The sequence below is a fragment of the Nonomuraea roseola genome (assembly GCF_039535395.1).
Lineage (GTDB): Bacteria > Actinomycetota > Actinomycetes > Streptosporangiales > Streptosporangiaceae > Nonomuraea > Nonomuraea roseola.
In genome coordinates this window covers 168191-223403 of record NZ_BAAAXC010000008.1, presented here as the reverse complement: position 1 = coordinate 223403, position 55213 = coordinate 168191, and the positions used below count along the sequence as shown (strand labels likewise).

Annotated in this window: 42 protein-coding genes and 1 pseudogene; 26 read left to right on the top strand and 17 right to left on the bottom strand. The window is 69.0% G+C overall.

Going from position 1 to position 55213, the window contains the following annotated elements; translation table 11 throughout:
- Window positions 1-1469: hydantoinase B/oxoprolinase family protein (locus tag ABFX55_RS09370; protein ID WP_346119602.1), on the top strand; the 1469-nt coding region annotated here is incomplete at its 5' end.
- A gap of 49 nt (window positions 1470-1518) precedes the next feature.
- On the opposite strand, the gene ABFX55_RS09365 is transcribed toward ABFX55_RS09370, so the two are convergent.
- Window positions 1519-2361, bottom strand: a complete 843-nt coding sequence (locus ABFX55_RS09365) for an NAD(P)-dependent oxidoreductase (protein ID WP_346119600.1) — start codon at window positions 2359-2361, stop codon at window positions 1519-1521.
- Window positions 2362-2415: 54 nt separating this feature from the next.
- Between ABFX55_RS09365 and ABFX55_RS09360 the strand changes: the two genes are divergently transcribed.
- The 12 genes and pseudogenes from ABFX55_RS09360 (at window position 2416) to ABFX55_RS09300 (ending at window position 16335) form a co-directional block, all read left to right on the top strand.
- Entirely contained in the window at window positions 2416-5361 is a 2946-nt protein-coding gene (locus ABFX55_RS09360) for an ATP-binding protein (RefSeq protein WP_346119598.1), read from the top strand.
- A 217-nt stretch (window positions 5362-5578) separates the two neighbouring features.
- Window positions 5579-5818, top strand: coding sequence for a hypothetical protein (locus ABFX55_RS09355; RefSeq protein ID WP_346119596.1), 240 nt, complete (start codon window positions 5579-5581; stop codon window positions 5816-5818).
- Between the two features lie 421 nt (window positions 5819-6239).
- Window positions 6240-6755 (top strand): hypothetical protein, encoded by a 516-nt coding sequence (locus tag ABFX55_RS09350; protein WP_346119594.1) that lies wholly within the window; start codon window positions 6240-6242, stop codon window positions 6753-6755.
- A 648-nt stretch (window positions 6756-7403) separates the two neighbouring features.
- Window positions 7404-7502 (top strand): annotated as a pseudogene (locus ABFX55_RS09345) (ectoine/hydroxyectoine ABC transporter ATP-binding protein EhuA); the annotation flags it as partial.
- Window positions 7503-7576: 74 nt separating this feature from the next.
- Window positions 7577-8779: a serine hydrolase domain-containing protein gene (locus ABFX55_RS09340; protein WP_346119592.1), complete on the top strand. Its 1203-nt coding sequence runs from the start codon at window positions 7577-7579 to the stop codon at window positions 8777-8779.
- A gap of 280 nt (window positions 8780-9059) precedes the next feature.
- The gene (locus tag ABFX55_RS09335; protein ID WP_346119591.1) at window positions 9060-10610 is read left to right on the top strand and encodes an ABC transporter substrate-binding protein; all 1551 of its coding nucleotides are present in this window, start codon (window positions 9060-9062) and stop codon (window positions 10608-10610) included.
- A gap of 1 nt (window position 10611) precedes the next feature.
- Window positions 10612-11553, top strand: a complete 942-nt coding sequence (locus ABFX55_RS09330) for an ABC transporter permease (protein ID WP_346119589.1) — start codon at window positions 10612-10614, stop codon at window positions 11551-11553.
- Entirely contained in the window at window positions 11550-12371 is an 822-nt protein-coding gene (locus ABFX55_RS09325; protein WP_346119587.1) for an ABC transporter permease, read from the top strand. Before ABFX55_RS09330 ends, ABFX55_RS09325 begins: the two co-directional genes overlap by 4 nt.
- Window positions 12358-14034 (top strand): dipeptide ABC transporter ATP-binding protein, encoded by a 1677-nt coding sequence (locus tag ABFX55_RS09320; protein WP_346119585.1) that lies wholly within the window; start codon window positions 12358-12360, stop codon window positions 14032-14034. Before ABFX55_RS09325 ends, ABFX55_RS09320 begins: the two co-directional genes overlap by 14 nt.
- Before the next feature lie 376 nt (window positions 14035-14410).
- On the top strand, window positions 14411-14824 hold the full coding sequence (locus ABFX55_RS09315; protein ID WP_346119583.1) for an amidohydrolase family protein: 414 nt from the start codon (window positions 14411-14413) through the stop codon (window positions 14822-14824).
- Between the two features lie 508 nt (window positions 14825-15332).
- A complete protein-coding gene (locus tag ABFX55_RS09305) occupies window positions 15333-15575 on the top strand; it encodes a hypothetical protein (protein ID WP_346119581.1) in 243 nt (80 codons plus the stop codon).
- Between the two features lie 37 nt (window positions 15576-15612).
- Window positions 15613-16335 (top strand): GNAT family N-acetyltransferase, encoded by a 723-nt coding sequence (locus tag ABFX55_RS09300; protein WP_346119579.1) that lies wholly within the window; start codon window positions 15613-15615, stop codon window positions 16333-16335.
- 425 nt (window positions 16336-16760) lie between these two features.
- On the opposite strand, the gene ABFX55_RS09295 is transcribed toward ABFX55_RS09300, so the two are convergent.
- A complete protein-coding gene (locus tag ABFX55_RS09295) occupies window positions 16761-17426 on the bottom strand; it encodes a winged helix-turn-helix transcriptional regulator (RefSeq protein ID WP_346119577.1) in 666 nt (221 codons plus the stop codon).
- A 383-nt stretch (window positions 17427-17809) separates the two neighbouring features.
- Between ABFX55_RS09295 and ABFX55_RS09290 the strand changes: the two genes are divergently transcribed.
- Together ABFX55_RS09290 and ABFX55_RS09285 are read left to right on the top strand one after the other, a co-directional pair.
- Window positions 17810-18166 (top strand): hypothetical protein, encoded by a 357-nt coding sequence (locus tag ABFX55_RS09290; RefSeq protein ID WP_346119575.1) that lies wholly within the window; start codon window positions 17810-17812, stop codon window positions 18164-18166.
- A 276-nt stretch (window positions 18167-18442) separates the two neighbouring features.
- Complete coding sequence (locus tag ABFX55_RS09285) at window positions 18443-18796, top strand: VOC family protein (RefSeq protein WP_346119573.1); 354 nt, start codon at window positions 18443-18445, stop codon at window positions 18794-18796.
- 1481 nt (window positions 18797-20277) lie between these two features.
- Here ABFX55_RS09285 and ABFX55_RS09280 read toward each other — a convergent pair.
- Window positions 20278-21153: a PhzF family phenazine biosynthesis protein gene (locus tag ABFX55_RS09280; protein ID WP_346119571.1), complete on the bottom strand. Its 876-nt coding sequence runs from the start codon at window positions 21151-21153 to the stop codon at window positions 20278-20280.
- Between the two features lie 782 nt (window positions 21154-21935).
- Between ABFX55_RS09280 and ABFX55_RS09275 the strand changes: the two genes are divergently transcribed.
- Window positions 21936-23021, top strand: a complete 1086-nt coding sequence (locus tag ABFX55_RS09275) for an MFS transporter (RefSeq protein WP_346119570.1) — start codon at window positions 21936-21938, stop codon at window positions 23019-23021.
- Window positions 23022-23258: 237 nt separating this feature from the next.
- Here ABFX55_RS09275 and ABFX55_RS09270 read toward each other — a convergent pair whose 3' ends face one another.
- On the bottom strand, window positions 23259-23816 hold the full coding sequence (locus tag ABFX55_RS09270) for a DinB family protein (RefSeq protein WP_346119569.1): 558 nt from the start codon (window positions 23814-23816) through the stop codon (window positions 23259-23261).
- A gap of 73 nt (window positions 23817-23889) precedes the next feature.
- A complete protein-coding gene (locus ABFX55_RS49735; protein ID WP_379479167.1) occupies window positions 23890-24210 on the bottom strand; it encodes a GNAT family N-acetyltransferase in 321 nt (106 codons plus the stop codon).
- Here ABFX55_RS49735 and ABFX55_RS09265 point away from each other — a divergent pair.
- Complete coding sequence (locus ABFX55_RS09265; protein ID WP_346119568.1) at window positions 24200-24397, top strand: hypothetical protein; 198 nt, start codon at window positions 24200-24202, stop codon at window positions 24395-24397. The two genes, ABFX55_RS49735 and ABFX55_RS09265, sit on opposite strands and share 11 nt — an antisense overlap.
- Window positions 24398-24602: 205 nt before the next feature.
- Here ABFX55_RS09265 and ABFX55_RS09260 read toward each other — a convergent pair whose 3' ends face one another.
- Window positions 24603-25367: a class I SAM-dependent methyltransferase gene (locus ABFX55_RS09260; protein WP_346119566.1), complete on the bottom strand. Its 765-nt coding sequence runs from the start codon at window positions 25365-25367 to the stop codon at window positions 24603-24605.
- 275 nt (window positions 25368-25642) lie between these two features.
- Between ABFX55_RS09260 and ABFX55_RS09255 the strand changes: the two genes are divergently transcribed.
- The gene (locus tag ABFX55_RS09255; RefSeq protein ID WP_346119564.1) at window positions 25643-26029 is read left to right on the top strand and encodes a MerR family transcriptional regulator; all 387 of its coding nucleotides are present in this window, start codon (window positions 25643-25645) and stop codon (window positions 26027-26029) included.
- 610 nt (window positions 26030-26639) lie between these two features.
- Here ABFX55_RS09255 and ABFX55_RS09250 read toward each other — a convergent pair.
- The 5 genes from ABFX55_RS09250 to ABFX55_RS09230 all read right to left on the bottom strand — a co-directional run bounded on the left by ABFX55_RS09250 (window position 26640) and on the right by ABFX55_RS09230 (window position 31441).
- On the bottom strand, window positions 26640-26993 hold the full coding sequence (locus tag ABFX55_RS09250) for an STAS domain-containing protein (protein ID WP_346119563.1): 354 nt from the start codon (window positions 26991-26993) through the stop codon (window positions 26640-26642).
- 253 nt (window positions 26994-27246) lie between these two features.
- On the bottom strand, window positions 27247-27654 hold the full coding sequence (locus tag ABFX55_RS09245) for an HIT family protein (RefSeq protein ID WP_346119562.1): 408 nt from the start codon (window positions 27652-27654) through the stop codon (window positions 27247-27249).
- A 254-nt stretch (window positions 27655-27908) separates the two neighbouring features.
- A complete protein-coding gene (locus tag ABFX55_RS09240) occupies window positions 27909-28370 on the bottom strand; it encodes a hypothetical protein (protein WP_346119560.1) in 462 nt (153 codons plus the stop codon).
- A gap of 132 nt (window positions 28371-28502) precedes the next feature.
- Window positions 28503-30065 (bottom strand): serine hydrolase domain-containing protein, encoded by a 1563-nt coding sequence (locus ABFX55_RS09235; RefSeq protein ID WP_346119558.1) that lies wholly within the window; start codon window positions 30063-30065, stop codon window positions 28503-28505.
- A 434-nt stretch (window positions 30066-30499) separates the two neighbouring features.
- On the bottom strand, window positions 30500-31441 hold the full coding sequence (locus ABFX55_RS09230) for an NAD(P)-dependent oxidoreductase (protein ID WP_346119557.1): 942 nt from the start codon (window positions 31439-31441) through the stop codon (window positions 30500-30502).
- 75 nt (window positions 31442-31516) lie between these two features.
- Here ABFX55_RS09230 and ABFX55_RS09225 point away from each other — a divergent pair, with 75 nt between their 5' ends.
- The 3 genes from ABFX55_RS09225 (at window position 31517) to ABFX55_RS09215 (ending at window position 36881) form a co-directional block, all read left to right on the top strand.
- Window positions 31517-34684: an AfsR/SARP family transcriptional regulator gene (locus ABFX55_RS09225; RefSeq protein ID WP_346119555.1), complete on the top strand. Its 3168-nt coding sequence runs from the start codon at window positions 31517-31519 to the stop codon at window positions 34682-34684.
- Between the two features lie 333 nt (window positions 34685-35017).
- A complete protein-coding gene (locus ABFX55_RS09220; protein WP_346119554.1) occupies window positions 35018-36067 on the top strand; it encodes an alpha/beta fold hydrolase in 1050 nt (349 codons plus the stop codon).
- 22 nt (window positions 36068-36089) lie between these two features.
- Entirely contained in the window at window positions 36090-36881 is a 792-nt protein-coding gene (locus ABFX55_RS09215) for a MerR family transcriptional regulator (protein WP_346119552.1), read from the top strand.
- 256 nt (window positions 36882-37137) lie between these two features.
- Here the strand turns inward: ABFX55_RS09215 and ABFX55_RS09210 are convergent, their stop codons facing one another.
- Together ABFX55_RS09210 and ABFX55_RS09205 are read right to left on the bottom strand one after the other, a co-directional pair.
- Window positions 37138-38091, bottom strand: coding sequence for a GDP-mannose 4,6-dehydratase (locus ABFX55_RS09210; RefSeq protein WP_346119550.1), 954 nt, complete (start codon window positions 38089-38091; stop codon window positions 37138-37140).
- Complete coding sequence (locus tag ABFX55_RS09205; RefSeq protein ID WP_346119548.1) at window positions 38088-39164, bottom strand: UDP-N-acetylglucosamine--N-acetylmuramyl-(pentapeptide) pyrophosphoryl-undecaprenol N-acetylglucosamine transferase; 1077 nt, start codon at window positions 39162-39164, stop codon at window positions 38088-38090. The genes ABFX55_RS09210 and ABFX55_RS09205 overlap by 4 nt, the downstream gene beginning before the upstream one ends.
- Window positions 39165-39219: 55 nt before the next feature.
- On the opposite strand from ABFX55_RS09205, the gene ABFX55_RS09200 reads away from it, so the two are divergent.
- Window positions 39220-39882 (top strand): response regulator transcription factor, encoded by a 663-nt coding sequence (locus ABFX55_RS09200; RefSeq protein ID WP_346119546.1) that lies wholly within the window; start codon window positions 39220-39222, stop codon window positions 39880-39882.
- A complete protein-coding gene (locus ABFX55_RS09195) occupies window positions 39875-41188 on the top strand; it encodes a sensor histidine kinase (RefSeq protein WP_346119545.1) in 1314 nt (437 codons plus the stop codon). The genes ABFX55_RS09200 and ABFX55_RS09195 overlap by 8 nt, the downstream gene beginning before the upstream one ends.
- 11 nt (window positions 41189-41199) lie before the next feature.
- On the opposite strand, the gene ABFX55_RS09190 is transcribed toward ABFX55_RS09195, so the two are convergent.
- Window positions 41200-42147, bottom strand: a complete 948-nt coding sequence (locus tag ABFX55_RS09190) for a hypothetical protein (protein WP_346119543.1) — start codon at window positions 42145-42147, stop codon at window positions 41200-41202.
- 546 nt (window positions 42148-42693) lie between these two features.
- Window positions 42694-46845 (bottom strand): phospholipase A2, encoded by a 4152-nt coding sequence (locus ABFX55_RS09185; protein ID WP_346119541.1) that lies wholly within the window; start codon window positions 46843-46845, stop codon window positions 42694-42696.
- Window positions 46846-47042: 197 nt separating this feature from the next.
- Between ABFX55_RS09185 and ABFX55_RS09180 the strand changes: the two genes are divergently transcribed.
- Together ABFX55_RS09180 and ABFX55_RS09175 are read left to right on the top strand one after the other, a co-directional pair.
- Entirely contained in the window at window positions 47043-47306 is a 264-nt protein-coding gene (locus tag ABFX55_RS09180) for a MerR family transcriptional regulator (protein ID WP_346119539.1), read from the top strand.
- Window positions 47303-47656 (top strand): transposase, encoded by a 354-nt coding sequence (locus ABFX55_RS09175; RefSeq protein ID WP_346119537.1) that lies wholly within the window; start codon window positions 47303-47305, stop codon window positions 47654-47656. Before ABFX55_RS09180 ends, ABFX55_RS09175 begins: the two co-directional genes overlap by 4 nt.
- 71 nt (window positions 47657-47727) lie before the next feature.
- Here ABFX55_RS09175 and ABFX55_RS09170 read toward each other — a convergent pair whose 3' ends face one another.
- On the bottom strand, window positions 47728-51228 hold the full coding sequence (locus ABFX55_RS09170; protein ID WP_346119535.1) for a hypothetical protein: 3501 nt from the start codon (window positions 51226-51228) through the stop codon (window positions 47728-47730).
- Between the two features lie 102 nt (window positions 51229-51330).
- On the bottom strand, window positions 51331-53058 hold the full coding sequence (locus ABFX55_RS09165) for a hypothetical protein (RefSeq protein WP_346119533.1): 1728 nt from the start codon (window positions 53056-53058) through the stop codon (window positions 51331-51333).
- A gap of 1038 nt (window positions 53059-54096) precedes the next feature.
- Between ABFX55_RS09165 and ABFX55_RS09160 the strand changes: the two genes are divergently transcribed.
- On the top strand, window positions 54097-55194 hold the full coding sequence (locus ABFX55_RS09160; RefSeq protein WP_346119531.1) for a HesA/MoeB/ThiF family protein: 1098 nt from the start codon (window positions 54097-54099) through the stop codon (window positions 55192-55194).
- Window positions 55195-55213: the final 19 nt, after the last annotated feature.

The window sequence follows — 55213 nt, the reverse complement described above, 5'->3', positions numbered from 1 at the left end:
AGTCGAGCGGCCTGCCGATCTTCCTGGGCAACCTGGAGGTGTGCACCCGCGAGACCGAGCGCATGTTCGGCCGCGACGTCTGGCAGGAGGGAGACGTCTGGGTGCTCAACGACTCCTACATCGGCGGCACCCACCTCAACGACGTCACCGTCTACGGCCCCATCTTCGTCGAAGGGGAGCTGGCCGGGTTCGCCGCCTCCCGCGCCCACTGGCTCGACATGGGCTCCAAGGACCCCGGCGGCTCCATGGACTCCACCTCCATCTTCCAGGAGGGCCTGCGCATGGGCCCGATGAAGATCTACGAGGCCGGACGGCCCTGCCGCGACCTGCACGAGGTCATCGCCCGCAATGTCCGCTTCCCCCACGCCACGCTCGGCGACATGCGCGCCCAGGTCGCCTGCGCCATGACGGGACAGCGCCGCCTCGCCGAGATCGTCACGCGATGGGGCCTCGACACCGTCACCGCCGCCCGCGACGAGATCTTCGCCCAGACCGAGCGCCTCGAACGCCAGGCCATCGCCGCCATCCCCGACGGCACCTACACCGCGGGCGGCCACCTCGACAACGACGGCATCGACCTCGGCACCCCGCTGCCGGTCAACGTCACCGTGACCGTCGAAGGCGACACCGTCCACGTCGACCTCACCGACTGCGCCGACCAGACCACAGGGCCGGTCAACTGCGGCGCCGCCCAGGCCGTCGCCGCCGTCCGGGTCGCCTACAAGCTCCTCGTCAGCGGCGACGTCCCCCTCAACGGCGGCTCCTTCCGCCCCCTCTACGTCACCACCAGGCCGGGCTCCATGCTCGCCGCGCAGTCGCCGGCCGCCTGCCAGTACTACTACTCCCACCTCGGCCTGCTCATCGACCTGGTCGTCAAGGCCTTCGCCCCCGTCCTGCCGGGCAAGGCCGCCGCCGCCTCCTACGGCGACTCCCTCATCGTCCAGTTCACCGGCACCGACCCGCGCACCGGCAAGCTGTACGTCTCCCAGGAGGCCACCGTCGGCGGGTGGGGCGCGTGGGAGGGCGGCGACGGCGAGAGCGCCCTCATCAACAACGTCAACGGCTCCCTGCGCGACATGCCGATCGAGGTCCTCGAAACCCTCTTCCCCGTCCGCGTCACCCGCTACGAGGTGCGCCCCGACACCGGCGGGCAGGGACAGTGGCGCGGCGGCAACGGCGTCGTCCGCGAGTACGAGTTCAGCGGCGACACCTCCCTGTCCCTGTGGTTCGAGCGCTCCGTCACTCCCGCGTGGGGCCTGGCGGGCGGCGCGGCTGGCGCACCGCCCCGCGTCGTCCTCAATCCCGGCACCGACTCCGAACGTCACATGCTCAAGATCAACGCCCTGCCCGTCAAGGCGGGCGACGTCCTGCGCTGCGAGTCAGGAGGAGGCGGCGGCTACGGCCCCGCCGCCCGGCGCGCCCCCGAGGCCGTCGCCGACGACCTCGCCCAGGGCATGACCACCCGGTAGGACCGGCGAACTCCCCGCCGCGCCCGGACCGGCGCGGCGGGGCGCCGGCCTACTCCTTGATCATGTCCACCAGGCGCGTCAGGCCGTCGGCCCCGTGACCCGCCTCGACCGCCCTGTCGATCATGTCCCTGATCGGCGCCAGCACGTCACTCCGCAGGCCCAACTCCTTGCTGGCCTCGAAGAAGTTCGGCATCGCCAGCTGGTTCATCGCCAGTGCCGACACCTCCGTCGTGTACTCGCCGGAAACGATCTGCTCGGCCGCGTGCGGCGTACCCTCCATCATCGCCGCCAGCCACGCCGTCAGCATCGGCGCGAACTCCCGCACGTCGCCACCTGACGCCCGCACCATCGCGAACGCGTGGTAGATCCCGCCGAACATGCCGTACATGCCGCTCAGCAACGCCAGGTCGTACAGCGCGGCCGCGCCCGCGTCCTCGCTCATGAACCGCGCCTCTGCCAGCACCTCCAGCGTGGCGCTGTGCTCCTCGAAGGCCTCCCGCGAGCCGCTGTAGAGCACCAGCGCCCCCGGCCCCGCGATCATCTGCGGCACCGCCATGATGCCGCCGTCGACGTAGCGCCCGCCCAGCTCGGCCACCCGGGCGGCGACCTCCCGCGCCTGCGCAGGCGTGCCGTTGGTCAGGTTCACCAGCACCCTGCCCTCCAGCGAACCGGCCTGCTCCAGCACCCCGAGCACCGCGTCGTTGTTCACCACGCACACCACAACCAGCGAAGAGGCGCCGACCGCCGCCGCCACGCTCTCCGCGCGCCGCGCCCCCTCCACCTCCTTTCCAGCCGAACGGTTCCACACCGTCGTCCGAAGTCCCGCGTTCACGAAGGCGCCCGCGAGCGCCCTGCCCATCAGGCCAAGCCCGATCACCGTCACTGAAGTCATGCCCCCCACCCTGCGGCGACGCCCTCTCGATCCGCTCTCGATACGGTGTCGCCCATGCGCTTCGCGATACTCGGACCACTGGAGGTCCACACCGAGGACGGCACGCCCGTCCGCGTCCGCGAACGCAAGGTCCGCACCCTGCTGGCCGACCTGCTCGCCCACGAGGGCCAGGTCGTCCCTGCCGACCGCCTCATCGACGACCTCTGGGGCGACACGCCGCCCACCGACGCCCACGCCGCGCTCCAGACCAAGATCTGGCACCTGCGCCGCGCCCTCGAGGCCGCCGAGCCCGGCGCCCGCGACCTCGTCGTCTCGCAGGCGCCCGGCTACGCGCTGCGCGCCGTCCACCTCGACGCCGCCCGCTTCCGCGCGCTCCTCGGCGAAGGCCGCCTGGACGAGGCGCTGGCCCTGTGGCGCGGTCCCGCCCTCGCCGGCCACGCCGACGAGCCCTTCGCCGCGGCCGCCATCACGCACCTCGAAGAGCTGCGCCTCACCGCGCTCGAAGACCAGGCCGAACAGCGTCTCGCCCAGGGCCACCCCGTCGAACTGGCCGCCCTCGTCGCCGAACACCCGCTCCGCGAGCGGCTGCGCGCCCTCCACATGCGCGCCCTCTACCGGGCCGGTCGCCAGAGCGAGGCCCTCGACGTCTTCACCCAGGCCCGTACCCTCCTCGCCGACGAGCTCGGACTCGACCCAGGACCCGAGCTCACCGCCCTGCACGAGGCCATCCTCAGGCAGGACCCCGCCCTCCTGCCCCCGCGATCCGACCTGCCGGCCGCGCTCACCGACCTCGTCGGCCGCGACGACGCCGTCCGCGAGGTCCGCGCGGCCCTCGAAAGGTCACGACTCGTCACCCTCACCGGGCCTGGAGGCGTCGGCAAGACCAGGCTGGCGATCGAGGCGGCCCGCGCCCACCCCAACGCCCACCTCGTCGAACTCGCCGACACCGACGACCCCGCCCAGGCCGTCGCCCAGGCCCTGCGCCTGCCCGACACGACCGACCTCACCACCGCGCTCCACGCCCGCCACCCCACCCTCCTCGTTCTCGACAACTGCGAGCACCTCATCGAGGCGACCGCCGAACTCGGCGCCACGCTGCTGCGCCGCGTCCCCACTCTCCGCGTCCTCGCCACCAGCAGGGAGCCCCTCGCCATCCCCGGCGAGCACCCCTGGCCCGTCCCACCGCTCGACCCCGCCGCCGCGGTCGAGCTCCTCCTCGCCCGCGCCCCCAGCCTCACCCCCGGCGACGCCGCAGCCCTCGTCCCCCACCTCGACGGCATCCCGCTGGCCATCGAGCTGGCCGCCACCCGAGCCAGGGCCCTCGGCGCCGACGCCCTCGCCGAACGCCTCCAGCACCACCTCCTCACCGCCGAGCAGCGCGGCACCCCGCCCCGCCAGCGCACCCTGCGCGCCGTCATCGACTGGAGCTGGGACCTCCTCACCGAGCCCGAACGCGTCGTCCTGCGACGCCTCGCCGTTCACGCCGACGGATGCGCGCTCGACGCCGCCGAGCGCACCTGCGCCGAGCCCCGCATCGACGTCGCCGACGTCCTCGCCCGCCTGGTCGACCGTTCACTCCTCAGCCCCGGCCCGCGCCACCGCCTCCTGCAGTCGGTCAAGGCCTACGGCCTCGAACGCCTCCACGAAGCCGGCGAGCTCGGCGCCATCCGCCAGCGCCACACCGCGTACTACACCGCGCTCGCCGAACAGGCCGAACCGCACCTGCGCGGCCCTGGGCAGCGCCAGTGGCTGGCCACCCTCGACGCCGAGACCGCCAACCTCCGCGCCGCCCTCGACCACGCCCCCGCCGACCACGCCCACCGCCTCGTCGACGCCCTCGCCTGGTACTGGTTCCTGCGCGGCCGCCTCACCGAAGCCCGCCGCCACCTCGCCAGGGCCCTCCGGCAGGGCCCGAACGCACGCACCGCCGCATGGCAGGCCGCCTTCACCCTCCTGTCGGGCGATCCGGCCGACCCCGGCGCCGCCCTGGCCCTCTTCCACGACGACCCTGCGGGGCTGGCCCGGGCGCAGTGGCTGCTCTCCTTCGCCCAGCGCGGCATCGGCGACGACACCGCCCACCTCACCGACGCCGCGCTCGCCGCCTACCGCGACCTCGGCGACCCTTGGGGCACCGCGGCCGCCCTGAGCACCCGCGCCGCCAAGGCGCTCCAGTCCGGCGACCTCGTCAGCCTCCACCACGACGCCCAGGCGGCCCTCGACGCCTTCCGCGCCGTCGGCGACCGCTGGGGGCAGAGCCGGGCCGCCGACCTCCTCGCCACCCATGCCGAGATCACCGGCGACTACGCCCGCGCCACCGCCCTGCGCACCGAGGGGCTCGGCCTCGCCGAGGAGCTCGGACTCACCAGCGAGATCTCCTGGCGCCTTTCCAGCCTCGGCCGTATTGCCCTGCTCACCGGCGACCACGACCGCTCCCGCGAGCTTCACACCCGCGCCGGACGGCTCGCCGCCGAACAGGCCAACAAGCCGGCAGAGGAGTTCGCCCAGACCGGCCTCGCCCTCACCGCCAGACGCCAGGGCCACCTCGACGAGGCCGAAACCCACCTGCGCGCCTGGCTCGACTGGATGCGCAGGCTCGACGCCAGGCCAGGCAGCGCCCTCGTCCTGGCCGAGCTCGGCTTCGTCGCCGAGCAGCGCGGTGACCACGTGGGCGCCCTCGACCTCCACCTGCAGGGACTGGCCGCCGCCCGAGCCAGCGGCGACCCCCGCGCCGTCGCCCTCGCCCTCGAAGGGCTGGCAGGGGCGCACTCCCTGGCAGGACGCCACGACCTGGCCGCACGCCTGCTCGCCACCGCGGCCGCCACCCGTCGCGCCGTCGGCGCTCCCCTGCCCGCGGCCGAACGCGGCGACGTCGACCGGGTCGAGGCCCGTGTACGGCAGGCGCGCGGCACCACCGACGCCGCCCCGCTCCCCCTCGAGGAGGTCTCGGGCGTCGAGGAACATCGAAGCCGGATCGGCGGATCGCCGGACGCACGTCCTTGAGCAGCCGTCGGGCCAGCGGTAGGGAGGGGTCTGCGGTCTAGGTCGATCCCTTGGCGACCCCTGTATGACGTAGATCACATCCCACCACGCGAACCCGCGCCGGCCGTACGGGCGAAAGCCGACGAACCAATGCGTAGGGACGCCTTCCTGCGCCTTCCGGCGCCGCGGCCGCTACGACGCCAGTCATCCCGACCGCGGCGTCCGGATCGAACAGGGGGTGCGTGACGCCGCAGGCCGCAGCGGCCTGGGCATCTGGCGGGAGGGAGACGTCGATCTGGCCATCCGCCACTACGACATCCTCGACCCGGTCACCTACCGCTACCTGGGTCGCCAGAAAATCTGGCTGCGTGATGAGCTGCGTCCCGGCGAGAGCGAACCGGTCGCCCGCAAGGGGGCGGTCTGGAACACGGCCCTGCTGTCGTCGGTGATCGTCGACCGTCCCGGCCAGCGGGAATGAGCGCTCACCGCACGGGTGGGAAGCCGACGACGTGTGACGTCCGCGTGCCCTCGTCGCTCTGACCGCTCGCACGCACAGCCGGAAGATGTCGCCTCCTGCGACGAGTGATTGGTACGAGCCCCCCGCCGACCATGCAGCCCGTCGGCGGGCGGCCTAATCCGCGGAGATCGCAGTACACGCCAACTCGTGAGCTGCGCGTTCACACGCTTTTGCGGTTCCGGCTTGCCCCGCCCCATGACACGGGCTTCCCTCACATGTCACAAGATCTGTTACGGGCGGGGGCTGCGCAGTGCCCGAAGGCCAAGCGAACCACATGGTGTTATGCAGCCTTCCGTATGGGACGGCATGTCGCACGCGGCATCCACCACGACACCGGGCAGGTTGGATTCGAAAGCATGTCTCCTACCGACCGGGGGCCGAGATGGCAGGCGAGTCGATCTCATTGGACGATCTGATCGCACAGCAGGAGCAGCAAGGCCTGCCGAGCATTGTCGAAGCTGTCGCCGACCGACCCGACCATGTCAAGATCACGCCGTATGCCGTCGGCGCCGGTCCCCTGCGTTCCCACGCCTTCGTTGTGCCGAAGGACGCCGTTGAGTCCGTCACCACCACCGAGGAGTCCCATACCTGCTGCGGCAAGAAGTCCCCGGTTGTGGAGACCACCTTCGCCGATCCGATCTTGAACGACGTGCTCCAGCAACTGAGCAGAGCGTTCCCACGAGACGTCCCCCGGCGATCGGCTCGGGCAGGCGGACCGGCCCCAGGATCTCGCCGGCACCGGCGAGTGCGGGCAGACGGTATCTACTGCGATATCGCGTACCAGGATTGCATGGGCTACTGCCTGCGCGAGTACGAGTACGGCAGCAAGGAATTCCGGGAGTGCGCATCTGATTGCGACGAAGGCTACTGGGAATGTCTGGGGCCGGATTTTCCCTGAGAAGGCTTCCCTACTGATCAGCGGGCTTCCTGTCCCGCGAACAGCACCCGCTCCCAGTAGTCCTCCTGCAGTGAGCGTTCTTCCTCTCGCTTCGCGGAGTGGAAGGACAAGGATTGTTTTGACGAGCTGACCTGCGAGAAGTGATTGCGCAGGATGCGCCAGGTTTTCAGCTGGGCGTTGGCACGCTCGCCGGGTCGCGGAGTTGGCGTGGGCGGCGTTGGCGGCTTTCTGGCTTCGCGACGTACTTCTCGGCGCAGTCGTCGCCGTCGCCGGTGTCCACGAAGATGTCGCCGTCGGTCGGATCGTGGAAGTGCCGCGCGGATGGCATGGGACGACGCGGTCGCCACCCACATCAACCGGCCGCTCCGCCTGACGCACGGGATCACCCGGACCCGCGTGGCACGCGGGGCGACGAGTACCTGTTCATGTACCGGCTGTCCAAGGCGTCGATCGATGAACCACCGGGACTGGCGCGCAGGCTTTTGGCCGATCCGATAGCGCCGGCCGGACGGGGTTTGGCGCTCGCCCCAATGCCGGGCAGCGGACACGCTCCCACACTGATGGCGTGCTCACCTCAGGTTCAGAAGGCGGTCGTCAAGCCTGCGCGCTCATGACCGCGCTCCTGCTCGCCACCTCCGCATGTGGAGGGCCCGCGCGCCGGCCATGCAGCCCACGCTCATGCTCTTAGACGAGCCCGACTCCGCACTCGACCCGGAGCTCGTCGGCGAGGTGCTCGACGTCATGCGCGCCCCGGCGCCACGAGCGCACGCGCACCTTGGCCAAGGTCCTGTGAATCCCCCTCCCGAAAGGAACAGGCAGCCATGCCAGCCACCAGAACACGAGCGCTGCTGGCCCTCGCCAGCCTCACCGGACTACTCGCCGTCACCGCCACCGCCTCGCCCGCCACCGCCTCGCCCGCCACCGCGGCTGCCCTGCAGCACACCGACCTGACCAGCGCCCTGGACGCCGCCCTGGCCGAGAGCGCCGCCAAGGCCGGCGACCCGGGTGTCCAGGCGGTCATCCTGCGCAACGGCCGGCTCGTCTGGTCGGGGAAGTCCGGCAAGGCCGTCGACGACCCGCCCACCCCCGTCACCGACGACACGCTGTTCGGCTTCGCGAGCTACAGCAAGCTGCTCCTGGCCACCTACGCCCTCAGCCAGGTCGAGGCCGGCGAACTCGCCCTGGACACCCCGATCAGGGCCTACATCGGCAACGATGTGCCCGGCTCCGGCGTGGTCACGCTCCGGATGCTGCTCAACCACACCGCGGGCTACCGCGACGTGTACGCCTCGCCCGAGCTCGCCCCGCTGCTTCCCGGCGGTGACCGGTACCAGCCGGGCATGCCGTACACCTGGCAGATGATCGCCCGCGGCCTGCGCGCTCCCGTCGGTCCCGGCAAGGAGTACAGCTACTCCAACACCGGATTCCTCATCCTGACCCACGTGCTGAGCGTCCTCGCGGGCGGGGACCAGAAGCTCACCGCCGCCGTCAACGCCTTCACCGCCCGCGCCGGCTCCGTCGCGCCCGAGGACGGCAGGGTGCTGACGATGGAGCGCAAGCAGTCCGACTACGCCCGCTTCGCCCATGGTTACGAGGACTTCCCCGACCTGGGGACGATCGACATGTTCACCTACTTCGGCGACAACGGCATCCCGACCGACATGTTCGGTCTGCCGTGGGGCGACGGCCTGTTCGCCGGAACGGCGCTCGGTGGCGCGCAGTTCATCGACGCGCTGTTTGCCAGGAAGCAGCTCCTGAAGCCGGCCACCGTGCAGGCGATGATCAGGCCCACTCCGCAGTCCGTCGCGGAGAAGGAGCCCTACGGCATGGCCACCGAGAGCGTCGATGCCGGCAACCGCGCCTGGCAGGGACACTCGGGCGCCTATGGCGGGTTCAACACGCTGGGCGGGACGGACCTCGACCGCGGGGTGACGCTGATGGTCGTGACCAACCGCCTGGGGACGGACGCGGCCGGCACGATCTTCAAGCGGCTGGCCAGGACGTACGCCTCGGCCACGAGCTGAACCACCTGACCGTGCGGAGTGGCCGCCATGACGGCGCGGTTACTCCGCATGGTTTTCGCGAACGCACAAAAGCCCCCGTACTGACTTCTGCGTCCTGGCCAACGGCAAGACAGGTCTGCGCTGTGATGCTGACCGGCATGGCATTTGCGCAGTATGTCGGGCGCGCCGGTCGAGCCGACGCCGGTGCGGCTGATCACTTGCTCGGAGAACCGGCCCATGACGCTGTTCACGGCGCGAGCCGGCTGCGGTTCACCCCCCAACGATTGCCGAAGGGCCGCACATGAAGATCCCCCTGGCGCTGTGCGCCGCCGTACTCGTCCTCGTCGGATGTGCGCAGGCTCCGGAGCCCGTCATCGCCAAGGACACCTTGGTCTGGGCGAACACCTCCCCGGTCCGCAGCCTCGACATCGCGCACGGCTTCGACACCGCCTCGACGCTGGCCCAGTTCGCGATGCTCGACACGCCCGTCACCCTGGACAAGACCGGCGCGGTCGTCCCCTCGCTGGCCGAGTCGTGGAAGGAGACCAAGCCCGGGGTCTACGACTTCAGGCTCCGCCCCGGTGTGACGTTCTCCGACGGCACACCGCTGACCTCGGACGACGTGGCCTTCTCCCTGCGGCGCCACCTTGACCCCAAGGTCGCCTCCGAGGCTGCCAGCTACTTCGGCACGGTCAAGAGCGTCGAGGCCACCGGCCCCGGTGCGGTGCGCGTGGTGCTGCGCCGGCCGAACGCGACGTTCCTGGCCACCGCGGCGATCGGCTGGCAGGTCGTTCCGCGCAAGCTGGCCGAAGCCCACCCCAAGGACCTGGGGAGCCCGGACGTCGGCACCCTCGGCACCGGCCCCTACAAGGTCGCCCGGTACTCCATCACCGACGGCCTCACCCTGGTCCGCAACGAGCGCTACTGGGGCAGAGCGCGCGCGCTGTCCCGAATCGAGATCAAGGCGATCGAAGACCCCGAGGCGCGGCGCCTGGCCGTCGCCTCGGGCGACGTGGACGCCACCATGGACATCCCGATCACGGACGTGCGCAAGTGGGCCGGCCTGCCCGACGTCACCACCGGCTTCTACCCCTCCAACAACCTGGCCTTCCTTTCCCTCGACGTCACCGCGGGGCCGCTGAAGGACGTGCACGTGCGGCGCGCCATCGCGCACGCCGTCAACAGGGAGGCGCTGGCCCGGGTGGGCACCGCCGGGCACGGCCGGCTGAGCCCGGCACTGTTGACGACACCCCAGCTCAAGACGCTCTACGGCGACCGGGTGGAGGAGGTCGCCGGCAAGCTGAGGACCTACAAGCACGACCTGACCGCGGCGAAGGCGGAACTGGCCCAGTCGGCCTACCCCGACGGGTTCTCGATCACCGTGCCCTACGCCCCGGTCGAGAACCCCCTGATCATCCAGGCGGTCATCGCCGACCTCGCCAAGATCGGCATCAAGCTCACCCTGGAAACCCAGCCAGAAGACGCCTACCGGGCGCGGCTGATGTCCCACGACCGTGTCGGGATCCACTTCTCCGACCTGGGCTACTCCACGCCCGACGCGGGCGAGGTCCTGCCCGACCTGCTCAGCCGCGCCTCGGCTCAGGAGGGCGGCTGGAACTTCTCTCTGTATGCCTCCGCCGAGCTGGACAGGCGGCTCGACGAGGCGATGTCCGCCACCGGCCCGGCCAAGGCCGACCTGGTCACGGAGGTGCTGGCCGAGGTCGCCGAGCAGGTCCCCTACATACCGCTGTACTGCATCGACCAGGCCTACGCGCTGAACAAGAAGTTCACCGCCGACATCAACGCCTGGACGGTCGACATCTACAGCGCCATCCGCCCGGCGGGGGCCTGACATGGCCGTCCTGGCCTTCATCGGCAAACGGTTGGCGGCGGCGGGACTCCTGCTCGGCTTCCTGTCCGTTCTCACCTTCGGGCTGCTCGTCGCGGCGCCGGGCAGCCCCGAGCATGTCCTGCTCGGCAGCCGTCCCTCCACCCCGGAGACCCGGGCCGCCATCCGGGCGGAGCACATGCTCGACGAGCCCGTCGCCGTGCGGTACGTCCACTGGCTCGGCAAGGCCCTGGACGGCGACTTCGGTACCTCGTCCTACTCGCGGGAGCCGGTCAGCTCGGTGATCGGCCAGCGTCTGCCGGTCACCGCCGCGCTGGCCGCCTACGGGGTGGGGTTGACACTCGCGGTGGCGGTCCCGGCCGGCCTGATCGCGGGCCTGCGCCGGGGCAGCGCGATGGACCAGGGCATCAGCACCGCGGCGCTCGTCGCCACGGCGATCCCGCCGTTCGTGCTCGGGTTGCTCCTGCTGTACGGCTTCGCCGTGGCGCTGGGCTGGTTCCCTGTCTACGGGTCCGGAGGCATCGCCCACCTGACGCTGCCCGCGATCGCGCTGGCCTCGGGACAGGCGGCCATCGTCCTCCGGCAGACCCGCGCGGCCGCGCTCGACCTGGCCGGGCAGGACTACCTGACCTTCGCCAGGGCGCGCGGGCTCGCCCGGTCGCGGATCTGGATCAGCTACGCCATGCGCAACGCCTCGCTCCCCGTCCTGACGGTGGGCGGGCTGACCCTGGCCACCTACCTGACCGGAGCCGTGTTCGTGGAGCGGATCTTCAGCCTGCCCGGCCTCGGCTCCCTGCTGATCCAGGCGGTCGGGCAGAAGGACATCCCGCTCGTCCAGGCCCTGGTGCTGCTCGGCGGCGCGATCGTGGTGGCCGTGAACCTCCTGGTCGATCTGGCCTACCTCGCGGTGGACGCCCGGGTGCGGCACGGGGTGATCGCGCCATGAGGGATCGCGTGGTGCTCTGGGCGGCGGCAGCCGTACTGGCACTCCTGGTGCTCGCGGCGGTCGCGGGCCTGTGGCTCGCGCCGCATGACCCGGGCCTGCAGGACATCGCGCTCGGCCCGGTCGGGCCGAGCGCGGCGCACTGGCTGGGCACCGACGACCTGGGCCGGGATGTGTTCTCCCGGCTGCTGGCCGGGGCGGCCACCGCGCTGTGGGGCCCGGCGGTGGTCGCCGTGGGCACCACCGTGCTCGGCACGGTGCTCGGCCTGGTCGCCGGCTACCACAAGGGCTGGACCGACGCCGTGCTCATGCGGGTGACCGATCTGATGATCGCGCTGCCCGGACTGCTGGTGCTCATCGTGCTGGTCGGCATCGTGGGTGGCGGGTACGGCTGGTCGGTCGCCGCGCTGGTCGTGCTGTACGCGCCGTTCGACACGCGCGTGATCCGCAGCCTGGCGCTCGCCCAGCGCGAGCTGGCCTACGTGGAGGCCGCTCGCACGCTCGGGCTGTCCTCGCGGACGATCATGTTCAGGCACATCCTGCCCAACCTCGCCCCGACGGTGCTGGCCAACGTGCTGATCACCTTCGTGGTGGCGCTCGTCTCGCTGGCCGGTCTGTCCTTCCTCGGCATCGGGCTGCCCGCGGGGACGCCCGACTGGGGACTCATGATCGAGGAGAACCGCGCCCTGCTGGATCTCAACCCGTGGGCGTCGCTGGCGCCTGCCGCGCTCATCGCGCTGGCGGCGACCGCGGCGACCCTGCTCGGCGACGGCCTGTTCGAGCGGTTCAACCAGAAGGGAGCCGGGCGTGCTGGCGATTGAGGGGCTCCAGATCAGGTACGGCTCCCGCCTGATCGTCGACGGCGTGGACCTGCAGGTCCGGGCCGGTGAGACGTTCGGCCTGGTGGGTGAGTCGGGCAGCGGCAAGTCGCTCACCGCGCGCGCGGCCGTGGGCCTGCTGCCGCGCGGCATCAGCGCCACGGGCTCGATCACGGTGGGCGGCACACAGCTCGTCGGCGCGCGCGAGAAGGTGCTGCGCGGTCTGCGGGGAAACCGGGTCGGCCTGCTCATGCAGGATCCGTTCGCCATGCTCAACCCACTGCGGACCGCCGGGCAGCACATCGCCGAATCCCTTCCCCGGGCTCGGCGCCCTGAGGCCGCCGCGCGGCTCGCGGAGGTCGGCATCGACGACCCCTCGGTCCTGCAGCGGTACCCGTTCCAGCTCTCCGGCGGGATGCGCCAGCGGATCGCCCTGGCGGCGGCGCTGGCCCGCGACCCGGAACTGCTGATCGCCGACGAGCCGACGACCGCGCTGGACGCCACGGTCCAGGACGAGATCATGCGGCTGCTCGCCCGCATCCAGCGCGAACGCGGCATGTCCGTCCTGCTGATCACCCACGACCTGCGCGTCGCCTTCGCGCTGTGCGACCGGCTCGCGGTGATGTACGCCGGGCGGATCGTCGAGACCGGGCCCGCCCGCGCGGTGTCCGCGGATCCCGGCCACCCCTACACCGCCGGGCTGCTGCGCGCCGTGCCGTCCATCGAACGGACCGTGGAGCGGCTGGCCGGGATCCCCGGCAGCGTGCCGTCCGCCTCGGACGTCCGCGAGTCCTGCGCCTTCGTCTCCCGCTGTGAACAGGCCAGGCAGGAGTGCGCCGAAGCCAGGCCGCCGCTGCGGGAGGTCGACGCGGATCGGCGCAGCGCGTGCCTGTTCCCGGTCGAACTCCAGCCGTACACCACCAGGGACGCGGGCCGTCCGCGCTCCTTCGGACCGACTCTCCTGCGCGTCACCGGCCTGCGCAAGGACTACCGCCAGGTCAGGGCCGTGCGCGAGGTGAGCCTGGAGGTGGCGGAGGGGGAGAGCGTCGGCGTGGTCGGCGAGTCGGGCTCAGGCAAGACCACGGTGGCCAGGTGCGTGCTCGGCCTGGTCACGCCCTCCGGCGGCCGGATTGACCTGGGGACCGGGTTGCGGCACCGCGTCGTGCAGTGCGTCTTCCAGGATCCCTACACCTCGTTGAACCCGGCTCGCTCGATCGGCGCGACGCTGGCCGAGGCGGCCCGCCAGGGCGCTCCCGACGGGCGGATGACCCCACAGGAGCTGCTGGAGCTGGTGGGCCTGCCCCCCGCCTACACCCGGCGGAGACCAGCGGGACTGTCCGGAGGCGAGCGGCAGCGGGTCGCGATCGCCAGGGCGCTGGCCGTACGGCCAGCGCTGCTGGTCTGCGACGAGCCGGTGGCGTCGCTGGACGTGTCGGTGCAGGCGCACATCCTGGAACTGCTGCGACGGGTCAACCGCGAGCTGGGCACGAGCATGCTCTTCATCACCCACGACCTCGCCGTGGTCCGCCAGGTCACCGACCGGCTGATCGTGATGCTGAACGGCCAGGTCGTGGAGTCGGGGCCGACCGATCAGGTGCTGGACTCCCCCGAACACCCCTATACCCGCCGACTCCTGGCGTCGAGCGAAATATCGGTGGAAAGGTAGGAATGTACGACTTAATACTGCAGGGCGGCATGGTGTTCGACGGATTCGGGACGCCAGGCCGGACGGCCGATGTGGCCGTGCGGGACGGGCGGGTCGCCCGGGTGGGTTCCGGTCTGGCCGGTCGGCGGGTGATCGATGTGGAGGGCCAGGCCTTCGCGGCGGGCGCCTTCGGGTTCTCCACCGGGCTGGAATACGTGCCGGGCGCCTTCGCCGGGACCGACGAGCTGATCGCCCTCGGGCACGTGGCCAGGCGGTGGAACGGCACCTACGCCACGCACCTGCGCAGCGAGAGCGAGGGCCTGGCCGACGCGCTGGACGAGGCGATCACCGTGGCCCGGGCGGCCGGGATCAGGCTGCAGGTCTCGCCCTGCAAACCATGCACCCTGACGACGTCGCGCAGATCATGGCCGACCCGCTGGTCACCATCGGCTCGGACTCCGGCCCGCCCGTCGGACCGAACCACCCGCGCACCTTCGGGACCTTTCCGCGCTTCCTCGGAACCTACGTCCAAGAACGCGCGGTCGTACCGTTGGCGGAGGCGATCCGCAAGATGACCTCCGCGACGGCGGCGCATTTCGTACTGGCGGACCGTGCATGGCTGGCAGCGGGGGCGATCGCGGATATCACGGTGTTCGATCCCGAGACGATCGGTCATGCCGGAACCTACGAGGAGCCGGACGTCCGGCCCACCGGGGTCCGGCACGTCCTGCTGGCCGGACATCCGGTGATCGAGGACGGCGAGTTCACGGGGGGAAGGCACGGGCGGATCCTGCGCCACAACCGCCCATGACCGGCCGGGTGATCCTGGATGTCTTCTGGAAGCCCGTCGCGTCCACGACGTCGCGCAGGCCCACGAGGTGCCCGTCTGGGGCGGCGGCCTGCTCGAGACCGGGCTCGGCCGGGCCGCCGACCTCGCCCTCGCCTCCCTGCCCGGACTGCCCTCCGACATCAGCGCCACCGCAGACATAAGGGCGCCCTGCAGACTTGCCCTCCAGACGATTCTGGCGGTAGGCGGGGCACGAGTTTTGACGGGTCATTAATCAGTTTTTTCTGCCGTCTTCAATAGATACGATCGCATCCGCAGCCAGCGAATCCTGAGGTCAGCGCACAGCGCGGTCCCTTGCGGGAGGCGAGCCCCCACCGCCACAGCAGTCCTGAAGCGGTGCGGTCGGCCCGGAGAAAGGACGCACGTGACCGGAGCACATCACCGCCCCGGACTGCGCGCACTGCGCGACCGGGTCACCGCTCCGCCGTCCGTCGCGCTGCCTACGGCTGGCGAGGGACTCACCTGGAGACCTGTGACCGCCGCCGACATCGGCCTGATCCCCGACCTGAAGCATGCCGCCGGAACGATCGATCACCCGCGCTCGCTGGTGATGAGGGACGAACTGGAGGAGAAGTTCAGGAGCGCGGCCTTCGCCCCAGAGCGCGACGCGGTGATCGACGTCGACGCCGAGAGCCCCACCGGCACCCTCGGCCTGTACCAGGGCCTTGATTTCACCATCACCGATCGCGCGGTCAGTCTCGTCAAGCGCTTCTGACCCAGCCGCCCGGCCACGACGAGCAGAAAGCACCGACATGTTCCCTTCCACCATCACCGACTTCTGGCTGACCTCGTCCACGACGAGCCGGCTTCTCTACGGTGACGACACCTTCAGTGTCACCGTCGACGCCGCCCTCGACGAGGACGAAAGGCTCACCATCCTCACGACGACCGACGGGAAGACGCGCGTGCTGCTCACCCCGGCGATCGCCGGAACGGTGGGCATGGAAGACGGACAGCCGGTCGACGAGGCGGGCTTCCGGCAGCGGCTGGAGCAGTCCGGCATCTCACTGCACGGAGCCGACAACCTGTTCTACTTCACCGACGAGGCCAGGGAGGCCCTGCTCGGCGAACCGGACGACCCCTCGATCCGCCCGCTCACCAAGGCCGACGCGCGGGCGTTCGGACAGTTCGAGGAAGCGGCGTCGGAACAGGACCTCGACGACGCGTCCGTCGACCTGGAGCACTGGGCCGTCTACGGCACGTTCCAAGACGGGCTCCTGGTGTGCGTGGCGAGCATGTACCCATGGCACGATGCGCCGCTGGCCGACCTCGGTGTGCTGACCCTTCTGCCATACCGGGGCAAGGGCCATGCCCGGCGCCTGGTGCGCGCGATCTCCCGGCACGCCCTCGCGCGGGAACACCAGCCGCAGTATCGCTGCCAGCTCGACAACCACGCCTCGGTGGCGGCGGCCGGATCGGCCGGTCTGACTCGATTCGGGACCTGGGACGTCGTCTCGCCGGACTCCGCCACATAGGCTCCCACCTAACCATGAACGTCTTCTCCGACGTGGTCACTCCTCCCCTTCGAGCTTGCCCACCTACCGATCATCGGGCACCGGGCACAGCTCGCACCCGTACGCGACGCCATCCCCGCCCTGAGGCTCACTCCCGAGGACGCCGAAGAGCTTCGCGCCACGATTGACCAGGTCGAGCAGGACGGCAACAACGGTGAACTCGACGAGGAGCAGAAGAACAGCGCCGTGCGAAAGGTTCTCGGCTTCCTCGAGCGCTCGACCACAACCTCTCATTGAGATGGTGACGAAGCTACTTCCGACGCAGGCGGCCTAGCCTGCAACGGGTCCGCCAGATAGGCCGGTTCGTTCGGCTGGCGATACCCGAGACTGCAGCGCCCACCTGCACTCCAGCATCGCCCGGCGCGGCTCGTGACGGCACCCCCCTGTCACTCCTGTGAGGTCCGAGGTGGAGGGTCGGCGACTCCGTACAGCAGCCGCTTGAGGGCCAGAAGGTCGCCCACAAGGGCCACGCTCCCTTGGGCGAGCGCAGCGTCGAGCGAGGCTGGATCGGCCAGCAGGCTGCCGAGCGTCTTCGGGTCCGTACGAAGCGAGATGTCGGCCGTGGCAGGTTCACCGCTCTGCACCTGAACCTTGCCGGAGTCTACGCAGACCGTCCAGACCGAGCCGTCGAGATCGAGGCGACAAACGATCGGCGGCGCCGCCGGGTCGGGACGAGCGTGACCTCGCAGGAAGATCAGCACCGAGGTGGCGCTGAGTGAGGTGGGCTCTGGGGGGTGGGGGGCATCGATCCCCCAATCGCTCAGAGCCAGGACGATCGGTTCCAGCTTCCGGCCCCACTCCGTCAGTTCGTAGACCTGCGGGCCTGCCGTTGACGCCAGTTTTCGGCGACTGATCACCCCGTGATGCTCGAGTTCTCGAAGTCGATCGGCGAGCAGGTTCGAGCTGGCGTTAGGCAGAGCGTGCCGCAGCTCGGAGAAGCGTTGAGGCACCAAGAGCAGCTCCCGGACGACCAGCAGTGCCCACCGCTCCCCGACGACGTCCAGAGCCCGAGCCATCCCACATGAGTCCCGATAGCTACGGCTGGTCGGCATGGTCGCTCTCTCCTTGGTCCACCCTGCTCCGAAACTACCACTCATAGTAGTTGCTTTTCACAACTCTTCCCGTCCGGATCCGGACGACGTCGAGGGTCCGAGCCATCCCACATGAGTCCCTATAGCCACGGCTGGTCGGCATGGTCGCTCTCTCCTGGCCCCCTTCTGATCCTGAAAGACCACTCATCGTAGTTGCTTTTAACAACTTACTGTGGTTATCGTTTAGTAGCGGCCTGACGGCCAGCGAGGTTCAGGTAGCGACGATGGCGCCCGGTAGGACAGATCCATGCGACAGCCAGTGGCCCGCTTTGAGATCACCGGACCGATCCGGTGGCGGAGCCGGCGCCAAGGTCGCGCGACAACCCGGCAGACAGGAGCCTGCGATGAGTACTTCTCTTTCGAGCCAGCCCCCGGCCTCAGCTCAGAAGCCCCAGCATGCATCGATCGTGGATCCCGATGCGCACCAAGTCCTGTTCGAGAACGAACACGTTCGGGTGATCCATGCGCGCGCCTCTCACGGTTGGGAAAGTGCGATGCACTCACACCCGCCGATGCTCGTGGTCAACCTCGGCTCCGGGCGACAGAAAGTGACCTGGGCGGACGGGACGACGCAGATCGTGGATCTGAACCCCGGCGCTGTCGTCTGGCAAGAAAGCGCTTTCGATCACGCCTGGGAGTTGCTGGCGGGCGAAGTGAACGTGATCCTCGTCGAGGTCAAGTCGGCAAACGTCGGAAACTAGGCGTCAGGTGGAGTCTGGGCTTATCCCGCGTGGGGGTTGCCGATGCTGGACAGGTGAATTCCAGCACCGATTCCAGGTGAATCCCCCGGCCAGTCCGGAGATTTACTGGTGTGACAGCTCAGCAGGATGCTGTGCTGGATTCTGAGCGTAGTGGGCGGCTTCTGTTTCGGCGGGTGGTACGGGGGTTCCGGGAGTACTCGCCGAAAAAGGCAACGGATACGCCCGTTGCCCCTGCTCGAAAGCGTCCCTCACGAAATCAACGACAAGGAGACTGAAATGATCACGCCGAAGCCCGGCAGTATCCTTCTGGGCACCACCCGGCCCGCAGAACTGCGTGAGTGGTACCGCAGGGCGCTCGCACCGACACATGAGGGTGAAGGTGCGATCGATCTGGGCGGCTTTCTGCTGGTCATCGACCAGCGCGACGACGTCGACACGAAGAACAACGAGCCGGGCCGGATGATCCTCAACTTCCACGTCGACGACTTCGACGCCGTCGAGGCCCAACTGCGGACGGCAGGGGTGGACTGGCTGTTCCCCGTCTCGGATCGCCCCAATGGCCGCTTCGGAACATTCGCAGACCCTGACGGGAACTACCTTCAGATCATTCAGCTCAACGAGAACGCATAAGCCCTGGCCCCACGCGTTCCATGAAAACGCCGCCCGGCCGGCCTCCACGGGCGCTACCCGGCGTGCGATTCCACCAGGTGGCGCCCGTATACAGGGGTTCCGGTAGTACTCGCCGAAAAGCGACGGCTATACCCGATGCCCCTGCTCGTAGCAGCCCCAAGCGTTTCAACCAGGGGATAGATAAGGAGATCAACATCTATTGGGGTTCACCATGTTGTTCTGACGAACCACCGGAGACCCCTGTTGACCGAGGACTCTTCCTCAAGCTCTCGGCAGATCTGTACGAGACCGCGTTCGAGCGAATCCAGAACGAGGCCCAGCCGAACGAGGGTCTGGCCTTCTACGAGGCCGTTCGCGAGCGGAAGACCGCGAGATGGAAGAACACAACGCGCGGATGCTGGTCTACCGGCACCTGAAGGACCTCGCCGTCCACCGGATGGACAAAGTGCAGAGGATGCCGTTCGACCGCATCGGCGCTCGCGTGAAACGCTCCCGCACCTGGGCCCACGAGCACACCATGCCCGCCGACCGCCGCCGCCATCGCCATCGCCTACGTCGCGGTGCGCGCCGCCATCGACAGCTACACCTCCGCTGTGCAGACCGCGCTCATGAGCAACGGCGCCCTGATGCCCATGCCCGGCATGGATCGCTATGCAGCGTCGGCGTGTCCAGCGTCGGAGCTGTCTCAGCCGGGAGCGGAACCGCGCAAGCGGCGGGCCCCGTCGCCACGGCGGTAGGGAGGTTCGTGAGCGGCGCGGTCACCACCGTGCAGGCCGCAACCGGCGTAGCCGGCCATGCCGCAGGCGACTCCGACGAGCGCCCCTACGAAGGAGCCGACGCCGGCGCCCTCAGACCAGCCACGAGCCCACCGACGCAAGACCCGAAGCCCATCCCGAGCGAGCAGCCGCCTCAGCCGACTAGCGAGCCGACTTCCGAGCCGTCCGACAAGCCTGTGCCGCCGCCCACGCCGAGCAGCGAGCCCACCCCTGCTCCGACCCCGACCACGACCTCAACCGGTGAGCCACCCCGACCGCGACCCCCACAAGCGAGCCGAACCCGAGCTTGGAGCCGACCGGCGAGCCTTCACCGGAACCCACCAGCCGCCGACCCAGCCCGGCCTGTCGACGACGGCGCCTCGGGCGGGACGCCTCCCGACAGCGAATCCCAGCCGCTGGGGCTCCTGGACTCGCCGCTCGGTGGAGACGCACCCTCGCCACTGTCCGACTCGTGGGCGGCCGCGCCTGCCATCAGCTCGAGGGAGGAATGGTGACCGGCCGCTCGTAGACCGCTCGCGTCGCCGCCTTGGGGAAGCGCATCCCCAGTCCGTCGCTCAGGGGGCGGCGGCGCGAGCACCTCGGCCTCGTCCTCGCATGCATGTGGTGCTCGGTGACCCGCTTGTGCACGCTCGGTTCGGTGACTTCGTCCAGCCCAGGTCATGCTGGCTTGACCTAGGGTCTGGAGCACCTTTCGAGAGCCACGGGCTACAGCGTCAGCCGGCCATGGACGAGGCGGCGGACGCTTCCGCCCACGCTGGCGAGCACGTGTGACTCATCTGTCTTGCGGGCCCGGACTCGCAGATGGGAGAGGCCGAGCTCGGCACTCCCCTGGACGACGTCGAACCGCGCCGGCTCAGCTCCGAAGCCGTGGGCTTGGGCCAGCCAACCGGCGATGGCCAGCGCCGCCGAGCCGGTGGCAGGGTCTTCCGCGCACAACGGTTCGGGCACGAAGACCCTTGCCCGCACGCGGGGCAGCCGCGGGACGAAGACCGCCACCCCGAAGACCTCCGACAGATCCGGCAGTCGCCCAGGCAGGGCGGCCACGTCGGCGGGCAAGGCTCGCGCCTCCTCCAGATGCACGCTGTCCACGGGCAAGCATGCGAAGGCCAGCCCTGCACTGGCCACCCGGACGGGGCCGGCTGCCGCCCCCTCGGGCAGTCCAACGGCTGCGCAGATCGCCTCCACCCCCACGCCGAGGGGAGCACCGACGTGGCAGGTCCGCTCCGCCAGGTGCGCCGTACCTGCGTCCGGCGAGACGTACGCGTGCACTGTTCCCTCACGCGTCCTGAGCGCGACGTCGCCGGGTGACACCAGGGTATGCCGGACCGCCACAGCCGCAGCTCCCAGCAGCGGATGACCGGCGAAGCCCAGCTCGACGTAGGGCGTGAAGATCCGTACCGCGACCGTGCCGTCGTCGCCGTGGCGATCGAGGATCACGGTCTCCGGCATCGCCAGGCGGGCCGCGAGCCGCTGCAGCACGGCGTCGTCAGCTCCCAGATCGCCGATCACCACGCCCAGCGGGCCACCCGTCAGCGCCGCCCCGGTTCCGAACACCTCGACGATCTCAAAGTCGGCTTGCACACGATCACCATAGGAGCCGGCGATGACCGACTTCAGGGCGGGTGCCGTCCAGGCCCTGGGGCCTGGACGGGGTTGAGATCAGAGGGAGCCTGTGATCTGTGTGCCGCTCTGTTCGACGTGGGCAAGTTCGGCGGGCTCCGACGCCGGTACGCCGAACTCCAGCAAGGGCGCCGTCAGACACCGCGGCCGCGCTGTAGCTCGGCGCGAAGAACCACCGCCAAGGCGGGCCGGCCACATTCGAGCCCGGCACGAACCCGGAGGATGGCCGCTAACACAGCGGCTCCCTCGGCAGCCCTGTACATCTCCGCATAGCTGCCCTGACGTGCGGATACGACGTTAGCGATGCGATGGTCTAGCTTCCTCTCGCCGCTGCAGCGAAAGGAAGCACAGCCACATGAACCAGCCCCCCGACGACGCGGCCACGTTGGCGTTGCCGCCGTACAGCGGCCTGGAACCGATCTGCCCGACGTGCGGTTGGATCGGCGCGACCCTCCAATACCGAGAGGCGCGAGGCGCCGTCGCCCTCCCCTGGAACTCCTCCCACATCGTGGACGGCCCGAGGCCGGAACGGCTGGCCCGTCACTGCACGTCATGCGGCTACCACTGGGACGCAGCGCCTCTGGACACGCCGCCCACCATCGCCTCCGCGCTAGGCAACGCCGAGCGACCGAGGCGATGGTAGAGCTCAGCCGGAGCATCCACGATCACCCCGTCTTGAAGCTTCACGGCGGGATCGCTGCTGTGCGGCATCGCCCAGGAACAGGTGATGCTGATCGTCTCCCGTGCAGTCCAGGGAGTCGGCGGCGCGATCCTGTTCGCCACCTCCCTGGCGCTGCTCGCCGGCGCGTTCGGGCAGACAGCGCGGCGTGGCCTTCGGCGTCTGGGGTTCCGTCGCGGATGTCGCCACCGCGCTCGGCCCGGTGCTCGGCGGCGTGATCACCAGCGGGATCAACTGGCGCGGCATCTTTCTGGTCAACCTGCCGATCGGCATTGCCGCGATCGTCATCACGCTTCGGCTGGTGGAGGAGTCCCGTCCGCCGCACGCCTCCCGGATCGATTGGCTGGGCGTCGTGACGCTCACCGCCGGACTGTTCAGCCTGGTGTACGCCTTGATCAGGGCGAGCGACATGGGATGGGGCGAGCAGGGCGTACTGGTCTGTACCGGCCTCGCGGTGCTGTTCCTCGCGGCGTTCGTGGTAGTCGAGTCGCGAGTGCCGGAGCCGATGTTCGACCTCTCGCTGCTGCGGACCCCGACGTTCGTCGGCGGCTCGATCGCGGCGTTCGCGATGAACGCCTCGTTGTTCGCGATGTTCATCTACCTCGTGCTCTACCTGCAGAACGGTCTCGGTCACAGCGCGATGGGCACCGGTGCCCGGCTGCTGGTCAGCTCCGGCTGCACGCTCGTCGCCGCCATGGCGGCAGGCCGGTTGCTGAACCGGGTGCCGACCCGGTGGCTGATCGGCCCCGGACTGGTCGTGGTGGGCATCGGCCTGTTGCTCATGAGGGGCGTAACCGCCGATTCGGACTGGACTCACCTCATCCCGGGATTCATCGTCACCGGCATCGGCGCTGGAATGGTCAACCCGCCGCTGGCGTCGACCGCGACGGGGGTCGCGCCCGGTGTACCGGGCCGGCATGGCCTCCGGTGTGAACCAGACCTTCCGGCAGGTCGGCATCGCCCTGTACTGCTCGGTCTTCACCGCATCACTGCACGAGGCGCTACGGGAGCGGCTCGCGAACATCCCCGCCCTCCAAGAACAGGCCAACCAGATCGCGGACGCCATCCGCAAGGGCGCCCCGGGCAGGCGGTTGCCGCCGCCCCACCGGAGCTCCGCAGCCAGGTGAACAACGCGGTCCAGTCCGCGTGACGTTGCGGGCCGTGTCGTGCAGGGCCTTCGGGTCGTAGTCCTGGGCCACGACGTGACGAGCTCCCGCCTCCAGCGCCGCCACGGCCACCAGCCCGGCCCGCATCCAGCGTCGATCACCGTCAGATCCCCGCAGTCGTCCATGCCGGCGGCCAGGAACCCGGAAAACCGCGATGGCCGGTGTACGCCGTCGCTGGGCTGGAGGACGCCCCCGATCTCGGCCCACCGTTCGATGTCCGCTCAGAGGCCAACCGCGCCGTCGATGCCCTGCCGGAGGAAGTCGGCGTGGCCGTTGTGCCGCGCGTATTCCTCCACCATGTGCACCAGCACCCACCGCAGGGTGATCGTGCCCCGCCAGGAATCCTCACCGGCCACCTCCAGGTTCTCCGCCTCGGCCACGAAACGGTCGGCGAAGTCGACCTCTTCCTGCCATCGGCGCCAGGCCTCGGCGACCATCTCGGCATCGGGTGCGGCATTGTCGAAGGCCGCGTCTCGGTGATCCTCCGAGGCGAAGTACGGCTCGACCGCCTGCCCAGCCAGGTCCCGGCGGAACCAACGGCGCTCGACGTCGGCCAGGTGCCGCACCAGGCCAAGCAGGGACAAGCCGGAGAAGGACACCGGCCGCTGGGCGAGGGCCCGCGGGTCGAGCTCGGCGCACTTCAGCCGCAGCGTCTGCCGCTGCCAGCGCAGGAAGGCGGCGAGCATGGCCTTCTCCTCGCCTCCGGTCGGCACGTGGATCCTGGGGTCGGCTTTCTCATCGACGAACATTTCGGCAAACATGGGCTTTTGAGGGGTCATTTCACTTCTCCATCGGATTTGGCGAGGCGGTGGTCCAGCATGGCCGTCTTGACGGCCGGCCACTCCGTGGCGATCACCGAGAACATGGCCGAGTCCCGCAACAGGCCTTCCTCGCCCGGTGCCGAGGAAGGCGACCACCTGCGCAACACCCCCTCGAATGTCGCCCCGAGGCGCTCCATCGCCCGGCGGAGCGCTGGTTGCGTGCGTCGGCCTTCAGGTCGACGCGAGTCACGCCCAGCACCTCGAACGCGTGAGTGAACAACAGCAGCTTGGCCTCGGCGTTGATAGTGGTGCCCTGTGCGGAAGCGGCCAGCCAGGTCCAGCCGACCTCCACAGCGCGCAGGTCCTGGCGGCCAGGCCAGTAACGCGGATCCCAGAACGCCGTGCATCCCACCGCCTTCTCATGCTGCACGCGGATCTGCGCCGCCGACCGCGCCGCCTTCGCCGAGGAGCTCGCCACCGCCGTCACCACCCTCGTCAGCAAGTACCACGACGACACCGCGAAGGGGGTCAACCCCCCGACGAGAGAGAGCTGGGCTTACAGGTGGGCCTCCACCTCATCCGCACGGGAACCAGGGTGAAGGCATAGGAGGACCGGTCCTCTTCTGCGGCCGGCGCCAGCTCGGGCGCATGGTCCATGGTGAGCGGCTCCACCCGTACAACAGCACCGGGACGTCGAGTCTCATGAGATCGGTGACCTTCCTACGTGTGGGAGGAGGTTGCGTAGCAGCAGGCCGGCCACGGCACGGCGCCGGTAGCGGGCGGTGGAGCCGGACAGCGACAGGCTCAGCTCTCCGCTCCCGCCTTGACGGCGGTCAACAGGCGCATGCCGCGTGGGCCGATCTCGTTGCGTCGCACCGACAGCCCGGCCACGGCGCATTGCGCGGCGAGCCAGTCGGCGCCGATGCGGAGCTTGGGGTAACTGCCGACCTGTTGGATCCAGGTGTCGCCGGTACGGGTGCACAGCACGTCGTGGACGAGGACGGTGTCGTCGTCGCCATAGTCCAGGAAGCAGGTGAGCAGCTGGTCGGCGGTGCCGCGGACCAGGATGAACCGGTCGGCGCCGGCCAGAGGACGGGTGAGGTCGCGGTAGGTGATCACGAGCTGGCCGCCCTTCACCAGGGCGTCGGCGATGTCGCCGAGCAAGGCGATCACGTCGTCCTTACTGGGCAGATGGGTCAGCGTGTCGCCCATGCAGACGATGACGTCCGCCGTACCGGGCCGAGCGATATGCGGCAACACCGTGCGGATGTCGGCCTGGACGGTCCGGATCGCGGGGTCGCCGCCGGCGGTGGCGGTCAGTTCGTCGAGCAGCGCCTTGCTCGTGTCGACCGCCAGCACGGTGGAGAAGCCGAGCTGGGCCAGGGCCAAGCTCTGGTTGCCCGGTCCGCAGCCGAGGTCGACGGCGGTACCGGCGGCCGCCGTCGAAACGACGCCGACGCTGCGCAGCAGATCCGCCTGCTCCGCGGCGAGGGCGGCCAGATCGCCGCCGAGCATCCAGGTGTAATGCCGGGCGAGCAGCCGGTCGTAGTGGTCAGCGGCTTCAGTCATGGATCTTCCTCACTGTCAGGGTTACGGCCGGACGTTCACAGTCGTGCAGCGGCCGTGAGCCGAGGGACGACCAACAGCCCGGCGGCGCTGAGCGCGGCGCGGCCAGACCCGTCCAGCGCAGTCCGGCGGCGGTGACGACCCCCGCACCGATCATCGAGCCCACCGCATGGGCCAGCATGAACGCAGCCACGTTGACCGTGACCGCCAGGAAAATGTTCCTCTCATACGGAGGAGGTTAAACTCTGACATCCATGTCAGAGTCAAATGGAGGGGTCGTGCGTATCGGGGAACTGTCGTGTCGTACCGGGGTTCATGAGCGGCTGCTGCGTTACTACGAGAAGCAGGGCCTCCTGTGGCCGGAACGAGCGGCCAGCGGTTACCGCTACTATCAGGAATCGGATGTCGACACCGTCCTGCGCATTCGCCGTCTGCTGTCGGCAGGGCTCAACACCGAGACCATCGGGCAGGTGCTGCCCTGCATACGGGTCAAGGCAGGGAACCTGGTGCCCGTCTGCCCGGAGATCATCGACGATCTGCAGCACCAGCGTGAACGCATCACCCGCGCGATCGAGGAGTTGCAAGCCTCGCGTGATCTACTCGACGCCGTCATCGCCGCCGCGCCCCTCACCGTCTCCTCGTCGGCCGCCCCCGCCTCACGATGATCTACCAGGCCGCGACCAGATCCCCGTGCTCCTGCGCCGCCTGCTCGTCTCCCTCGGCGACACGGGGCCGGCCGGGGGGGTCGAAGTGCAGCGGAACCAAAACGTACGCTAACGCCGGGCTGAGTACGGCCCAGTCAACGGCGGGCCGAGCAGATGCCGACCGCAACCGGTCGCTATGGCAGGTGATGCGGATTGTGCGTGGTGCGATCGTCTCTGCCGTTCACCGGCAATCCGGCCGAGGTCAAAGACTCAGGACCGAGCGGACGGTCTGCCAGCATGCGGCGTCGGCCGCGTTGAGCAGGCCGGGCCGCATGCCAGTCGGACGATAGGGCGTTCGGTCGTGGTGCCGGGCGACGCCCCCGGCCTCGGTGAGCGGGAGAACGCCGGGAGCATGGTCCCAGGGGAGAAGCCACTGGAATCACCGTGGATTCCTGGGGCCTCGCCCGAGGCGCCGGCACGCGTGGCGCACGGCGGCGGTGTTCCGTAAGGGGATCCTCCACCGGAACACCGAGCGGTATTCCGGCCGCGCCTCCGTCCGCCTGCGCATTCGCACCGACGACGACGCCGACCTAACCCGCTGATCACCACCGTCCGCGAGCGCGGCCGGTCCCTAGTCGGTGGCGAAGGCGTCGGCGAGCGCGTCCTGCACACTGGCGTAGATCGACAGATGGGACTCCAGGCCGGCGATGTGCAGCAGCCGGGCCGGACCGGCCCGCAGCGCCGCCAGGCGCAGGCTGCCGCCGTGCTGAGCGCTGTAGGAGTGGGTGGTGAGCATCACCCGTAGTCCGCTGCTGTCCATGAAGGACAGCTCGGTCAGGTCGAGCACCACATGCTCTTCTGGCCGACGGCGGACCTGGCGGATGAAGCCGTCCAACTGGCCGCTGGTGATCGTGTCCAGTTGCCCGGCCACGGTGATCAGCGTGACGCCGGGAAGGTGCTGGCAGCCAAGCACGAGAGGCTTCACCGCCCAACCATAACCCGGTGATCAAGAGCGGATGTCGAGGTTCGCGTGCCACTGCAGGCGTGCGCGAGGCTCCTACCGGCACCCCGGCATCCATGTAACGCCGCCCGTATAGCGTTCGATTTCCGTGTCGCACCGCACTACCGATCACACCACACCTGGAAGACGCGGTCCTATCTGGGGTTGTCAAGCGAACTAGCTGGTCAGCCGCGTGGACGCCGTTAAGGCACGTAAGGCGAGTAGGTCGGCCGCGGCTTCAGCCCCAGGCCCTTATCTCCTTGGCCAACCCCGCGAGGGACTCGACCGGGTGCTCTACCTCCGCCCACGGCGGCGTGAGGTCGGTGGGCTCGAAGCGGGGAACCACGTGTAGGTGGAAGTGGAAGACGCTCTGCCAGGCCGTCTCGCCGCTGGCGTGCCAGAGATTCACGCCAGGAGCCCCGAGCGCGCCGGCGAGCTGCCGGGACACCTCGACCGCAGCCCGCATGACGTGTGCCGCCGTCTCTGCTGGGATCTCCCCCAGGTCTCGATGGTGCGTTCTGGGGACGATCAGCGTGTGGCCTCTGGTGGCCTGGGCGAGGTTGAGGAAGGCGATGGTGTGCTCGTCCTCGTGGATTGTCTGCGAGGACTCGGTGCCGGCGACGACGCGGCAGAAGACGCAGTTCATGACCGGCATGATCACAGCACGCCTGGCCTGCTGCAAAGGCTTTTCAGATGGTGATGGTGAGGTGCCGCTCAGGGTCCGTTTCCTCTTGCGCGCACTGGTTGATCAGCTCGGCGAGCTCGCCCGGAGCCGCTCATGCAACAGTTTCTGCGCCTTGTTCCTCTGGGATGTGAAAGAAGGGACGGAGGGCGAGAAGTGTTGGAAGCTGATCCGCGTTTTGCGGAGTTCGTCGCCGAACGCGGCGACGCACTGCTGCGCTACGGCCACGTGTTGGCGGGCAATCCGCACGACGCGGCCGACCTGGTCCAGGAGGCGCTGCTGAAGCTGCGCGCGCGGAGGGCCTGTCCATCGGCCTGCCCTCCACGGATCCGACCGGTCGGCTCCTCAGCTACACGCTCGGAGACCAGCTCTACCTGATCGACCTCGCCAGGATTCGGTGAGGACCGGCCTTCGCCGGATGTGATCAACGCTGTTTGAGAGAACGAAGGCCCCGTCGCCAGCCACGAGCTGGCGATGGGCCCAGAAGACCTGACCAGCTGGGCGCGAAGGACACGTCCACGTGCTTGCGCACCGTGACCGTGGAGATCTCGCCGTTCGTCGATGACGTCTTCCTCGGCCGTGTACTCATCGCCGATGAGCTCACTGGCGCGGGTGGCATTGGCGCGCACGAACTCCAGCGACTCCAGCAGCCTGCGGTCCGCGCTGACCGGCTCCAGCACCGCCCGTCCGGTCTCATGCCGGCGCCGCACCGGCGGTCCACGGATTCGGCGCGTCCCGGGCGGCCAGGTCGACCCTGGCCGCCGTCAACTGGGGGCCGATCCTCCTCGCGGCATGCGGCCGCGCTGAGGTGTTCACGAGTAGGTCTGGCCTCCCACGGGAGAGGCGCTTCCTTGGTCGCTTCCCGTACGAGACATGATTGTTTCCCGCTGTCCGGATGACTGGCCGGTGCGTCCACGAGACCCGCGGGCACGAATGACGTGGAGGAACCGAGAGACGACCACGGCGGCAGCGCTGAGTGCGGCTGTGGCAGCCCAGACATACAGCGCGAGCCACACGTAAGTGATCTGCTCAAGCGTGCCGGCCCTGTTCATGATGAGGCCGAACAGATCGGCGAGGCCGAAGAAGAACGCGATCGGCGCCGCGTACGGCATCAGCCGCACGATCACCCGCCAGGCGGCCTTGCCCTCGCGGCGGCGGGCCCAACGACCGGCTCGGAAGACCCCCAGAATGCCGAGCCCGACGGTGAGCACGCTCAGGCCGGCCAGCCAAAGGTCCGCGGTCATGGTGAAGGGCGCCGCTCCGGTGTCGGACCGGCCCTCAACGATGTCGATCAGGCCGTCGGTGATGAGTAGCGCATCGTCGCCGGAGACCATCCCGGTGTTGGTGACGACGGCGATGCCGTACTGGCTGTCTGGCAGGAGCGTCTGGGCGGAGTTGTGGGTGAGCAGCCAGCCGGTGTGCCGGAGCTGAGGTGCTCCACCGCCGGTTTTCCCCGCGGACCAGCCCATGCCGTAGGTACTGCCGGCCACGCCCGACGCGGTCTGAGCGGTCTTCAGGATCTTCTCCGGCAGGGTACGGCCGGCGCCGTTCTGCGCGATCAGCCATCGGGCCAGATCGTCGGCGGTACTGACAACGCCGGCGCCGCCATTGATGAACCACTTCGGCTGCGAACGCTCGATGACCTGGCCATAGGCTCGGATGTAACCCGTACCCCTGCCGGGGAGATCCGTGGTGGTGTTCACGGTCGCGGTCGAGGTCATGCCGAGCGGACGGAACACGGCGGCGGCCATGTAGTCGGCGAACGGCACCCCGGCCACCACCTCGACCAGTCGCGCCGCGACGGCGAAGTTGGGATTGTGGTAAGCCATTTTGGCGCCGGGGTCGGTGGCGAGCGGAGCGGTTCGCAGCATCCCGACGGCGTCCTTGAGCGTGTCCGGTGCGGCGAGCGTCAACTCCGGGAAGCTCCGGTCGCTCATCCCCGAGGTCTGCTGGAGCAACTGGCGCACGGTGATCTTCGCGGCGCGAGAGTCGGCCATGGTGAATTCAGGGAGATAGGTCCGTACGGGAGCGTCCAAGTCGATCTTGCCCTCATCGGCCAGGCGCAACACCCCCACGGCCGTGAACGACTTGGAGAGTGAGGCAAGCGGCATCGGAGTGCCCTTCGTGATCGTCTCACCCCCGGCCGTACGGCCGTAACCTGCGACATGCACGACCTGGTCACCTTTGGTGACGGCGACCGCGGCACCAGGCAACCCTGTCCGTTCGACATAGTCGCGCATGTAGTCGTCGATCACGCTTGCGCTCAGATCCCCGGCCGGTGTCACTGCCGCCGAAGCCTGCCCCGCAGGCGTCCCCATCGCCAGCAGCACACCAGCCAGACCGGCCACCGCCGCGACCTTCCGCATCATCCTCATGAGCTTTCCTTCCAAGATTTCCGTCTGCCAGAATCAGAAGGTAGGAGTTCACGCAGGTACGGCGTAGTGCACGATCGTCTGGTCCACACCCCTACTTTCGTCAGGTCGACCATCCATGACGCGCTCCTGCTGGGCTTGAGCCCGCTCCTCCGACCGCACGACGGTCGAGGCGATGCAGAACATCAAAGGCCATCAGCAACCCCAACCGAGGTTGACCTGGCTGCGGATCAGGCCCTGCAGCCGGCCGTCGTGGCTGCAGGGTCGCCGCCGAACAGGGTGGCGCTGCCGACGTCGGCCATCGTGACCTGTCCGGCCATCTGTGGATCATCACCGGCCGGCTTCGCTGAGCGAACCTACGCCCATTCGCGTGACCTTTGGTTGCTCGACAGCCATGGCCCGCCGGTCCGGATGCCGGTGCCACCCGGTGGTTGTCGCTATGCCTGCCCTCGGAAGACCTCGATCATGCTGGCGTAGCTGGTGCCGTCGTGGCCCGCGTCGATGGCGCGCTCAGTCAGGGTCTGGATGCGGGCGGGCCAGTCGGTGTCGACACCGGCGGCTGCGCTCTCCCGGACGAGGTACTTCATGGTGGCCAGGTGGGTTTCCAGGGTGGCGTCTTCGGCCTCATAGGAGCCACGGTCGATCTGGCCGGCGTAGGCGCTGATGAACCCGGTCACGCTGGCGACCCACTGGTTCGCGAATGGCGCGAAAGCGGTCGCGTCGACCTTGGCCGTACCGAGAAGGGCGGCTCCGTGCAGGAACGCGTTGAGCGTGCCCCACATGACGCCGAGCAGGGCCACGTCATACAGGGACGCCAGCCCCGGGTCCGCGCCGAAGAAGGTTGCGTTGCCGAGCCGGTCCAGGCTGTGGCTGTGCTTCTCGAACGCCTCCGGCGATCCGCTGAACAGCAAGAACGCCTCCGGGCGGCCGATCACGTCGGGGATCGCCATGATGGCGCCGTCCAGGTAGTCACCGGTCCACGCCGCCATCTCGCGGGCCTCGTCGGAGGTCCCGGAGGTCAGGTTGACCAGGGTACGGCCGGCGAGCTCGGCCCGGTGCGGGCCGAGCGCGTCGCGTACCGCGGCCGTGTCACTGAGACAGACGACGACCAGAGAACTCGCCTGTAGTGCGGCGGCCGCGGACGGCGCGAGCACGGCTCCTTGGGAGACCAGAGCGTCCGCCTTGCCAGGCGTGCGATTCCACACCGTCGTCGGGTGGCCGGCCTCGAGGAAAGCGGTGGCGAGGGCCCTGCCCATCAGGCCCAGGCCGATGACGGTCACGGGCTCGCCGCCGATGCCGGCGTTCGGTGCGGTGGTCGATGTGGTGGTCGATGTGGTGGTCGATGTGGTGTTCGGTGTGGTATTCGGTGTGTCGGTCATGGCACCACTGTGCGTCGCAGGGGTTCCGGTCGGTCTCCGGAAAGGTTGCGGCCAAGTGGTGGGTAACGTTGGGGGGTGCGTTTCGGAGTGCTGGGCCCCCTGGAGGTGCGGACGTCAGATGGGCGGCCTGTCCTTGTTCGTGAGACCCGGGTCCGCACCCTCCTGACCGCGCTGCTGGTACACAGGGGTCAGGCCGTCTCGGTAGACCGGCTCATCGACGTGCTGTGGGGTGACGCACCCCCGGCGAACGATGTCCGTACATTGCGGTCGAAGATCTCGCTGCTGCGGCGCACCCTTGAGGACGCCGAGCCGGGCGGCCGCGACCTGATCGAGTCCCAGGCTCCGGGATACGCGCTGCGGGTGGAAGACGACGCGCTCGACGCCGGACGCTTCGAGACGCTGCTGCGCCGCGCCCGGACGGTCAGCGGCGACCCGCGCGCCAAGGCCCGGCTGCTCGGTCAGGCCACGAGGCTGTGGCGGGGCACGACGGCGTTCGCCGACCACGCCGATGAGGAGTTCGTACGCGCCGAGGCCCGGCGGCTCGAAGAGCATCGCCTGGCCGCGCTCGAAGAGCTCGCCGAGGCGCGACTGCAGCTCGGTGAGCACACGCTGCTGGCGGGCGAGCTGGCCGACCTCGTCGCCGCGCATCCGCTGCGCGAGCGGCTGCGGGCGGCGCATGTCCGTGCCCTGTATCTCGCGGGCCGGCAGGACGAGGCGCTGGCCAGTCTTGGCGAGCTACGCGACCGGCTGCGCGATGATCTCGGTCTCGATCCCGGCCGCGAGCTGGCCGAGCTGCACCAGGCGATCCTGCGGCAGGACATCGCCCTCGTCCCTCCCGCGCCCGAGGGCGTGCCGCCCGGCAACCTGCCCGCGCCGCTGACGGACCTGATCGGGCGCGCCGAGGAGGTGCGGCGGATCGAAGCGCTGCTCGCATCCAAGCGGCTGGTGACGCTGACCGGAGCCGGCGGGGTCGGCAAGACGCGGCTTGCGCTGGAAGCAGCCGCGCGCCGGGTCGAGGAGTTCGCAGACGGCGTCTGGCTGGTGGAGCTCGCCACCGCCCACACCGCCGTGGACGTGCACGAGGCCCTCGCGGCGGTGCTCGGCCTGCGAGATGACCTGCACGCCCCCGTACGCTCCCTGCCCAGCCAGCTCGCCGACGCCCTCGCGAGCCGGAACATGCTGCTCGTGCTGGACAACTGTGAGCACGTCGTCGAGCCGGTCGCCGACTTGGCCGCACGGCTGCTGCGCGCCGCGCCCGCACTGCGCGTCCTGGCCACCAGCCAGGAGCCGCTCGCGGTCGCCGGCGAACAACTATGGCCCGTCGCGCCCCTGGATCTGCCCGGACCGGACGCGGACCGGGTGGAACATTCGAACGCGGTGCGGCTCTTCGTCGCCCGCGCCACCGCCGCCGCACCCGGCTTCCGCCTCCAACCGGACAACGCGCAGGCCGTCGCCACGATCTGCCATCGCCTCGACGGCATTCCGCTCGCGCTGGAGATGGCCGCCGCCCGCGTGCGGCTCATGCCGGTGGCCGACCTCGCCGCCCGGCTCGACGACCGCTTCCAGGTGCTCACCGCGACCCTGCGTGCCACCCCGGCGCGGCAGCGCACGCTGCGCGCCACCATCGACTGGAGCTGGAGTCTGCTCGGCCAGCCGGAACAGATCGTGCTGCGCCGCCTGGCCGCGTGCGCCGACGGCTGCACGCTGGAGGCCGCCGAGACGGTCTGCGCCGATGAGCGGGTGCGCCGCGACGACGTCCTCGACCTGCTCGGACGCCTCGGCGACCGGTCCCTGGTCATTCAGCAGAACGGCCGCTACCGGCTGCTGGAGTCGGTCGCGGCCTATTGCACGGAGAGGCTTGCCGAGGCGGGCGACAAGGACGACCAGCGCACCCGTGACCGGCACCTCGCCCACTACGTCGACTTCGCCGAGCACGCTGACGCCCACCTCCGGGGCCGCGAGCAGCGACTGTGGTTGCAGCGCCTGGAGGCAGAGGCAGCCAATGTCCGCGCCGCCCTGGCCCATGCCGTACGCCGCGACTTCGCCGACGCGGCGCTGCGACTGGTCAACGCCCTCGCGTGGTTCTGGTTCCTGCGCGGCCGGTTCACCGAGGCGCGGCGCTCGCTCGACCTCGCGCTGTCGACCGGCGGCGACCCCGAGCGGAAGGCGGCCGCCAGGGCCTGGCGAGCCGGCATGTCGCTGCTCCTGCTCGATACCCCCGAGACCGACGGCCGAGCCGTGTTGCAGCTGTACGACACCATCGCGGACCCGGCCGGACAGGCCCGCGCGCGGTGGTTCATCGCGTTGGGCAGGGCCGGGTACGGCGATCCCAGGGCGACGCTCGAACTCGCCGACCGCGCACATGCCGGCTTCGACGGCCTGGGGGACCGCTGGGGCGCCGCGGCGGCGTTGTCGGTCCGCGCCGAAGTACTCCTCTACCAGGGCGAGCTGGACCACGCGCGCGCGGACGCCCGGCAGGCGAAGGCGCTGTTCCACGAGCTCGGCGACGGGTGGGGTCAGCTGCAGGCCGCTTACATCCTCGGGGATCTGTCCGAAATGACCGGCGACTACGACGGGGCCGAACACCTGCGCCAGGAAGGCCACCTGCTCGCCCACGACCTCGAACTGTGGAACGACGCGTCCAAGATGCTGGCGCGGCTGGGCCGCACCGCCCTGCTCACCGGCGATCTCGACCGTGCAGTGGACCTCCACGAACGCGCCAGGCGGCTGGCCGCGGCGCACGCCTACCGGCGCGGGGAGGAATTCGCCGAGGTCGGCCTGGGGCTCGTGGCCCGCCGCCAAGGCAGACTGGACGACGCCGAGAGTCACCTTCGCGCCTGGCTCGACTGGTGCCGCAGCTGGGAAAGCGACCACGGAGTGGCGCTCATCCTGGCCGAGCTCGGCTTCATCGCCGAGCAGCGCGGAGACGCCGACACCGCCAGGAAACTCCACCAGGAAGGACTCGACCACGCCAGCCGCACCGACGACCCGCGCGCGCTCGCCCTCGCCTTCGAGGGCCTCGCAGGGGCCGAGGCCCTCGCCGGCGCTCACACGCAAGCGGCACGGCTACTCGGAGCGGCCGCCGCAGCCAGGGACGCGGTACGCACGCCGCTGCCCGCCGCCGAACGCGGCGATGTCGACCGCATCACCACGATCGTCCGTGCCGGACTGACACCGCAGGCGTACGACCACGCCTTCCAACAGGGATCCGGAGACGTCCCCGCGCCGGCCGCCGGCCCGTAGCGCCGTGTCAGACACCGGTCTTCTATGGCCGAGCCTGTCGGAGTCGGCCAAGGAGTGGATGGCACGCCTCGCCGCGGGCGTCCGTCATCGCCACGGCCATCGCCTGCGCGGTGACGTCATCGAGCATCTGCCCGCGGCTCCGCCAGCCGTACCGCAGGCGCCAGATCGGCGATCTCGCTGCGGAACCGGACGACATCAGACCGCAGGAACGCCACCTGGCGGTTGGGGACACGTCCGGGAGCGGAGGGCCGGCATCGAGTACCCGACCAGCCCGGACCCGCAACGGGCACGCCCTACGTTCTCAAGATCGGCTCATGGCCGGTTTTACCCCCGATGCTGGCCAGGGTGCGGATGGCGTCGGTGATGGCCAGCCGCGGTGGGCGGCGCAGGTCGTGGCTCAGAAGCCGGCGGTCGCGGGTGTGCGGACGTCAGGTCGCTGCGCCGCTTGACCCTGACGCAGGGTCAATCTCTCAGCATGGCGGCATGACCACGGAAACCAGTGCAGGCGAGGTCGCCGGACTGCGCAAGTCGTACGGCGAGCACGACGATGATGGAGAGCGGGCGGAGAGGGGCGACAGGACGATGCGGCACTTCACGATCCACCACGACGGCGTCACGATCCCAGTGTCTCGCGACGGACAGGGACGACCGCTGGTCCTGTGCCCTGGGCTGAACTCGACACAGGCCGACCTGCGCGAGCTGGCCGAGCTGCTGCGGCGCGACCACGACGTGGTGACCTTCGACCTGCGAGGACATGGCCTCGCCTCGGCCGCCGACCGGTACTCCTTCGAGGCCTTCCTCAGCGATCTGGTCGCAGTGATGGCGGAGCTGGGAAACCTCGGCCTGCCCGCGGCACCCGTGCTGGTGGGCTACTCGTTGGGCGCTGACCTCGCCGTCCACTATGCCTCCGAGCATCCTGACGCCGTCGCCGAGCTTGTTCTCATCGACGGGGCGAACCCGGTGCCCGAACCGTTCATCACCGATGCCGTCCTGCCGGCGTTCCGCGCCATGTGGGAGGATCTGGCGACGCAGCAGGAGGCCGAGCGGGGCACCGCGCGTCAGGTGTTGCTCACCGCCCAGGAGATTCTCGACCTGAACCTCGAGATCGATGTGATCCGGTCCGAGATTCTCGACCGGTACAGGAAAGTCGACCGGCCCATCAGCATGATCATGTCGACCTCGATGGCCGGCGACAGCGGCGAAGGGCCCGCGCCCCGGTTCAACCAGAACTGGCGTGCTGGCGTCGAGCGGCTTGTCCGCGAGCACCCGCACATCGCCACCACCTGGCTCGACGCCGACCACCAGCTGGTCTTCACCCATGCCCCGGAAATCGCCCAGATCATACGTAGTGCAGCAGGCTCAGCCGGCCGGGCGACCTCTTGAGCAACTCCTGGAGACTGGTCTGATGCTGACCACCGGCGAGCTGGCGTCGTACGCCGGAGTGACGGTGCGCGCGGTGCGGCACTACCACGCCAAGGGGCTGCTGCCGGAGCCCGAGCGGGACCATTCTGGCTACCGCAGATACGACGCAGGCGCCGTGGTCGAGCTGATCAAGATCAGGACCCTTGCCGAGGCCGGGGTCCCGCTGACGCGGGTGCGGGAGCTTCTGCGGTCCGGTGAGGAGGAGTTCGCCGCGGCGGTCGCGGACATCGACAGGCGGCTGCGGGCGGAGATCCGGGAGCGGCAGCGGCACCGCGAGCGGATCGCCCGGCTCGCCTCCGGGGACAGCCTGGCGCTGCCCCCTGAGGTGGTCGAGTATCTCAACCGGCTGCGGACGCTCGGGGTCGACGAGCGGATCGTCCAGGCCGAGCGTGACGGCTGGATCCCGCTGGCCGCGCACTCACCCGCGCGAGTCCCGGAGTGGATGGCACGCAAGCGGGAGCAGATCGCCGACCCGCGGCTCGTCGACTTCTACCTCACTCTGAGCCAGGCTCTCGATCGAGCCGACGACGACCCGCGGCTGGTCGAGCTGGCCGACAAGCTGGCCGCCTACCTCACGCGTATGGCCGACGAGCGGGGCGAGGACTATGTCGACGACACCGATATGGAGTCACCGCTTGTCAAGCTCATGGACACGCTGGCGTTCGACACTGTGCGGCCGGCGCGTCGGCTGATCGAGCTGCTGAAGCAGCGAGGCTGGACAGGCTGGACCAAGCTCGAGCGCGTGGACCCCACACCGGGTACGGCTCCCCGGTAGTGGCGGTCCGGGCAGGATGCGCGGAGGGACCCCGGCGACGTGGTCTCCACCTTTCCGCCGCCGTGGGCGCGGTTGCCGTGACCCCTGGTGTCGCTGCCGAGCACGAGGATGTTCAGCTCCGCTGCCGCGACCTTCGCCGGTCGCGGCCCGGTCGGCATCGGGGCTGTGCGCAGGCCGCTGTCGAGCTGCCGGTAGAACCCGCCGAGCGTGGCAGCCCCGACCCCTGCCACTGCGAGCAGCAGCCACTTCCAGCGCATCAGACCTGGTACCCGGGTTCAGCCGGTCGAGCCGCCAGCCACTCGGAGGTACGGCGCAGCCCCTCGCGCAGAGGCACCCGCGGCTCCCACCCCGTCAGCGCCCTGGCCTTGGAGTTGTCGCAGAGTAGCCGCTCCACCTCGCTGCCGCGCGGCCGCATCCGGTCGGTGTCGGCCACGACCTGGGCGTCCGAGCCGGTCGTCTCGATCAGCAGCTCGACCAGGTCGCCGATGGAGATCTCCTGGCCGGAGCCGATGTTGACGACCATGCCCAGCGTCTTGCCGGAGCGCGCGACGGCCAGGAAGCCCCTGGCGGTGTCCTCGGCGAAGGTGAAGTCGCGGGTGGGGGTGAGCGCGCCCAGCCTGATCTCCCGGGCGCCCGCGTGCAGCTGCGACAGGATCGCCGGGATCACCGCCCGCGCCGACTGCCTGGGACCGTAGACGTTGAACGGCCGCACCACGGAGACCGGCAGTTCGAAGGCGTGCCAGTAGGACAGGGCCATCATGTCCGCGCCGATCTTGGAGGCGGAGTACGGCGACTGCGGCTGCAGCGGGTGCTCCTCGGTGATCGGGGCGAACCTGGCCGTGCCGTACACCTCGCTGGTGGAGGTGTGCACGAGCCGCGAGACGCCGTGCCTGCGGCAGGCCTGCACCACATTGTGCGTGCCGGTGACGTTCGTGGCGACGTAGGACTCCGGCGCCTGGTAGCTGTAAGGGATGCCGATCAGCGCGGCCAGGTGGAAGACGGTGTCGCAGCCGGAGACGGCGGCCATGACCAGCCCGGCGTCGCGCACGTCACCGGCGACGACCTCCACGTCCTTGCCCGCCAGATGACCGCGCGAGCCGTACGGTTTGTAGTGTGCCAGCGCCCGCACCTCGACGCCCTCGGCCAGCAGCAGGTCCACGAGCGTGCTGCCGATGAAGCCCTCCGCGCCGGTGACAAGGACCTTCTTCACTTGATCAACTCCAGCGTCCAGGCCGCCAGCCTGTCGGCCGCGTCGAGATGTGGGCTGTGGCCACCGGCGGACCTGGCGGACAGCGACGAGAGCGCCCGCTCCAGCGCCGCGCCGGACAGCTCGTGGTCGGGCAGTACCACCGCGTCCTTGAGCGTCATGGCGTTGCGGGTCTGGTGGTCGTGCGGTGCGTGCGGGTAGGGCACGAGGACGGCGGGCACCCCGCACACGTCGAGCTCGGCCACGGTCGACGACCCGGACCTGCACACCATGGCGTCGGCCGCTGCGTAGACCAGATCCATGCGGTCCAGGTACGGCACGGCCGTGGCCAGGTGCGCGGCGCCGAGGGCGGCCAGCCGGTCGTTGAGCACGTCGGCGCCCTCTGCCCCTGCCTTGATCACCAGGCGCACGTCCCGCCGGTCACGCCAGCGCCCGGCCAGCTCGACGGCCGCCGCGTTCAGCCGGACGGCTCCCGCGCTCCCGCCGTTCACGATGATCAGCCGGGTGCCCTCGGCCACGCCGTACGCCTGCCTGGCCTCGGCCCGGGAGCCGCCCAGCAGGCCGGGCATGAGCGGCATGCCCACCACGCGCCCGGCCAGCCCGTCGGACGGCATGGCCAGCGCGACGTGGGAGGTGAGCGCGGCGGAGAAGCGGTTGGACCGGCCGGGCACCGCGTTCGACTCGTGTACCAGCGCCGGGACGCCGGCGAGCCGGGCCCCGGCGATCAGCGGCGCGCTGGAGTAGCCGCCCATGCCGACCACGACCCCGGCGCCCACGCGTCGGATCAGGGCGCGGCACTGCAGCGAGGCACGGGCCAGCGCCAGGGGGAAGCGCAGCGCCTGGCTGCGGATCATCGGAACCATGTCCACGGTGTGCAGCGGGTATCCGGTGATCAGGCGCCCTTCAAGGCCCCGGATCGTGCCGACGAAGTCGATGCGCGCGCCAGGCCTGGCGCGCAGGATCGCGGCGGCCAGGGCGAGTCCCGGGTAGATGTGTCCGCCGGTGCCGCCGGCGCCGATGAGGATCGACGGTCGCGTGTGGGCGCTCGTGCTTTGCAGATCTTCCTGAAGCAGCATGCGGCCACTGTGCTGGGCTGCGATAAGAGAAAACTAAGAAGGTAATCTCGGCCGAATGCGGGTTCTTGTGGTCGATGATGACGCCGGGGTCGCCGAGGCGGTTTCCACCGCGTTGGAGCTCGACGGCTACCAGGTCGCCGTGGCCCGTGATGGGCGCGAGGGTCTCGCCATGACCATCGACTGGCAGCCGGACGCGATGATCGTCGACGTGCTGATGCCGGTGCTCGACGGGCTGGCCCTCTGCCGCCGCCTACGGGCCGAGGGCGACCGGGTGCCGATTCTCATGCTGACCGCCCGCGACGCGGTCGTCGATCGGATCGACGGGCTCGACGCGGGGGCCGACGACTACCTGGTCAAGCCGTTCGACGTCGACGAGCTGCTGGCCAGGCTGCGCGCGCTGCTGCGGCGCGCCTACCCGGCGACGCCTGACGTGCTGGCCTTCAGCGATCTCACGCTCGACACCCGCACCCGGCAGGGCAGGCGCGCCGGGCGGATCATCGACTTCACCAGGACCGAGTTCGCGTTGCTCGAACTGCTGATGGCCAACGCGGGCCAGGTGCTCACCCGCGAGCTGATCGTGGACAGGGTCTGGGGCTACGACCTCGACCCCTCGACCAACTCGCTGGAGGTCTACGTCGGTTACCTGCGACGCAAGCTGGGCGAGCCCAGGCTGGTGCACACCGTGCGCGGGCTCGGATACGTGTTGCGCGATGCTTAGCCACCCGCCCATCAGGGCCCGCCTGGCGGCGACAGCCGCGCTCGCCGTGGCTGTCGTGGTCATCGCGGTCACCGCCGCCGCCTACCTGATCGTCGGCAGGGAGCTCAACCGCGAGCTGGACCTCAGCCTGGTGCGCGGCTCCACGCGGGTACAACTGCAGATCAAGGCGGGCAACCGGCCCCAGCCGACCGAGTGCGCCCACTTGTCGTCGCCGGGGTGCGTGCAGCTCCTCGAGCCGTCGGGCGAGGTGGTCGACCCGGTGGAGGGGACGCCTGCCGTACCTCCTCAGGCTCGCCAGGTGGCGCGCGGCGAGAAAGGGCCGCTGTTCGTCAACGGCACCCTCGGCGGCGAGCCGATCCGCAGCTACGTCGCGTCCCTGCAGGGTGGCGGTGCGGTGATGGTGTCCGTGCGCTCGGACACCGCCGACCGCGGGATGAAGCGGATCGGCACCGCGCTGCTGGTGCTGGGCGGTGGCGGGGTGTTGCTGGCGGCGTTCGCCGGCTACGTGGTGGCCCGTACCGGGTTGCGGCCCATCTCCAGGCTGACCTCGGTCGCCGAGACGATCGCCGCCACCGGAGATCCTTCGCATCGCATCGAGGTGCGCGGCAATGACGAGGTGGCCAGGTTGTCAGCCAGCTTCAACACCATGCTGGCGGAGCTGGACCGCTCGGTCAGCGCGCAGCGGCAGCTCGTCGCCGATGCCTCGCACGAGCTGCGCACCCCGCTGACCGCGCTGCGCGCCAACGCCGGACTTCTCGACCGCGACCTGTCCGCTGAGCAGCGCGCCCGCGTCGGCGGCGCGCTGCGCAGGCAGTCGATGGAGCTGTCGGCGCTGGTCAACGACCTCATCGAGCTGGCGCGCGGAGAGGAGAGGCCGACCGACCTGGAGGAGCTGCGGCTGGAGGCGCTGGTGGCCGACTGCGTGGCCAGGGCGCGGCGCAACTGGCCCGCTGTCTCCTTCGCCGTCGACCTCGAGGAGATGTCGCTGGTCGGCGTGCGCGCGAGACTGGCTCGCGCGGTGAACAACCTCCTCGACAACGCGGCCAAGTTCGGTGACGACAGGGTGGAGGTGCGGCTGCGTGCAGGCGAGTTGTCGGTGCGTGACTACGGGCCTGGCATCGCGCCCGAGGACCTGTCGCGCATCTTCGACAGGTTCTACCGCTCGCGCGCAGCCAGAGGGCTGCCTGGCTCCGGGCTGGGGCTCGCGATCGTGCAGCAGGTCGCGCAGGCTCATGGTGCTCAGGTCACCGCTGAGAACGCGCCAGGCGGCGGCACGGTGATCCGTCTCAGCTGGCCTCCAGCGTAGCTGACCTGCGTTCAGCCCCGTCTTGTGGCCAGAAGTTCGCGTCCGCGCTCCGGCGTGATCAGGCGGACGGCCCGGGGGTCGGCCAGCAGGGCGATCGGTGCGAGATGGTCCTCGTGCAGCGGCCGCCAGTGGACGAGGGCGTCGCGCAGACGCGGCCAGGCGTCCTCGCCGGCGTCAAGAGCGGCGTGCGCGGCCACGTCGAACTCCGGGTTGCCGAAGCAGAGCCGGAACCCCGGCTCTTTCTGGCGCGCCTGATGACGGCCGAGCAGGTGCTTGACCCGCTGTGGGCCGCGGTCGCGCAGGAACTGGAGCGTGGAACCGGAGCCGAAGCGGCGGGCCCGTTCGTGCGCGGCGAACAGCAGCGGCAGGGCCTGCGCGGCGAACAGGTCCTCGTCGAGGGTCCACGACCGGCTGTCGCTGTTCGTGAGCAGCCGGTAGAACGGGTCGTCGTCCTCCTCCCTCAACAAGGTCCGCATCTGGAAGCGCAAGAACGAGGCGCGGTCGCGGCCGAAACGCGCGGCCTGCGCGAACACGGCCAGCGGGCGGTCGACCTCGCCGCGCAGGCTCGCCAGCCGGGCGTCCTCGACCTTGGCGTCCCACTCACGCTGGGTCTCGCATTGGGGGCGGTCGAGGGCGTGGAATCCGGCGTAGAAGTCGTACATCTTTTCGTAGAACGAGCCGTACCGGTCGGGGCCCATGGCCGTCCACGAGAACACGTCGTAGGCCGCCCATTCACCGCGCTCGTCGACGTCGCCCGGGTCGAGGTAGACGACGCCGGCGTCCGCCTCCAGGGAGATCAGCAACGATCGTGCCGCGGCGGGCTCTGCGTCCTCCTCATCCCAGTCGGCGTAGGCCTCGGCCCACACCGGCTCCAGGTCGGTCAACCAGCCGATCTCCTCGGTGCCGCGTAGGCTCCAGACGAAGTTGCCCGCGTGCCGCCAGCCGTTGGTGACCAGCAAGAACTCCCGGAATGATGGGGGGCAGCACGCACCCCAGACGCGCCTCCAATGCCCGTACCTCGTCCTCGGTGGCGGGCGGGGACCCGAGCCAGGGTTCGCCGTCCGGCTCCTCGTCGGGGTGGGCGATGCGCCACTCCTCGCTCCAGCGCTGGAGGAACGGCTTCCATGCGTGACGGTCCACGGCGGGCTCCTACGATGTCGCACGATTTGGTCCCGCGAATTCCATCAGGTGCCACCGACATCGCCGGGTGCCGGGCGATGGCGTCCATCATGCGACCCATGACGCGAGGGAGCGCAGCGGGCGTGCCGTGTTGCACGGGACGTTCGCTCGGGGGTTGCGGTGCCGGGTCTTGGCCATGATCAGGTGCAGCGGGACCTTCTGTTCACCCAGGAAGGTGGCGGCGCTGTGGCGCAGCTGGTGACGTTCCAGTCCGTCGTCGGTCTCGTGACGGTGTAGGTGCGCAGCATGATGCGGGCGGGATCTGGTGCGGCGCCCACGAAAGGCTGGTGGCCCGGCAGAACGGCCGGGCCACCAGCCGGGCTGGGTCAGGTACCTGGGTCGAAGTCGCCGTCTTCGTTCCACTGCCTGACCACCGTGTAGTACACGCCCGCTAGCGCGACGCACTCGGGGTTGGCGTGCCGGATCTGCACATCACAGGCCCGGTACATGTCCGCCAGCATGAGCCGGTCAAGCCGCAGCTTCCTGTTGTAGTTCCATTTGCCGATCGCCTTGTAGTTGCGATAGCCGAAGTCGTGCCGTGCGCACGAGCTGCGCCAGTCGACGCGCTGGTAGGGAATCAGCCGCAGCACCGGCCGGTCGACGGCCCACGAGCACAGGTCGTTGCTCCAGTCGAAGTCGTAGCCGTCGTACAGGGTGCCGGCGTTGCTGGGATACACCGACAGCCAGGTGTTCCAGCTGGCTGTGGTGTTCTCGGTGAGGGAGGCCAGTGCCCACTCCATCGTGGGCAGGATCCGTACGGTCTCCACTCCCGAGTGCGGGCCCTCCCCTGCCATGTTCACGGCCGACACCTTGGCTTCGTACCGGCCGGGCGGCAGATACTTCAGGTCGATGGAGAAATTCGCGATCGGGTACTTCGCCCTGGTCCAGCTGGCGCTGCCGTATGGACGGTAGTACAGCCAATAGAAGACGTGATGGTTGATGGGACCCGGCAGGACCCAGCTCAGGTGGGCGTACCCGATCCGGGCGGACCCGATGGGAGTGCTGGGTTGCGGGGGCAGCGAGACCCGAGGGCCCCCGGTGACGGCGGCGCTGGGCTGGCTTTCCCCCGCAGCGTTGAGGGCGACGATCCGGAAGTCGTAGTCGTAGCCGTTCCACAGGGGATAGGTGATGGTCGCTTCGTTGGACACTGCCGGGTAGTTCAGCCGGTACCAGGTGCCGGTTCCCGCCGATTTGAACTCCACCCAGTAGAAGTCCTCGGTGGAGTTGCGCGTCCAGTGCAGCTCGACGCCGTGGTCCCTGCTCGCGATCGTGAGTCCTGTCGGGCGCGAAGGCGGTGAGAATCCGGGGGCCGCCCTGACCACGTTCGTCGGGGAGCTGGCACCGGTCTGGTTCTCCGCTACGACGCGGAACTCGTACTCGAAGCCGTTCCACAGCGGCTTCGTCACCCGGTACGTAGTGTCGAGGGTCGGGTAGGGCAGGTTGTACCAGGTGCTCCTGCCGACGGAACGGAACTGCACCCAGTAGTAGACGGCAGGGTGGTCCAGGCTGTTCACCCAGTCCAGGTCCACGTAGCCGTTGCCCCTCCCGGTGACCGTCAGGTCCGACGGTGGCCGGGGCAGTTCGGCCGCAGCCGCAGCCGCGAGCTTCTTGGTGGAAATGGCCGTCGGGTTGAGCATCGCGCCAGGGCCCGCCGCCGCTGCGGCACCTTGGACGGTGACGCGTACGGGGTCGGACGGAAGCCCGTCTCCGGCGCTGTTGGTTCCTGTGATCCTGAAGTCGTACTGGTGTCCAGCGGTGAAGGGACCCACATGCGCCGCGGGGCCCGTCGCCGGGTACTCCAGCCGCGTGTCGGTGCTCTGGCCGGCGGTGATGTCACGGTGACTGACCCAGTAGAACGCGCCGTCGATCGGCGTCCAGGCGAGCTTGACGGTGCCGTCCGCCTGAGCCTGCGCCGTCACGCCGGTGACCTTCGCGGGCTTGGGCGGTTGGGGCTTGGCCTGTACCGTGCCGCTCGCCGGACCCTCGCCCGCCTGGTTGATGCCCGAGACCTTGTATTCATAGGTGTGGCCGTTGGCCAGACCTTCCAACGAGGCCGACGGCACCGAGGTCGGATAGGGCAGGCGGGTGAACCCGCTCTCCCCCGCCGTGATGTCACGCTGGTAGACCCAGTGCATCTGCGCGCCGACCGATGGTGTCCACGTCAGCTTGACCGTGCCTGAGCCTGCTTCGGCCTTCAGCCCGGTCGGCGCGCCGGGCGGGGTGACCTTCGCGGTGGCGGTGACGACCGCGCCGGCGGGGCCTTCACCGCCGTCGCCGACCGCCGCGACCTTGAACTCGTAGACGTTGCCATCGTTCAGGTCATTCAGCGTGGCGGTGGTCGCGTCGAAGGGCTGGTGGTAGCGGGAGAACTGCTCGTGCCCGAAGGTGACGTCCCTGCGGTAGACCCAGTAGCTCTTGGCCCGCTCAGCAGCGCTCCATGACAGCTTGATCGAGCCGTCGCTCTGCGGGGTGGCAGTCAGGCCGATCACGGCTGCCGGTGGAGCCAGCCGTACCGTGGCAGTCGCGACCGCGCTCGGCGGGCCTTCGCCACCGTCGTTGGCAGCGGTCACCTTGAACTCGTAGGCGTGGCCGTTGAACAGTTCGGTGAGGGTGGTGGTCTGGCCGCTCACCGGGAAGGGGTGGCGGGTGAAGCCCGTCGCGCCCGAGGTCACGTCCCGCAGGTGGATCCAGTGGTTCACGGCGCCGCCCGGCGGGGCCGTCCAGGCCAGCTTCACAGAACCGTCGGCCAGCGCGGTCGCGCTGAGGTTCTGCGGCGCGGCGGGTGCTTGGAAGGCCACCTTGGCCTGTACGAGGTTCGAGGGCGGGCTTTCGCCCACCTGATTGTAGGCGGTCACCTTGAACTCGTAGGTATGCCCGATCTGGAGGCCGACGATGGTCCCGGTGACGGCGTAGGGGTCGTCGAGCGGGTGTTCGGTGAAGACGGTCTCGCCCTCGGTGACGTCCCTGCGGTACAGGCGGTAGTTCGTTCCAGGCTCGGACATGGTCCAGGCCACCTTGACTTCGCCCGCCTGACCCGCCGTCGCCGTGAGCCCGGTGGGCGACGGCGGTACGACCAGCCGGCCTGTCGCGCTGGCGGGTGTGGAGGCCGGCCCCTCCGTACCGTTCTGGTTGATGGCCCGGATTTGATAGGCGTAGGTGTGGCCGTCCTTGACGAATGGGTCACCGTACTGCGTGGACGTGGCGGGGTTGCCGGTTCTGGTGAAGTGCGTCTGTCCGAGGGTGAGGTTCTTCTTGTACACCCAGTAGTTGAGGTTGGTGCCGCTGGGCGCGCTCCAGGTCAAATGGTTGATGCCGTCGCTGCCCGCGCGCACCTTGAGGTCGGTGGGAGCGCCCGGCGCCGGGGTCGGGTCCGACACCTTGGGCGGCCAGGCGATCTCCTTGAACCTGGGCCGGTAGATCCGCACGTCCCGGTAGTGGTCCTCGCCGTTCCAGGCGTTGACGTCGTAGGAAAGGAACAGCTCGCCCGGATCGGCCAGCTCGGGATGGTGACGGCCGACGTAGATGAACTGCGATCTGTTGCTGACCTCGGGCTCGGGGGCTTCGTAGAGGTAGGTGGGCCCGGAGAAGGGACCGGTCGGCGAGTTGGACGCGTAGGCCACGATCCAGCCGCTGAAGACGTCGTTGTTCTCCTGCGTGACCATGACGTACTGGCTACCGATCTTGCTGACCGACATGCCCTCGCCCACGCCGCTGTGCAACCTGGCCGAGTCGGACTCCCTGTCCGACCAGCCGGATCCCGTCCAGTACTGCCAGGGGCCGCCCAGCTCGCCTGCCGGAGCGCGGGCCACGTGCGCGAACTTGGCCCCTTCCGCGTACTCGCTGCCGTAAATGTAGGTGAAGCCGCCCTCTTCCAGAAGAGCCGACCCCCAGCCCATGTCGGCGTTGACCGGGAGCATTCGTACCGAGGAAAGTGTCAGGTCGGGCAGCGTGAACGTGGCCAGGGCGGTGCCCTGCCTGGCGAATCCCAGGGGCGGGTTGTCCTCGGTCTTGATGTACCGGCCGTAGATGACCTTGAGCTGGTTTCCCTCGACCGTGCCGTCGCCGACCCAGAAGAAGTCGTCGGCGTGTTCTGGGGTGTCCACCAGCGCGGTGGGCGCCTGGGCGGTTCCGCCGTGCAGGGTGGGGCCGAGCGTCGTGCCGCTCTGCACGACCATTGAGTTGTTGATGAACGGGGCGTCGCGCGGGCGGGAGAAGTCGGCGTTCACCTCACCCAGGAAGGTGTCCGCGTAGATCCAGGCGATTCGCCCGTCAGGCAGCGGGATGGTGACGGTGGCGTCGCCGCCGGTCCAGTGCCCGCCTTGGTTGCCGTAGGCGCCCCACATCACGGCCATGTCGGTTGCCGGGATCGTGGCGGCGGCCGCCTGGGTGTTCGCGGAGGCCGGCGCGGGTGCCACCACCGGCGCCAGTAGAAGAGCCGTGGACAGGAAGGTCGCTAGTAATCGTCGAATTCTGGGCATGGGGCAGCTCCGGATGGCGTGAATCGGGGGGTACCAGAGGAGGTGAGCGCGATCTGACACCAGAGGCTAAGGGATCTTTACCATTAGGGAGAAGACCTTTGTTCTGATTTATCAGGATGTCCGGACAAGATGCCCGTCGTTGATCTTTCCTTTGGGTGAAGCGGCAGGCTCATCAGCACCGGCTGGGGTGAGGAGGAGTGGCGCGACTGCTGACGAGCGGGGCGTTCGCGCAGGTGGCGCGGCTCTCGCCGAAGGCGTTGCGGCTCTACGACGAACTCGGACTGCTGGCGACCGGCAGCGGTGGACGGCGAGTCCGGATACCGGTTCTACGATCCGGCGCAGCTGGAGCGGGCCCGGTTGATCGCCTGACTTCGGCGGCTGGGCATGCCGTTGGCGCGGATCCGGTGGATCGTGGTCTTGGCCACAGCGCGGGCCTCGTCGGCGATCTCCTTGCGCATTGAAATGCCGACCGAGGAGACGGTGGCATCGGAGGAATGGCACCCCTGACCCGGACGGCGCCGGAAGTCGGCCGATCGCTTCCGTCCGTCGACTGTGTCGATGGCCGAAACCGTGGTCGACCCCTCCGAAGGGCAGCCGGTTGGGACGTACTTCTCGAAGGCCGGCCTCGACAGGCGCGGCCATTCGCCGGCTGGTCGAGCGTCGTGTCCAACTGACGGTCATCCTGCTGCCCGCCTACGCCCCCGAGCTGAACCCGGTCGAGGTTGTCTGGGCCCATCTGAAACGGTCCTTGGCCAACCTGGCCAAGAAGACCCTGAACGAACTCCGAGCCTGTGCGGGTTGGCAAGGGTGACCAACAGCATCGCCACGGCGCCGGCGGCCTGGCGTTGACGACGGACTGCCAGGCCGCCGGCTGCCAGCGGCTCAGGACTTGAACGTCAGGGCGCTGGCCGCGCAGGACATCGAGCCGTAGGCGAGGTTGAGCACGGTTGCGATGCCGACCGCGATGCCCCAGGAGGTGGGGTCGCTGTCGTCCGCCAGCACCGGCGCCATCATGCCGTTGAGGTTGAAACAGGTGCCGCCCCAGACGTTCAATTCGTCGACCTTGTTCCCCTCCGAGACGGCGAACGCGCCGAGGGTCGGCGCCTGCCACACGAAGTTCGCACCGCAGTCCAGGAAGGGAGACACCGGGCTCCATGCCTTGTCCGCCGCCGAACCTTGCTCGGTCAACCCGACGCACGAGTCCACGACCGCCTTCACGGTCATGAGATCCCCGAGGACCTGGTTGGTGATGTCCCACCACATCGGGCTTTGCGGCTCGTGAAGCTGGTCCACGACGTCGGGAGTCGCGTAGAGCAGGTACGCCGGGGCGTTGATCATCGGGAAGATCTCGGTCTGCGGGTACTTCTTGGCCAGCGGCTGGAAGATGCTCAGCGACACCGCTCCGATGACGGAGCTGACACCACCGGTGAGCACCATGACGTCGTTGACCGAGGTCTGGCCCTGCCCGGCCGCCGCCCCGGCGGACGGGGCGGGCGTGAAGCTGCAGAGACGTTGGATGGTCGCGAAGTCCGGTGCGTCAATAAGGGCGGTCGTGGTGGCGTTGTCCGGGAATGGCGCAGCGTCGGCGATGAGCTTGTAGCCGATCGTGACCGGAATCGCGGCCACCAGGCAGGCCGCGTCCAGCAGGCTCAGGTCGTTGCCGGAGATCTTCCTGTACAGCCACGACAGGACGGGGATCTCGACGGTCGCGTTCAGGATCTCCATGCAGCCCTCGACGAGCTCGGCCAGCGCGTCGATCGCCGCGACCAGGACGTTCTCGACACTCTGCAACAGCGCGTCGGTGATGATCGCGATCGCTTGGTCAAGGAGCTGCGTGAACGAGAGCTGGTCGATCTTGTCGATGACGTTGCTCTTGAAGCTCTGGAAGGCGAGCTCGAGAATGTCCTTCTCCCTGCCCAGGGCGTCCACCAGCGGCTGAAGCGTGGCCGTCACGTCACCCGTGACTCCCTGGTTGGGCTGGGCGGTCGTGGTGGCGTTGGCCGCGTTGCTCTTCAGCTGGTGCAGCCCCCAGTTGCTCTGCGGGCTGTCCTGGCCGGGTGGCGGCGTGGCGGCCGCCATGGCGCTGCTCCGGGTGGTGCCGCCCAGGCTCGCCGGAATCTCGTTGGGCAGGTCGGCCCACGTGTTGACGTAGCCCTGCACCTGGGTGAACGCGTTCCGCACCTGGGTCTCCGCGTCGCCGAGTCCGTCGATGCACTTCGCCAGATACTGCGTGAAGACGTTCTTCAGCACGTTGTGCGTGCGCACGATGTCCGACCAGGCGAACAGGAAGCCCAGCCACCTGATCAGGTCCTCGAAGAACAACTTGATCTTGTTGAAGATGAACTCCACGGCGTGCACCACCGCGGCGACGCAGTCGAGCAGCACGTCGTAGACCTCGCCCGCGATCGTCGCGACGAAGTGGTAGATGCCCTCGACCTCCTGCACGACGAATTTCTCGACGTCCTCGAAGCAGTGCTTCAGCCACGAGAAGAAGTCACCCATCGCCTCCGCGATGTCCGAGCCGAAGTCGAGAGGGGCCTCCCCGGCCGCCCGGGGGGCGAGGTGCGCGACGGCGTCGGCCCCCTCGTGGTAGGTGAGCCCGCCGCCGGCGAACGAGACGCCCCACACCTGCGGTGTGGCGCTGGCCCTGGCCCTGGGGGTGGCGGAGTCGCCGGAGCTCTGCCGGGAACCGTCCTGCGGCAGTCCGGCATTGACGTTCATGAACTGCACGATGGCTTGGGCCGCCGCGTCGCTGTCCGCCGTGGCGACGCTGGACGGCACGAGCGGCTGCTGCGTTCCATCCGCGTTCGTCACCACGACGGCTCGAAGGTCGTCACCCGTCTGTATGGCAGCCAGCGTCGTGAGCGCCTTGCTCATGGGGTTGACCTCGGCCACGACGTCCGGCGTCTCGGTCAGGACGGTGTGGAAGCAGACGGCGGCCAGGGACTGGGTTTCCTGGACGACGGTCAGCACCCCGGTCGCGTCGGTGGTCGTGTTCACCGGCACGGTCGGCGAGAGCAGGTGGTACACGTCGTTCAGGTAGACGCTCACCGGGCTGGTCGCGGTCACCGCCACCGCGGTGTTCGGCGCCGCGAGGCCGCTGTCGTCGGTGACGGTGACGTGCGTGGCGAAGCTGTTGTAGGTGATCACGTCGTCCGGATCGGTGGCGGGCAACAGGATGGAGCGCTGGAGCCAGTCGGTGGTGACTGGGTCCTGGGTGAGCTGGATGAGGTCCTGACCGTCCACGTCGGCGAACAGGACGTTGTTGCCGGCGCCGAGATTCAGGAAGAACGCGAACTGCTCCGCGGCAGGTAGCAAGGGCACCGGCGTCGACCACGCGGTCGGATCCGTCTCGCTGCCGGCGGGGCAGCTCACGTAGCACAGGGTGCCCTGCGGGCCGAGACCCCAGACCGCGGTGTGGTTGGCGTCGGTCGCCGCGGCGAGGGTGGCAGCGCCTGCGAAGAGATCGTCGGTCACGATCTGGACCGGCGTCGCCTGGTCGTGCTGGTTGTCCGGTGCGAAGAGGTACAGGCCGTCCGCGGCGGCCACGAACAGGTTGGTCACGCCGGAGCCGTTGAGCGCGGATGCGATCGCGCTGGTTCCCGGCGGCGGCGTCAGCCGGGCGGGGGTGGGCGGGTTCGTGGACCGGACGTAGTTGTACTGCGGCGTGAAGAGCAGTTGCGGCTCACCACTGATCGTGCCGAAGGTGTAGATGCCGGGAATGTGGACGTCGGGAGTCGGGTCGTTCGGCCGCTGCCCGAGGCAGTTCACGACGCTGCCGGCGGCGAGGTCAGCGCTGACCTTGTGCACCTTCCACTGGGGCGACGTGCCCGGCGTGATGTAGTAGCGGTCGAGCAGCCGCAACGGGTCATTCGGCCGGCGCAGGACGTCGACGAAGATGTTCTCGACGGCACCGGAGCCGCCGGGCGCGGGGATGTTCATGATGTTCACGTCGGCGATGACGAGCGGGTCCGGCGCGGTGCCCGCGTCGAACGGGACGGCCGTCCAGGTGACGCCGTCCACCCAGGCCGCGTCCGTGTTCGCGTTGCCGAGGGAGAGGTACAGGGCGTCCGCACCGTCGACGGTCACCGCGAGCGCGAGGTCGATGGCGAGGGTCTGGGCGTTCTGAGTGACGGCGAACGCCTTGGCCGTCACCACCGCCCCGCCGTTCTGCGCCGACAGCGCGCTGCTGAGGTCGATCCTGTTCCAGCCTGTCGAGGTCTCGGTCACCTCCCGGGTGAGGTAGCAGACGTTGTCGGTGCCGATCGAGAAGAAGAGCGCGTCGCCGTCCTGGGACTGGAGCACCTCGAAAGCCTGGTCGGGGGCCATGACCACGGCGGCCTTGTGGTTCTCCATCAGCTCGGATTCGAAAGAGATCTTCATGGGAATATCAGCGCTTTCGGCCATGACGGGCGGCACACGCCGCCCGCTCGATGATTGTCCGGAACCACCCCAGGAATCGGGATCAGGAATCCGAGAAAGAAGTCACAGTGTCGGGTCGGCGTACGTGATGTGACCGACGAGGTCCTGGTTGTCCGAGAAAACGGCGTCGTTGAACACGAACGACGATCCGCCCGGGAATACGAAGTTCTGCAGGAACGAGACCGGAACATCCGCGAAACTTGTTCCAGTGCATCCTCGCACGGCGCCGGTCGCCCAATTGAGGAGGTCGTTGATGTTCGTGAACCAGTTCAGGAAGCCGTTCACTCCGGGCGTCTTTGAATTGTCGACCGGAGTCGAGCTCTGCAGGGCAGCCACGATCTGGCCCGTGTCGTTGACTCCTATCGTGTAGACGTCTGTGACGCTTTTGTCGACGACATTGCCGCCATCGCTGCTCCCCTGATCGCTGATGTAGGTGTAGCCGACGAGATGTTGGGCGATCGTCATCGTGTCGCCTTGGACGCTCACCGTTATGTCGTAGGTGATGGTGATCTGTATGGACCCGCCAAGGAGGGGGCCTCCACACTTATCAGAAATGGTGCTCGTGTAGTTGCAGGAGAGGATGACCGGGCCGGACGGGGGACAGGTTATCGTCGGGTCACCGGGGAAGAAATACATATAGAAATTTTCAGCCTCCTGACCGCTGCATTGGACGGTCACCTCAGGCCTCTGGCAATTCCCTTGGATGTATGCGGCCAGCGATTGCCCATTGTTGTCGGTATTGAGGAGATAGTTGGCGAACGCGTTCCGGTTCAGCGCGGCCACGCCGTCGTACTGGGACACCTCGCCGGGCTCGATCCAGTTCCAGCCGAATCCGGCGTGCGTGGTGTCCGGCAGTTGGTCGTTGTCGGTGGCGCACAGGTAGTTCAGCGTGAGCGGTGCGTTGTCCCCTCCGACGGCGTCCGGCGTGAAGAAGTTCACGTCCGTCACCGCGAGCGAGGACGATTGCGTCGGGGTCACCTGCGTCGCGGCGTAGCCGAGAATCTCGGCGCCACCGAGCTCCTTCCAATAGGTGTTGATGAAGTCGCTCGTCATGAAGTCGTTGAGCGCGCTGTTCGACGGGATTCTGTTGAACTGGAAGCCCTGCTCCAGGTCCGAGCTGTTCAGGTCGTAGTAGAGCTGCTGGACGCCGAACATGTCGGGGTCGCCGATGCCCTTGAGCCGCTCCTGCACGTCCGAGGGAAGGCTGGCGAAGGAGGCGTCCTGGAAGTTCAGGTCGACGGGGCCGGAGAAGGACCAGCACGTGCCGGACGGCTGCGACTCGTTGAACCAGGCCACCGGCCCGTGCGGGCCGTAGGTGATCTCCGTCGCGACGAACTCGCCGAACATCAGCGTGTACGTCACGTACGACTGCCCCGGCTTCAACGCGATGATCGGCAACAGCGACGCGGGATCGACACCGGGCGGAAGACCCAGCTTCACCTTGATCGCGAACGCGAAATTGGCGTTGCTGAGATTCTGCACCCTCGCGTCGGATGGTTCTGTGCCGTCGGGCACGCTGAAAGGATCCGTGTTGCCGGCGCCGGTCACGAATGTGGCGAAGTCGATCGGAATGGGTTGGAAATCTTCATTGTAAACGTAGCAGAGGATGACCTCGGGCAGACCGCTGTAGAGGTATTCCTCCAAGGTGCTATTGACGCTGTCCTGCGTCACCGCGACGACATAGTCGAATCCGGTCGACGAGAGATTGGAATCCTGAGCGCTCATAAAACATTTCCTTTTATGGGAGAAGGTGGCCACCAAAGGCGCACCACGCTGCTTGAAGTGGTCCACGAAAAGCAGCGGACATCGCTGCGTTTCGCTTGATCGGCGGCTCTGGGCAAAAAATCTCGTCATCAAGCCTTCCGATCGCGCCCATCCCGGCCACTGAATCTATTGGATCTGGTCCGCGGATGCTTTCAAGCGAAGATCGCTGCCGTCCCCGTTTCGGCCTGAACATCTGTCTACTCTTGATGCCGACAAAGGGCCGCCCGCTCGGACCGGTGTGATCGAGTCGGAAAATTGGGGCCTGAATTTTCGCGTTCCAGATGATACGGCCGCCAGATCACTACTCGACTTGAGTGGACCTGAGCTCGCGCCCTGATTCAATTCCATGACGCCACCGGTTGTCATTTCCGAAGCTCTGTAAAGCTTAACTCGCAATACGCAAATCAATTGCTAGATCACGACACAGGGCCTGACGGGCATCCGATCGAAGGGTTTCGATTTCGTTTGTAGACGCCCGGCTAACTATTTGATCCTCAGCTCGCCCTGGTTGCAGGGGCTGCCCTACTTTCGACGTCTATGCCGGTTGAGTTCTTGAGTGATGGTGAGGCGGCCGCGTACGGCTGGTTCTCGGGCGCTCCGTCGCGGGCGCACTTGGAGCGGTTCTTCCTGAGACGACGCGGATCGGGCGCTGATCGCAGAGCGGCGTGGCTCGCACCACCACCTGGTTGAGGAACCCCGGAACACCGGTTGGCGCTGAGAATGATCAGGGCAGCAGGTACCGGTCTGGTGGAGGGATTGGACGCCGATGGGAACCCGGTCTGCCGCCGCGCGGGCCAAGGCGATCCGCCTGCGATAGCCCTCCCGCGTTCAGCCGTTCCCCCGGCCATGACGGGCCCGGCCCGTCAGATCGCGGTCTGCTCACTCCGGTGTGCGCGCAGTGTCAAGAAAGACTGCACTCACCGCTAACGACCGCGAGGCGCCGCCGTAGCAAGCTGATGGCACCAAGATCAGCCAAGTTCGTTGTGACCGGTCCCCGAACTCGACTGCCGTGAGGCCGTCTGCGCGGAGCCGGGTGCGGCGATCACGACCGACCTCGGAGGACGCATGCGGCCACGGCTCAAGAACGTCGCCTGGGAACGGGTAGGCGATGAGCTCCGCCTCGTGTACGACCTGCGTGACCAGCTGATCCTGGCTGACCCCGACGGCCACGTGGAGAAGCTCCTCGCCATGTTGCACGAGGGCGGGCGCACCGTCACCCAGCTCGCCGACAAGCTGTCGCTGCCAGTCCAGGACGTGCTTGGCGCGGTAGAGGCCTTCGACGCCGAGCGCTTACTGGAGGACGGCGAGCGCCTGGGCGGCCTGGACGCCGCCGAAGCCGAGCGTTACTTCAGCAATCTGGCCTTCTTCGAGTCGTTCGGCACGCTGGAGCGCAGCCGAGAGGACCTGCAGCGCAGGCTGCGCGAGTCGCACGTGCTGGTGCTCGGCACCGGCGGCCTCAACTCCAACACGATCCCCCACCTCAGCGGGCTGGGCGTCGGCAGGATGACGCTGGTCGACAGGGACACCGTCGACGTGCGCAACTTCGCCAGGCAGTACCTCTACCGCTGGGAGGACCTCGGCACCAGGAAGGTCGAGCGGGCGGCGGCGTGGGTGCGCTCCTTCGATCCCGCCATCGAGGTCCAGGCGATCGACACGGGCATCGAGAGCGCCGAGCAGCTGGCCGAGCTCATCGACAGGACCCGCCCCGACGTGGTCGCCTCGGGGATCGACCAGCCCAAGGAGATCGACCTCTGGGTCAACGCGGCCTGTGTACGGCAAGGCGTGCCGTTCGTGCGCGGCGGCATCACGGTCACCAAGGGAATCGTCTGGTCGGTCGAGCCAGGAGTGAGCGCCTGCAGGGGCTGCGTCCCGGCCGACCCGACCAAGCCCGAAGGTCACGCCGATCCCGACGAACCCGCGCTGAGCGCCGAGATCGCCGCGGCCCGCCTGTTCTTCAGCAGGCCGCAACCCAACAGGGGCATCGGCCCAGTCGTCGGTCTGCTCGGTGCGCTCGGCGCCTTCGAGGTGCTGCGCTACCTGACCGGTTTCGAGCCACCGGCATACGCCGGTCGGCCACTCACCATCGACTTCGCCGGTGCCTGCGCCACGAGTCAGGTCGAGTGGTCACGCAATCCCGAGTGTGTGAACTGCGGAGGGAGTTGACCACCATGAAGATCGAGAT

What these genes read in the sequence shown, in the direction of transcription:
- ABFX55_RS09365 (WP_346119600.1), bottom strand. Translation starts at nt 2,361, where the DNA reads ATGACTTCAGTGACGGTGATCGGGCTTGGCCTGATGGGCAGGGCGCTC.
- ABFX55_RS09360 (WP_346119598.1), top strand. Translation starts at nt 2,416, where the DNA reads ATGCGCTTCGCGATACTCGGACCACTGGAGGTCCACACCGAGGACGGC.
- ABFX55_RS09350 (WP_346119594.1), top strand. Translation starts at nt 6,240, where the DNA reads ATGGCAGGCGAGTCGATCTCATTGGACGATCTGATCGCACAGCAGGAG.
- ABFX55_RS09340 (WP_346119592.1), top strand. Translation starts at nt 7,577, where the DNA reads ATGCCAGCCACCAGAACACGAGCGCTGCTGGCCCTCGCCAGCCTCACC.
- ABFX55_RS09335 (WP_346119591.1), top strand. Translation starts at nt 9,060, where the DNA reads ATGAAGATCCCCCTGGCGCTGTGCGCCGCCGTACTCGTCCTCGTCGGA.
- ABFX55_RS09330 (WP_346119589.1), top strand. Translation starts at nt 10,612, where the DNA reads ATGGCCGTCCTGGCCTTCATCGGCAAACGGTTGGCGGCGGCGGGACTC.
- ABFX55_RS09325 (WP_346119587.1), top strand. Translation starts at nt 11,550, where the DNA reads ATGAGGGATCGCGTGGTGCTCTGGGCGGCGGCAGCCGTACTGGCACTC.
- ABFX55_RS09315 (WP_346119583.1), top strand. Translation starts at nt 14,411, where the DNA reads ATGCACCCTGACGACGTCGCGCAGATCATGGCCGACCCGCTGGTCACC.
- ABFX55_RS09300 (WP_346119579.1), top strand. Translation starts at nt 15,613, where the DNA reads ATGTTCCCTTCCACCATCACCGACTTCTGGCTGACCTCGTCCACGACG.
- ABFX55_RS09295 (WP_346119577.1), bottom strand. Translation starts at nt 17,426, where the DNA reads ATGCCGACCAGCCGTAGCTATCGGGACTCATGTGGGATGGCTCGGGCT.
- ABFX55_RS09290 (WP_346119575.1), top strand. Translation starts at nt 17,810, where the DNA reads ATGAGTACTTCTCTTTCGAGCCAGCCCCCGGCCTCAGCTCAGAAGCCC.
- ABFX55_RS09285 (WP_346119573.1), top strand. Translation starts at nt 18,443, where the DNA reads ATGATCACGCCGAAGCCCGGCAGTATCCTTCTGGGCACCACCCGGCCC.
- ABFX55_RS09270 (WP_346119569.1), bottom strand. Translation starts at nt 23,816, where the DNA reads ATGACCCCTCAAAAGCCCATGTTTGCCGAAATGTTCGTCGATGAGAAA.
- ABFX55_RS09260 (WP_346119566.1), bottom strand. Translation starts at nt 25,367, where the DNA reads ATGACTGAAGCCGCTGACCACTACGACCGGCTGCTCGCCCGGCATTAC.
- ABFX55_RS09245 (WP_346119562.1), bottom strand. Translation starts at nt 27,654, where the DNA reads ATGAACTGCGTCTTCTGCCGCGTCGTCGCCGGCACCGAGTCCTCGCAG.
- ABFX55_RS09235 (WP_346119558.1), bottom strand. Translation starts at nt 30,065, where the DNA reads ATGAGGATGATGCGGAAGGTCGCGGCGGTGGCCGGTCTGGCTGGTGTG.
- ABFX55_RS09230 (WP_346119557.1), bottom strand. Translation starts at nt 31,441, where the DNA reads ATGACCGACACACCGAATACCACACCGAACACCACATCGACCACCACA.
- ABFX55_RS09220 (WP_346119554.1), top strand. Translation starts at nt 35,018, where the DNA reads ATGCTGGCCAGGGTGCGGATGGCGTCGGTGATGGCCAGCCGCGGTGGG.
- ABFX55_RS09215 (WP_346119552.1), top strand. Translation starts at nt 36,090, where the DNA reads ATGCTGACCACCGGCGAGCTGGCGTCGTACGCCGGAGTGACGGTGCGC.
- ABFX55_RS09205 (WP_346119548.1), bottom strand. Translation starts at nt 39,164, where the DNA reads ATGCTGCTTCAGGAAGATCTGCAAAGCACGAGCGCCCACACGCGACCG.
- ABFX55_RS09200 (WP_346119546.1), top strand. Translation starts at nt 39,220, where the DNA reads ATGCGGGTTCTTGTGGTCGATGATGACGCCGGGGTCGCCGAGGCGGTT.
- ABFX55_RS09195 (WP_346119545.1), top strand. Translation starts at nt 39,875, where the DNA reads ATGCTTAGCCACCCGCCCATCAGGGCCCGCCTGGCGGCGACAGCCGCG.
- ABFX55_RS09185 (WP_346119541.1), bottom strand. Translation starts at nt 46,845, where the DNA reads ATGCCCAGAATTCGACGATTACTAGCGACCTTCCTGTCCACGGCTCTT.
- ABFX55_RS09170 (WP_346119535.1), bottom strand. Translation starts at nt 51,228, where the DNA reads ATGAAGATCTCTTTCGAATCCGAGCTGATGGAGAACCACAAGGCCGCC.
- ABFX55_RS09160 (WP_346119531.1), top strand. Translation starts at nt 54,097, where the DNA reads ATGCGGCCACGGCTCAAGAACGTCGCCTGGGAACGGGTAGGCGATGAG.